The sequence below is a fragment of the Streptomyces sp. NPDC023838 genome, assembly GCF_040639555.1.
In the GTDB taxonomy this organism is placed as follows: domain Bacteria; phylum Actinomycetota; class Actinomycetes; order Streptomycetales; family Streptomycetaceae; genus Streptomyces.
The window spans coordinates 397296-454966 of sequence record NZ_JBFAAD010000001.1 but is presented as its reverse complement, the minus strand read 5'-3'; the positions used below and the strand labels follow the sequence as shown (position 1 = coordinate 454966).

General features: G+C 69.7%; 46 protein-coding genes and 4 pseudogenes (1 of these 50 only partly in view). 25 read left to right on the top strand and 25 right to left on the bottom strand.

The genetic code is table 11. The features are described from left to right. Nucleotides 1–2: 2 nt before the first annotated feature. Nucleotides 3–527 (top strand): hypothetical protein, encoded by a 525-nt coding sequence (locus AB0G17_RS01770; protein WP_361374398.1) that lies wholly within the window; start codon nt 3–5, stop codon nt 525–527. Nucleotides 528–585: 58 nt separating this feature from the next. Here the strand turns inward: AB0G17_RS01770 and AB0G17_RS01765 are convergent, their stop codons facing one another. Further along, complete coding sequence (locus AB0G17_RS01765) at nt 586–771, bottom strand: hypothetical protein (RefSeq protein WP_361374396.1); 186 nt, start codon at nt 769–771, stop codon at nt 586–588. A gap of 378 nt (nt 772–1149) precedes the next feature. Here AB0G17_RS01765 and AB0G17_RS01760 point away from each other — a divergent pair, with 378 nt between their 5' ends. Next, nucleotides 1150–1365 carry a hypothetical protein gene (locus tag AB0G17_RS01760; RefSeq protein WP_361374394.1) on the top strand — a complete coding sequence of 72 codons (216 nt, stop codon included), beginning with the start codon at nt 1150–1152 and terminating at the stop codon, nt 1363–1365. 172 nt (nt 1366–1537) lie between these two features. On the opposite strand, the pseudogene AB0G17_RS01755 reads toward AB0G17_RS01760, so the two are convergent. Beyond that, a pseudogene (locus tag AB0G17_RS01755) lies at nt 1538–2362 on the bottom strand (transposase); the annotation flags it as partial. Further along, complete coding sequence (locus tag AB0G17_RS01750; protein WP_361374392.1) at nt 2361–2978, bottom strand: TetR/AcrR family transcriptional regulator C-terminal domain-containing protein; 618 nt, start codon at nt 2976–2978, stop codon at nt 2361–2363. The pseudogene AB0G17_RS01755 and the gene AB0G17_RS01750, both read right to left, overlap by 2 nt. Nucleotides 2979–3041: 63 nt before the next feature. On the opposite strand from AB0G17_RS01750, the gene AB0G17_RS01745 reads away from it, so the two are divergent. Both AB0G17_RS01745 and AB0G17_RS01740 read left to right on the top strand, forming a co-directional pair. Further along, on the top strand, nt 3042–4304 hold the full coding sequence (locus tag AB0G17_RS01745; RefSeq protein WP_361374390.1) for a beta-ketoacyl-[acyl-carrier-protein] synthase family protein: 1263 nt from the start codon (nt 3042–3044) through the stop codon (nt 4302–4304). Between the two features lie 287 nt (nt 4305–4591). Continuing rightward, nucleotides 4592–4768, top strand: a pseudogene (locus AB0G17_RS01740) (IS982 family transposase); the annotation flags it as partial. 418 nt (nt 4769–5186) lie between these two features. Here the strand turns inward: AB0G17_RS01740 and AB0G17_RS01735 are convergent. Together AB0G17_RS01735 and AB0G17_RS01730 are read right to left on the bottom strand one after the other, a co-directional pair. Beyond that, nucleotides 5187–5519 carry a DUF2568 domain-containing protein gene (locus tag AB0G17_RS01735; protein ID WP_361374388.1) on the bottom strand — a complete coding sequence of 111 codons (333 nt, stop codon included), beginning with the start codon at nt 5517–5519 and terminating at the stop codon, nt 5187–5189. Nucleotides 5520–5858: 339 nt separating this feature from the next. Beyond that, nucleotides 5859–6614, bottom strand: a complete 756-nt coding sequence (locus AB0G17_RS01730; protein WP_361374386.1) for a hypothetical protein — start codon at nt 6612–6614, stop codon at nt 5859–5861. Between the two features lie 76 nt (nt 6615–6690). Here AB0G17_RS01730 and AB0G17_RS01725 point away from each other — a divergent pair, with 76 nt between their 5' ends. Continuing rightward, nucleotides 6691–7581 carry a LysR family transcriptional regulator gene (locus AB0G17_RS01725; RefSeq protein ID WP_361374384.1) on the top strand — a complete coding sequence of 297 codons (891 nt, stop codon included), beginning with the start codon at nt 6691–6693 and terminating at the stop codon, nt 7579–7581. 558 nt (nt 7582–8139) lie between these two features. Continuing rightward, a complete protein-coding gene (locus tag AB0G17_RS01720) occupies nt 8140–8793 on the top strand; it encodes a DinB family protein (protein ID WP_361374382.1) in 654 nt (217 codons plus the stop codon). Between the two features lie 196 nt (nt 8794–8989). Here the strand turns inward: AB0G17_RS01720 and AB0G17_RS01715 are convergent, their stop codons facing one another. Further along, on the bottom strand, nt 8990–9958 hold the full coding sequence (locus AB0G17_RS01715; RefSeq protein ID WP_361374380.1) for a hypothetical protein: 969 nt from the start codon (nt 9956–9958) through the stop codon (nt 8990–8992). A gap of 574 nt (nt 9959–10532) precedes the next feature. Here AB0G17_RS01715 and AB0G17_RS01710 point away from each other — a divergent pair. Both AB0G17_RS01710 and AB0G17_RS01705 read left to right on the top strand, forming a co-directional pair. Further along, nucleotides 10533–11600 (top strand): hypothetical protein, encoded by a 1068-nt coding sequence (locus AB0G17_RS01710; RefSeq protein WP_361374378.1) that lies wholly within the window; start codon nt 10533–10535, stop codon nt 11598–11600. Between the two features lie 267 nt (nt 11601–11867). Beyond that, on the top strand, nt 11868–12704 hold the full coding sequence (locus AB0G17_RS01705) for a hypothetical protein (protein ID WP_361374376.1): 837 nt from the start codon (nt 11868–11870) through the stop codon (nt 12702–12704). Between the two features lie 158 nt (nt 12705–12862). On the opposite strand, the gene AB0G17_RS01700 is transcribed toward AB0G17_RS01705, so the two are convergent. From AB0G17_RS01700 to AB0G17_RS01685, 4 genes are all read right to left on the bottom strand, one after another. After that, on the bottom strand, nt 12863–13084 hold the full coding sequence (locus AB0G17_RS01700; RefSeq protein ID WP_361374374.1) for a helix-turn-helix transcriptional regulator: 222 nt from the start codon (nt 13082–13084) through the stop codon (nt 12863–12865). After that, nucleotides 13084–13575 (bottom strand): DUF2975 domain-containing protein, encoded by a 492-nt coding sequence (locus AB0G17_RS01695; RefSeq protein ID WP_361374372.1) that lies wholly within the window; start codon nt 13573–13575, stop codon nt 13084–13086. The genes AB0G17_RS01700 and AB0G17_RS01695 overlap by 1 nt, the downstream gene beginning before the upstream one ends. Before the next feature lie 353 nt (nt 13576–13928). Continuing rightward, nucleotides 13929–14201, bottom strand: coding sequence for a hypothetical protein (locus AB0G17_RS01690; protein ID WP_361374370.1), 273 nt, complete (start codon nt 14199–14201; stop codon nt 13929–13931). A gap of 578 nt (nt 14202–14779) precedes the next feature. Next, nucleotides 14780–15133 carry a beta/gamma crystallin domain-containing protein gene (locus tag AB0G17_RS01685; RefSeq protein WP_361374368.1) on the bottom strand — a complete coding sequence of 118 codons (354 nt, stop codon included), beginning with the start codon at nt 15131–15133 and terminating at the stop codon, nt 14780–14782. A gap of 593 nt (nt 15134–15726) precedes the next feature. Between AB0G17_RS01685 and AB0G17_RS01680 the strand changes: the two genes are divergently transcribed. Continuing rightward, the gene (locus AB0G17_RS01680) at nt 15727–16791 is read left to right on the top strand and encodes a hypothetical protein (RefSeq protein WP_361374366.1); all 1065 of its coding nucleotides are present in this window, start codon (nt 15727–15729) and stop codon (nt 16789–16791) included. A gap of 97 nt (nt 16792–16888) precedes the next feature. Next, a pseudogene (locus tag AB0G17_RS01675) lies at nt 16889–16996 on the top strand (pirin family protein); the annotation flags it as partial. A 124-nt stretch (nt 16997–17120) separates the two neighbouring features. Here AB0G17_RS01675 and AB0G17_RS01670 read toward each other — a convergent pair. Continuing rightward, nucleotides 17121–18308: a low temperature requirement protein A gene (locus tag AB0G17_RS01670; protein WP_361374364.1), complete on the bottom strand. Its 1188-nt coding sequence runs from the start codon at nt 18306–18308 to the stop codon at nt 17121–17123. Nucleotides 18309–18911: 603 nt separating this feature from the next. Between AB0G17_RS01670 and AB0G17_RS01665 the strand changes: the two genes are divergently transcribed. The 5 genes and pseudogenes from AB0G17_RS01665 to AB0G17_RS01645 all read left to right on the top strand — a co-directional run bounded on the left by AB0G17_RS01665 (nt 18912) and on the right by AB0G17_RS01645 (nt 25778). Next, a complete protein-coding gene (locus tag AB0G17_RS01665; protein WP_361374362.1) occupies nt 18912–20051 on the top strand; it encodes a serine hydrolase domain-containing protein in 1140 nt (379 codons plus the stop codon). A 291-nt stretch (nt 20052–20342) separates the two neighbouring features. Then, a complete protein-coding gene (locus AB0G17_RS01660; protein ID WP_361374360.1) occupies nt 20343–20990 on the top strand; it encodes an RICIN domain-containing protein in 648 nt (215 codons plus the stop codon). Nucleotides 20991–21094: 104 nt separating this feature from the next. Further along, nucleotides 21095–22965: pseudogene (locus AB0G17_RS01655) on the top strand (ABC transporter ATP-binding protein). Nucleotides 22966–23147: 182 nt separating this feature from the next. Then, the gene (locus AB0G17_RS01650) at nt 23148–23405 is read left to right on the top strand and encodes a hypothetical protein (protein WP_361374358.1); all 258 of its coding nucleotides are present in this window, start codon (nt 23148–23150) and stop codon (nt 23403–23405) included. A 216-nt stretch (nt 23406–23621) separates the two neighbouring features. Then, nucleotides 23622–25778 (top strand): trehalose-6-phosphate synthase, encoded by a 2157-nt coding sequence (locus tag AB0G17_RS01645; protein ID WP_361374356.1) that lies wholly within the window; start codon nt 23622–23624, stop codon nt 25776–25778. 232 nt (nt 25779–26010) lie between these two features. On the opposite strand, the gene AB0G17_RS01640 is transcribed toward AB0G17_RS01645, so the two are convergent. After that, a complete protein-coding gene (locus AB0G17_RS01640) occupies nt 26011–27705 on the bottom strand; it encodes an RICIN domain-containing protein (protein WP_361374354.1) in 1695 nt (564 codons plus the stop codon). Between the two features lie 324 nt (nt 27706–28029). Here AB0G17_RS01640 and AB0G17_RS01635 point away from each other — a divergent pair, with 324 nt between their 5' ends. From AB0G17_RS01635 to AB0G17_RS01620, 4 genes are all read left to right on the top strand, one after another. Beyond that, entirely contained in the window at nt 28030–28650 is a 621-nt protein-coding gene (locus tag AB0G17_RS01635) for an RICIN domain-containing protein (RefSeq protein ID WP_361374352.1), read from the top strand. 444 nt (nt 28651–29094) lie between these two features. Beyond that, nucleotides 29095–30543 (top strand): AMP-binding protein, encoded by a 1449-nt coding sequence (locus AB0G17_RS01630; RefSeq protein ID WP_361374350.1) that lies wholly within the window; start codon nt 29095–29097, stop codon nt 30541–30543. After that, nucleotides 30540–31613: a hypothetical protein gene (locus tag AB0G17_RS01625; RefSeq protein ID WP_361374348.1), complete on the top strand. Its 1074-nt coding sequence runs from the start codon at nt 30540–30542 to the stop codon at nt 31611–31613. Before AB0G17_RS01630 ends, AB0G17_RS01625 begins: the two co-directional genes overlap by 4 nt. Before the next feature lie 128 nt (nt 31614–31741). Then, nucleotides 31742–32545, top strand: coding sequence for a GNAT family N-acetyltransferase (locus tag AB0G17_RS01620; protein WP_361374346.1), 804 nt, complete (start codon nt 31742–31744; stop codon nt 32543–32545). 195 nt (nt 32546–32740) lie between these two features. Here AB0G17_RS01620 and AB0G17_RS01615 read toward each other — a convergent pair whose 3' ends face one another. Beyond that, nucleotides 32741–33268 (bottom strand): GNAT family protein, encoded by a 528-nt coding sequence (locus AB0G17_RS01615; RefSeq protein WP_361374577.1) that lies wholly within the window; start codon nt 33266–33268, stop codon nt 32741–32743. Between the two features lie 131 nt (nt 33269–33399). Between AB0G17_RS01615 and AB0G17_RS01610 the strand changes: the two genes are divergently transcribed. Beyond that, complete coding sequence (locus AB0G17_RS01610; RefSeq protein ID WP_361374344.1) at nt 33400–34299, top strand: NAD-dependent protein deacetylase; 900 nt, start codon at nt 33400–33402, stop codon at nt 34297–34299. Nucleotides 34300–34422: 123 nt separating this feature from the next. On the opposite strand, the gene AB0G17_RS01605 is transcribed toward AB0G17_RS01610, so the two are convergent. After that, nucleotides 34423–36948 (bottom strand): collagenase, encoded by a 2526-nt coding sequence (locus AB0G17_RS01605; RefSeq protein WP_361374342.1) that lies wholly within the window; start codon nt 36946–36948, stop codon nt 34423–34425. Nucleotides 36949–37519: 571 nt separating this feature from the next. Between AB0G17_RS01605 and AB0G17_RS01600 the strand changes: the two genes are divergently transcribed. Together AB0G17_RS01600 and AB0G17_RS01595 are read left to right on the top strand one after the other, a co-directional pair. Continuing rightward, complete coding sequence (locus AB0G17_RS01600; protein WP_361374340.1) at nt 37520–38494, top strand: expansin EXLX1 family cellulose-binding protein; 975 nt, start codon at nt 37520–37522, stop codon at nt 38492–38494. Between the two features lie 232 nt (nt 38495–38726). After that, the gene (locus AB0G17_RS01595) at nt 38727–41351 is read left to right on the top strand and encodes an RICIN domain-containing protein (RefSeq protein WP_361374338.1); all 2625 of its coding nucleotides are present in this window, start codon (nt 38727–38729) and stop codon (nt 41349–41351) included. Nucleotides 41352–41544: 193 nt separating this feature from the next. Here the strand turns inward: AB0G17_RS01595 and AB0G17_RS01590 are convergent, their stop codons facing one another. From AB0G17_RS01590 to AB0G17_RS01580, 3 genes are all read right to left on the bottom strand, one after another. Further along, nucleotides 41545–42975 carry a sulfatase-like hydrolase/transferase gene (locus AB0G17_RS01590; RefSeq protein ID WP_361374336.1) on the bottom strand — a complete coding sequence of 477 codons (1431 nt, stop codon included), beginning with the start codon at nt 42973–42975 and terminating at the stop codon, nt 41545–41547. 70 nt (nt 42976–43045) lie between these two features. Then, complete coding sequence (locus AB0G17_RS01585; protein WP_361374334.1) at nt 43046–43141, bottom strand: putative leader peptide; 96 nt, start codon at nt 43139–43141, stop codon at nt 43046–43048. A gap of 55 nt (nt 43142–43196) precedes the next feature. After that, nucleotides 43197–43586: a hypothetical protein gene (locus tag AB0G17_RS01580; protein WP_361374332.1), complete on the bottom strand. Its 390-nt coding sequence runs from the start codon at nt 43584–43586 to the stop codon at nt 43197–43199. 244 nt (nt 43587–43830) lie between these two features. Here AB0G17_RS01580 and AB0G17_RS01575 point away from each other — a divergent pair, with 244 nt between their 5' ends. Then, nucleotides 43831–44814 (top strand): cytochrome P450, encoded by a 984-nt coding sequence (locus AB0G17_RS01575; protein ID WP_361374330.1) that lies wholly within the window; start codon nt 43831–43833, stop codon nt 44812–44814. 97 nt (nt 44815–44911) lie between these two features. On the opposite strand, the gene AB0G17_RS01570 is transcribed toward AB0G17_RS01575, so the two are convergent. Next, nucleotides 44912–45112 (bottom strand): hypothetical protein, encoded by a 201-nt coding sequence (locus tag AB0G17_RS01570; protein ID WP_361374328.1) that lies wholly within the window; start codon nt 45110–45112, stop codon nt 44912–44914. Between the two features lie 248 nt (nt 45113–45360). Between AB0G17_RS01570 and AB0G17_RS01565 the strand changes: the two genes are divergently transcribed. Then, on the top strand, nt 45361–46152 hold the full coding sequence (locus tag AB0G17_RS01565) for a helix-turn-helix domain-containing protein (RefSeq protein WP_361374326.1): 792 nt from the start codon (nt 45361–45363) through the stop codon (nt 46150–46152). An 81-nt stretch (nt 46153–46233) separates the two neighbouring features. On the opposite strand, the gene AB0G17_RS01560 is transcribed toward AB0G17_RS01565, so the two are convergent. Further along, the gene (locus AB0G17_RS01560; RefSeq protein WP_361374324.1) at nt 46234–47199 is read right to left on the bottom strand and encodes a YafY family protein; all 966 of its coding nucleotides are present in this window, start codon (nt 47197–47199) and stop codon (nt 46234–46236) included. 63 nt (nt 47200–47262) lie between these two features. Between AB0G17_RS01560 and AB0G17_RS01555 the strand changes: the two genes are divergently transcribed. Beyond that, nucleotides 47263–47649: a VOC family protein gene (locus AB0G17_RS01555; protein ID WP_361374322.1), complete on the top strand. Its 387-nt coding sequence runs from the start codon at nt 47263–47265 to the stop codon at nt 47647–47649. Between the two features lie 69 nt (nt 47650–47718). On the opposite strand, the gene fabD is transcribed toward AB0G17_RS01555, so the two are convergent. The 6 genes from fabD to AB0G17_RS01525 all read right to left on the bottom strand — a co-directional run. Beyond that, nucleotides 47719–49575, bottom strand: a complete 1857-nt coding sequence (gene fabD / locus AB0G17_RS01550; RefSeq protein ID WP_361374320.1) for an ACP S-malonyltransferase — start codon at nt 49573–49575, stop codon at nt 47719–47721. Then, complete coding sequence (locus AB0G17_RS01545; protein WP_361374318.1) at nt 49572–51791, bottom strand: enoyl-CoA hydratase/isomerase; 2220 nt, start codon at nt 51789–51791, stop codon at nt 49572–49574. The genes fabD and AB0G17_RS01545 overlap by 4 nt, the downstream gene beginning before the upstream one ends. Next, nucleotides 51779–53035: a hydroxymethylglutaryl-CoA synthase family protein gene (locus AB0G17_RS01540; RefSeq protein ID WP_361374316.1), complete on the bottom strand. Its 1257-nt coding sequence runs from the start codon at nt 53033–53035 to the stop codon at nt 51779–51781. The genes AB0G17_RS01545 and AB0G17_RS01540 overlap by 13 nt, the downstream gene beginning before the upstream one ends. Before the next feature lie 4 nt (nt 53036–53039). Further along, on the bottom strand, nt 53040–54263 hold the full coding sequence (locus AB0G17_RS01535) for a beta-ketoacyl synthase N-terminal-like domain-containing protein (RefSeq protein WP_361374314.1): 1224 nt from the start codon (nt 54261–54263) through the stop codon (nt 53040–53042). Nucleotide 54264: 1 nt separating this feature from the next. Continuing rightward, entirely contained in the window at nt 54265–54516 is a 252-nt protein-coding gene (locus AB0G17_RS01530) for an acyl carrier protein (protein WP_190093451.1), read from the bottom strand. A 93-nt stretch (nt 54517–54609) separates the two neighbouring features. Then, nucleotides 54610–57671, bottom strand: partial view of an amino acid adenylation domain-containing protein gene (locus tag AB0G17_RS01525; protein WP_361374312.1) — the end only. Its footprint extends 6118 nt past the window's final position; only the last 3062 of its 9180 coding nucleotides appear in the window; the start codon falls outside the window, past its right edge; its stop codon occupies nt 54610–54612.

Here is a 57671-nt window from a genome sequence, read left to right as displayed (position 1 = left end):
AAATGAAGTGGCGTGCATTGCGATCAGTGGCCATGCTGGGTCTGGCAGGGGTACTCATCACGGGATGCAGCGATTCCGAAGGCGTGAATCGCTCGGGCCGGCCCTCGACCTCCCCCTCGTCGTCGAGTGAGCCGGTCTCGGCGAAGGCGCAGGCCGCTGAGAAGGTGAAGCTCACCGTTGAGGAGCGCATCTCGACGAATGAACGACAGTTCGGTTCTGGCACGAACTCGCCCTGCTCGACGTCGTCGCCTCAGATGTTCACTGCGAAGTGCAAGGCAGCAGCCTATGCCACATCCGAGGCTGCCAGCCTGGCCTTGCGCGAGATCAATGAGCGTCAAGGATTCGCGACGCTCGATTCCGTCGCCCGGAAGCTCCAAACCGCGGTACGTACGTACGAAGCCCTGCGATGCGCCACGGGTCCGACGGCAGCGGACACGCGCAAGGCATGCCTGGAGCCGGCTGCTGTCATCGCGCAGGGGTTTGCGGACCTACGGGGCGGGGCCAATTTGGGTCTGGCCGGTAAGTAGCCCTGGCTGCGAGGGGCCGCCAACCGTCAGGTCGGCGGCCCCTGGTGATCGGTGAGGGTCAGGCGCTGATGCCCCCGACCTGGCCTCGGCCGAACTCGAAGCCGACGCGGCCAGCCACGCTCCGAGGCGCTTCGCCTTCGACGAAGCCGAACTCGCTCTGCGCCAGGCCGATACACACCTCGCGCTGGTCCCGCACCGACCAGGCCCGCGGCCGCGCCGAGGCCTCCACGGTCGCCTGCTTCACTGGCACCTCCGGATGGGCCGCCGCCACCCTCCTGCTCGCCCAAGCCGAGGCATCCGACCAGCCTCCCGACGCCGCTCAGCGCGCCCTGGACGTCCTCGACCGGCTCCCGCCGAGCCGCCTGCGCGCAGGGCGGGCGGCGAGCAGGCCCTCCAGCCGCTGCAGCCGGGTGCGGGCGGTCGGGAGTTGGAACCGGCGCCGAGGGCGGAGGCCGGGAGGGCACGGATAGAGTCGGCCGGTGACCGAGCGCATCGTCCAGCCGTCCCTACCGACCCGACCTCAACTCCACGCTCTGCGTGACTTCGTTCACGGGCTGGCCACTCCGCTGGCTCGGTTGCCAGTCGGCTGCCTGGTGAGCCGGCTCATGCCGAGGACTCGGGTGTGGCCGATGCGGCCCGTGCCTGGAGCGCCCCGTACGACGTCACCAACGTCCGCTGCAAGCAGCTGTTCGCCGAACTCGACACTGGTCAGCCCGGCGCCGCTGCCGAGGCCGCCTCGCAGGCGCTTCTCGCGATCGTAGCCGCTTGGCGAGATGCGCCCAGTCTGCCCGCTGAGCTGCGAAAGCTGGCATCTGGTGCTGACCTGCGGCTCACCTGAACCTGCATACCGCCGAGGGGACGGCTCCGGAAGGCACGAGCCTGGGATGTTCGGGGCCGGTTCCAACATCGTGTGCATCCTCAGCGAAATCCACGGAGTCGAGAAAAGCAGAGGAGCTTGGCAAGTTTCGCACTGATGCCAGGACATGACGGACCATCACCATGGCATGCCCTCAAGAGGCGAGGGGGCGTCCGCCCCGGCGAATACCCTTCTCGCTGCGGATGCGGATACGGATACGGATACGGATGCGGATGCGGATGCGGGCGCGTTCGCGACGCTGTACGGCCAGGACGTCGGGTGGCGGGGTTCTGGTTGCGCCAGCGCAGACAGCGGTGCAACTGGCGGGTCTGGACGGTGTAGTTGGGGTGGTGGGAGGTGGCGAGGGGGAACTGTCGCAGCGGCCCGAAGTGTGCCTCGATCGGGTTGGCCCCAGGCGCGTTCGTCGGGGTGAACCACAGCTCGACCTTGTTCCTCGTCGCCCAGCGGCGCATACGCCCGTTCTCGTGGGTGGAGAGATTGTCCAGGATCACATAGACCGGGGCGCCGTCCGGGCGGGCCGCGCGGATGCTCTTGAGCGTGGCCCAGGGCGGGCCGATGCCCTTGCGGCGTCTGTTGACGCCGCACAGAGTGTCGTCGCCGACCGAGTAGCAGCCACGGAAGTAGCGGGTGCCGTGAGTGCGGTGACAGGTCGCCGGCAACCGGTCGGGCCTCTCCTGCTCAGCCCAGCAGGCCCCGGTGGTCGGGAGGATGCCCAGCGGCCGGAACTCGTCGAAGGCGAAGGTCCGGTCCGGGCGCTCGTGGAGCACGTACTTGATGCGGTCCAGCTTGGCGTCGAAGTCCGGGTCAGTGGACTCTTTCCACGTCTTGGTGCGTTGGAAGGTGATCCCGCGGCGGGCGAGCAGGCAGCGCAGGGCCTCGCGGCCGACAGGGCCTCGCGGCCGATCCGTATCGGGCGGGCGCGGTCGCGGCGCAGGTGATCGGCGAGTTTCCGAATGCTAGCCGGGTTCGGATTCGTCGTGGATGGTCAATGCTCCAGCGAGGTCGAGGTCGCCGTTAGTGCCGTGTGCCCCGGCGCGGACCAGCAGCACTGCGCCGAGCGCGGTGCTCCAGAACGTCCTGACCTCCACGTCGAGTGGCCGACGGGCCCTCCAGCCGCGACCGTCGATGAGCTGGCTCACGAAGCGCTCGGACTGCCGGAACAACAACTGAAGGTGCCGGTCGACCACGGGGCCGAGCTCGGGCTTGGAAATACCGGTTGCGAGTGCTCGCGCGACCGGTGGGAGCGAGGGCATGGCCAGTACGGCGCGGGCGATGTTGCGCCGAAATGTCGCCGCGTCGGGGGCTTGGCGACCGATGCGCTCAATCCGTCGGGTGTCGTGCAGCAAGCCAAGAAAGGCGGCGTGCACGAGCAGCGAGTCCTTGGAGCCGAAGTAGTAGGTGACCTGATTGGGGAAGACCTCGGCCGCTTTCGCGATCTCCGCGACGCTCACCTCGGCACCGGGCCGCTCCTTGCAGAGCCGGGCAGTGACCTCAATCAGGCGACGCCTCGTCGCGCGACCACGGTCGAGCGCCGGAGTCGACGTTGCTCGGGCTTCGGTTCGCTTCTTCTCCACCCGTGGATTGTATGTGATACAACAAGGTCATTCACTTGTATCGCATACAAGAAGGGTTGAGGCATGCACCAGACTGAAGTCGTCGTGACCGGACTCGGCGCGATCACACCACTCGGGGCAGACGTGGCGTCCACCTGGGACGCCCTGCTTGCCGGCGAGTCCGGCATCCGCGGCGGCGGCCTGCGCGGCCACGAGGACGTCGGCCTTCCCGACATCGTCGCGGGGACGATGGCGATCGACCCCGCCGAGTTGCTGCTGCCGGTGCAGGCCAGGCGGCTCGACCGCTCGCAGCAGGCGGCCTTCGCCGCAGCGGCCGAAGCCTGGGCCGATGCCGGTGCCCCGGAGGTGGACCCGGATCGGCTCGCATCGGCGATAGGCACGGGCATCGGTGGCGTACGGACGCTGTTGAGGGAAGACGACGTACTGGAGGCGGCCGGGACGCGGCGCGTCTCGCCACGCACGGTCCCGATGCTCATGCCCAACGCGGCGGCGGCGCTGATCAGCATCGAATACGGCGCACGGGCCGGGGTCTACACGCCCGTCTCGGCGTGCTCCTCCGGTGCCGAGGCGATCGCCCTGGGCGCCAGGCTCATCCGCGCCGGCGAGGCGGACGTGGTCATCGCGGGCGGTACCGAGGCCGCCATCACCCCGATCACCGTCGCCGGCTTCACCCAGGCACAAGCACTGTCGCGGCACACCGCCGAACCCGCGTCAGCGTCCCGGCCGTTCGCCGCGGACCGCAGCGGATTTGTCCTCAGTGAAGGCGCCGCTGTCATGGTGCTCGAAAGCGCCGAGCATGCCAACGCCCGGAGCGCGCGCGTCCACGCGGTGCTCGCGGGCGCCGGCATCGGCGCCGACGCTCACCACATCACGGCACCCGCTCCCGACGGCTCCGGTCAGATCTCCGCCATGCGGAAGGCCCTCGCGCAAGCCGGCTTGGCTCCCGAGCAGATCAGCCACATCAACGCCCACGCCACGGGAACTCCGGTCGGCGATGTCGCCGAGGCACACGCGATCGGAGTGGTTTTCGGGCGCGCCACCGTGACAGCGCCCAAGGCAGCGCTCGGCCACCTCTTTGGCGCCGCCGGCGCGATCGAGGCACTCATCGCCGTCCTCAGTGTGGAGCACGGCGTCATCCCGCCGACCCGCAACCTCACCACGGCCGGCGTCGATCCCGACATCGACCTCGATGTCGTCGCAGAGCGTCGCGACATCCCCCAGGAGGCCGTACTCAGCAACTCGTTCGGCTTCGGTGGACAGAACGTCTCACTTATCGTCACTGGCGTACGACACCAGGCGTCCCGTACAGCCTCGACCACGTCATGACGCGAGCGAACGCAGCCTAGATGAGTGAGTCCGATGTTTGTGCTGGTCGCGACCATGGCGAGGGGCGCCCGTTGGTCAGTGTGTGAAGACAAACCTGGACGCCCTTCCGGCGGCACTGTACGTGTTCATCGACGACCGTGTGGCGCCTTGTCGCCGGATCGGGCGGCCCCAGAAACTGACGGACGCCGACCAGCTGCGCCTGGCTGTTGCCCAGGCCTGCTTGGCTTTCCTTCGGCCCAGGACTGGTTCCGCTTCACACACGCCCACCTCGGGCACTCTTTCGCTACCTGGCCCAGCAGTCCGCCTACAACAAACACCTCAGCGCCGTCGGCCTACTGATCAGCCCGGTGGTCGAGGCTTGGCCCGACAAGTGCCCACCTGGGACGACGATCTGCGGCTGCTCGACTCCACCCCTGTTGCCGTGCGCGGCCTCCCGCGAGACGGTCAAACGCTCCGACCTGGCACCAAGCGTTCGTCACCGAGCGGCTCAGCGCCCACCTGGTACGGCCCGACCGCAAGGACGAGCCGGTCCGGCACGGCGCATCCGTATCGCCTTCTTCAGAAGCGGCAAGGCCGCCTTGAGGCGCTTGTGTACCCGGACTGCTGCGGAAGGTTCGGGAACATCGCGGCCAGGTGTGTGTGCGTACCGCAACCCGCGCCTCTTGGAATGGAAGCCGAGCGGCCTGCACGACTGCGAGGGTGACCAGTTTGGCCACGGTCAGCCGCGGTGGCCTACCCATCCAACGGCTGACTTCCAGCTCGTCATCGACTTTCACGTACAGCGTGTTCAGCAAAGTGTCCAGGTCATTCGTCACACAACGATCTCGGGCACCCTCTCTGTGTTCCCGAACGCGCCACCGGCCTGATGCGTCTGGGGCGGGCTCAATGCCGGAGCAGCCACACAACCCGGTCCCACGACAGAAGGTGGTACACGACCAGCGCACCGGCGAGCATCACGGCGAGAGTGCGGGATCCCGCCGCGTACAACGCCGCCGCACCACCGAAGAACACAGCCAGCTCCAGCAGGAACCGCAGCGGACCAGGGGTCGCGATCACCGTCCCTCCGGACCGGGATGCATCGTCCGGGGTGGCAAACACCCCCCACAGCACAGCCACGACCAGGGGAACGGCAACCACGCAGACGTACCGCAGGGAAGCAGGCGCGGTATCCCATGCCCAGAGCCCGAAGCACACCAGAGCCACCAGCTCCAACACGAACCTCACACCCAGAGCCAACGGGTGAAAGCCATACCCGGATGACATACGCGCAATTCCCTCCGTCGCAGCCCCTCCATGATTACAGACCACCGCACGGGAGACTCAAGAACCGCCCCAGACACCGGACTTATTCGGGCGGTCTTGGTGATTGGCGTCCGGCACAAGGCCGACGCGGCCGCCGTCGACGGCGAACTCCGGCTCAGTGCCCCAGAGTTCACTTGTCGGGGCGGAGACATTCAGAGCGCACTGACTGCCGCTGGGCCGCCTACGCCACCGACGTCACCCGTCGCAAGGTCACCGGCACCGTGTCAGTGCGCGAGACGCAGGCGGATCGGCTCACGTGAGCATCCGTGCAGAGCCCTTGGCGGCGTGCTCGACCGCGGCGGAAGCCAGCGCCCGGATCATCGGGTGGGGCCGGGTGCCGTCTCCCGCGAGTTCGGGCTGGAACAAGGTGGCGAGGAAGAACGGATGGTCCGGCAGCTCGGCGATCCGCACGTCGCCCGCCTCGTCGGCGCCGCTGAAGCGCAGTCCGTGCGCACGCAGTGCATCCAGGTAGTCCGGGCTGGTGCCGTACGAACAGTGGTAGCGCTCGACGCTCCGCTCAGCCCCCAGGACACGCTCCGCCAACGATCCCCTCTCCACGTTGACCACACCCTCGTGACCGACCAGGGAGCATGCCAGCGGGACGATCAGGAGGTCGTCCGCCTCCGGCCGGTTCTCCGCGTGGTTGACACCCGAGAGCCCGCACACGTCGCGCGCGAACTCCAGGACCGCGTGCTGGAAGCCACCACAGGTGCCCAGGAACGGGATCCCCTGCTCACGCGCGGTGCACACCGCCGCGATGGCCCCAGCTTCGCTCCGATACGGGCTGCCGGGCACCAACCAGATGGCGTCGAAGCCGTCGAGGGCGTCGGCGGATTCTGCGTCCTGGGTCGGGATCCAATACGCGTCCAGGACCAGCTGGTCGCGCTGGGCCAGTGCGTCGAGGAGAGTGGGGATGCGGGTGTGGGCCCGGACGCTGGGCGAGCGGTCACCCACGAGTGCCAGACGGGCTGTCGAGATGTTCGTCGAGATGTGCAAAGGCTCAGGCATGTGGACATCCTGACCCCACAACCGAGAACAGCGCCAACGATGATTCATGACCCTTCTATCAGCAATACTGATGGACATGGATCCGCACCTCCTCCGCACGTTCGTGACGGTGTCCCGCTGCGGTTCGTTCTCCCAGGCGGCCCGCGAACTTGGCTACACGCAGTCAGCGGTCTCCCAGCACATCGCCGCACTCGAAAACGACCTCGGGGCGATCCTCCTGCTACGGCGCCCTGTCACTGCGACTAACGTCGGCGTACGGCTGCTGGAGCACGCCGGGCCACTGCTGCTGCGGCTGGACGCCGCCCGCGCGGATATCGCACGCCTGACCGCGGCACCCGCCGCCCGCATCGTCATCGGGGTTTCCCCGCTGGCCTTGAGCTCACTGTTCACCCGGACGCTTGCCGACCTGCGCCAGACGCATCCCCGCTTGGAGGTGAAGGTGCGTGTCCTTGGCCGCGAGGACATCCCACGCGAAGTCGCGACCTCTATCTTGGACCTCGGTTTGATCGACGGCATGGCCGCCCCCAACGACCCGCTCCACCTCCCCGACATCGGCCCGCTCACGGCGATGGCCGTCGCGCAACAGCCTCTGGCCGTAGCACTCCCCACCCAGCACCCGCTGAGCCGTCGCGCCGGGCTGCGCTTGGTCGACCTCACCGACGCCCGATGGATCGACGCACCCGGCACCGCCATCTCGCTTTCGCAATTGCGCACCGTGAGCGGCTCCGACGGCTACCGCACGTCCTTGCGTTACGAAGGAACCGACATACGCGGACTCATCGCGCTCGTCACGGCAGGACACGGGCTCGCGCTACTGCCCCAGCAATCGATCGACGGCATGCCCGGCATCAGCGCGGTCCCCCTCGCCGCACCACGGCTGGTGCACCGCACCGAGGCCCTGTACAGCAGCACGCTGGACGGTCCTCAAGCCCTCCTTGCAGCAGCCCTCACGGCAGCCACTGGATGACCGAGACCAAGCCCTCACCACGATGTCCTCGTCGGGGAACGCAAGGGCTTCGATGATCTCACCGTGGCGGCGGCCACACCCCCGCCGCTCCGCAGACGTCGGCCCCGTGACTGGCCGCCAGCCTCTTCCCTGCCGCCATGAAGGCTGGGGCGTATCTCAAGGGCCGTGTACGAGAGGGCACACTGCTGCCATGAGCTAGCCTCTACGTGCAGCGGTTCGAGCACGGTGAATCAGGGCCGCTGCCCGCGGATCTGCGTACGTGGCATCGGCGTCGTTCGTGGAGGTCTGCGGTCCAGCTGATGTCCCGGTGGGGGCGGCATCCATGTCGTGGCGCTCCCTCCGAGCGGCCCTGAACAGTTCACACCGCCCATTTCCCGCCCCACCCGCAGCCGCGCTCGCACCGCTGGATCCGCAGCACGCCATTGTTGCTCACCCCCCCCATAACCAGGATTGGTCCCCCGACCTGGCGGTCGGGATGAGCCCGCGGTGCCTCGATACGCTTTAGCGCGGCCGTGGCAGCGTAGGAGCGCCTCGGCCCGGCTTTTGTAGGCTCCTCGCATGCCACAGTCCAGAGAACCGCAGACGCCGGTGTCGGGGAAACACGTACGCCGGGCCGTCGCCCATTGCCTCGACGCCCTCGAAGGCATCCCCGCTGCCCAATGGCACGACCGGGCCGGAGGCTTGGAGTGGACGCGTTGGGAGACCCTTGACCACCTCGCGGATGACCTGCTCACCTACGCCCTGCGGTTCGGGCTCGCGCAGCCCATGGGCGTGCCGCGCGTCCCGCTGCGCGTTTCCAGTGATCGACCCGGCGGCCCGGCCAACGTCATCTTCGCAGACCATGAGGCAGGACCAGAGGGACTCCTGACTGTCGTGGAGGCTTGCGGCGGCCTGCTCGCAACCGTCGTGGACACCGCGGCCGCAACCACCTTGGCGCCACACGTCTTCGGAGCCTCCGACCCGGAGGGCTTCGCAGCCATGGGCATCGTCGAGACCCTGGTCCACACCCACGACATCACCCAGGGCCTGGACCCTGTCCGGGAGCCCCCGCATGACCTGAGCGAGCGGGCCCTCGCCCGTTTGTTCCCCGACGTGCCCGTCATCGACACCCCATGGTCCACCTTGCTGTGGGCCACCGGACGCATCGAGACGCCTGATCGCCCCCGCCGGACTAACTGGCGCTGGCACGGCGCGCCGCACAGTCGCAGCTGACTCAAACGTCGCGTGGCTGCAGGGCGCGCACAGCACACCGCCAACCACGGCATATCGGCCTCGGGCGCACTCGCTCAAGATCGGAGCGATCAACCTCTTCAACCGGCTCAATGTCTCCACGGAGGAGGCCTGCAACAACCTGCATGCGGGCGGGCCCCGGAAGCGGGCCCGCCACTTCAATGAGGCCTGGCGGAGCCTAGCCGTGGTTCAGACGGGCCAGAAGCAGGTTCGGGTCCGGCTCGGTGGCGAAGTACGAGGCGCTGGGGACGTAGACCGTCTGGTCGCGTACGGCCACGGAGGTCGGGTTCGAGATCCCGTCCCGCTGAGTGAGAACGACGGAGTGGGTGCCCTGCGGCCGCACCACGACGACCTGACTGGTGCCGTCCAATGCGGCGAGGACGGTGTCGCCGCGGCGTGAGGTGAACGCGAAGTCGTCGATACCGTCCAGCCCTCTCGCCTGGGTCCTGATCCTGCCTGCGGAGCCGTTGCGGCGTACGGGGATGCGCAGCAGCGTCCCGCGGTCGGTGTTGGACACCCAGACGGCGCCGTCGTGAACCTTGATGCCGTTGGCGCCGATGCCCGTTCCGGACGGAACCGGCGCGAGGGCCGTTCCCCTGACCCACGCGGTACCCCTGCCTCCCGTCACCGGCACGCGCCAGACGATTCCCAGCACCGAGTCGGCCGCGTAGAGCACGCCCCGGCGCTCGTCGAGGGCAAGACCGTTGAGCAGCCCGTCCGCCGGCAGCTTCGCGATCTGCTGGGGCCTGCGGCCGTCGGGCGTGATGCGCCAGATGCCGGTCTTGCTGGTGCCGGTGGCGTAGTTGACGTAGAGGGTGCCGTCGTGAGCACGGACGATGCCGAGAACAACGGCGTTGTGGACGATGGGGGTGTTCGGGTTCGCGACGGCGGGCAGGGTGACGCGCCTGCGGATGTCTCCGTGCCGGGTGACGTTGGCGACCTGGCGGGCGAAGGAGAAGGTCAGGTCGGCGGAGCCGTCGGGTTCGAGCGCGATGTTCTCGGGTGTCTCGCCTGCGGCGAAGTCGAAGTGAGCGACCACACGCGGGTGCGACACGAGCGGCTCGTCACCGGATGCGGGAGCCGATGCGAGCACGCCGAGGGTGACGGCGGTCGCGACCATACCGGCCAGGTACGGGAGTCGGGGCATGAATCTCTCCTTGGGCTGCGGCACGGGCCACCCGTGTGGCGCCAGAGGCAGACTGCGGTACGCCGGTCGGTGACCGCCGCAGTCGCGGCCGGGAGATCGCCCTCGTGGCCTATGAATTGACAGGGATGGTCCCCCGGCTGCCGCGACGACCAGCGAGAGGAGAAGTCCCACCCCCGGCCTGCATATATGCCAAGTCCTTCGAACGGGTCAATTGGTCGGTGGCCATGACCCCGGATTTTGAACACACCTATACGACTCGGGTCAGGGCGTGGAGCCACGACGGCAGCGTGCGAACGGCCGCCCGCTATCACTACCCGGACCAACCTTCCCTTCCACCTGCCCCCTGGCACGGCTTCGGCTTCGGCTTCGACGGCCAGCGGGCCCTTTCATCGCCGTTCTTCCGCGGAAACCCCTGGCGTAGAACGTCCCTGCCGCTGTGGTGTGCACCGTGACCGTACTGGCGGGGGCCGGGTGCAGTGACGACCACCAACGGTCCTCCTCGTCGGCCGCACCTACCGCCCGTGCCGCCTACCAGCAACCCGCAGCACGTGGGTCGGTGATCTCTGCGACCCCTGTGGCGGACTTGACCGCCAAGGAGGTCGCAGCCCATGTGGCGAAGGCCGGCATCGATGCGGTGCAGGTCCGCTACGGTGTGCGGGCCCACCGGATCGTGTACCGCACCATCGACATCAAGGGCCGGTCCACCACGGCGAGCGAGCTGGTCGTGATGCCGAAGAGCGACGACCGCGGCCTTCGGGTGGTGTCCTGGCTGCACGGCACGGAGGTGTACCGGGGGGAGGTGGCCTCGGTGAACGACGAGTCCCCCGACCGGACCACGGCACTGCTGTTCGCCTCGACCGGCCGGGCGGTGTCCGCACCGGACTACCTCGGCATGGGCAAGAGCCCGGGGATCCACCCCTACGGGAACCCGGAGGCGACCGTCAGCGCGTCGGTGGATGCCTTGCGGGCGGCTCGCGCCTTCGCGGCCCGGGATGGTCACACACTCGACCCGCGCGTACTGGTCAGCGGATTCTCCCAGGGCGGACCGGCCACCATGCTGGTCGGGCGCGCCCTGCAACAGGGCGTCGACCCGTACTTCCGCCCGGGTGCGCTGGCCCCGATCTCCGGTCCGTTCGACCTGAGTGGTTTCGAGGCCGCCGCAGCAGCGGACAAGGTTGCCCGCTCGTCCCTCTACCTCGCCTATTTCACCACCGCCTGGAACCGGATGTACGGCCTGTACGACACGGCGGGCCAGGCATTCCGTGCCCCCTACGACAAGAAGGTGGAGACGCTCTTCGACGGCGACCACCAGGCGTCGCAGATCGCGGCCGCCCTGCCGGCCACCTCGAAAGAACTGTTCACCCCCGAGTTCCTCCAGAAGGTGCGCAACCCCACAGGGATCCTGAAACGGAAACTGCAGGTGATGGACACCACCTGTGACTGGCGGCCGACGGTCCCGGTGCACCTCTTCCACGCCAAGGGCGACAAGGACGTCTCCTTTACGAACTCCCTTCACTGCCAACGTCAGCTGGCTTCCCACGGGGCCGACCAGCAGCTGAACGACGTCGGGCAGTTCGACCACTCCACGACGGTCCTCAAGGCCCTGCCACAGGTGGTACGCGAGTTCGACTCCGCCCACTGACCCGTCACCCGTGCGGTATGCAGGGCACGTGCCGCACGCGGCAGGCGTTGGACGGGCCGGGTGGCGGGTGCCTACCCGGGAAGCACCCGCCACGCGTCGCAGGCCGCGCGAGCAGCGTCTCGCGAGCCTGGGCGAGCATTCTCATCGGGCCCACGCTGCGAGTACTACACCGCCACGGCCGCCTCACCTCAAACCCGCCAGACGACCCGCCCGACACGCCGCGTACCAGCACAGTGGCCGAGCAGGCGCAGCACTAGGGTTGGCCTCGTGCCTCAACCGAGACGGCGGATCTGGCTGCGGGCGACAGTGCTGGTTGCCGGCTTCTTCATCGCGCTGACCGCGCTCACAGCCTGCAATTCGGGTACCAGCGACAGTTCGGGCGGTGCGGATACCTCCAGGAGTCCGTCAGAGCCTTCCGAGGGTACGGGCGATACGGATACGTCCGCCGGTTCGGAGGATTCCGGTGGCGAGAATTCCGGTGGTTCGAACACGTCAGGCGGTGTGGGCCGGTCGGGCGGCTCGGACCAGGTCCTGTTCCAAAAAAAGGCTGAGCGGGACAGAGCAGGGCTGTTCGAGGGGCAGTTGGACTACGATCCACCGTCGCCGGTCAACGTCAATGACACCACCGAATTCACGGTGACGCTCAGCGCCCTCAGCAGCGCGCAGCCCCAACCAAGTCACGTCGTGGCGCGTCGAAACCTCTGGGTAGGCGGAGTACAGGGCGCCGAGCTCACCGCCCCGGACGGTGATGTCGACGTCGAGCTCACTGGCTCCAACCACCAACTGCTCACAAGGAACACCTCCGTTGAATGGCAGTGGAACCTCACTCCCCGAAAGCCCGGACGTCATCGGCTGAACCTGGTAATCGAGACCTACCAGGGCTCGTCCAGCAACGTCTTGGCACGTACGTCGCCCCCGCTCACACTCGACCTGGCCGCTAACACCACCTTCGGGTACCAGGTCAGCGAGATGAAAGAGTGGATCATCGCCGCAGGCGCGGTACTCGGAGCCAGTGGCGTGATCCTCGCGTTCTTCCGAAAACCCCTGGTCGCTCTGGCCTCGAAATCCCTCGGCCGCAAGCGCAAAGACTCAGACCAGAGCTAGACACTCCGGACACCAGAGCCAGTCCGACGGATGCCGGCGGATGTCGATGGAGGCCAGACGCTCCGGGAAGCCCTTGGTCTCCCGGGTACGGCCCCGGGATGCTCGCGGAGTTGGTCGCAGGCAAGCGGGATCGGCGATGACGCGTCAGCAGGCACGTTTCATTCGCCCGCGGTGTCCTCGGCCTCCCAACGGAGCAGGTCGCCTGGCTGGCACTCGAGCACCTCGCAGAGCGCGGCGAGCGTGGCAAAGCGCACCGCCTTGGCGCGGCCGTTCTTGAGTACCGCCAGGTTGGCGGGCGTGATCCCTATGCGGTCCGCGAGTTCGCCCACGGACATCTTCCTCCTGGCCAGCATCACGTCGATGTCGACGGCGATCGGCATCAGATCACCTCGTCCAACTCGGCCTGCATCTGCGCCGCTTCGACGTCGCGGGCGACGGCCTGGGCGAGCAGCATCCGCAGTACGAGCACGATGAGCGCGACTCCCAGGGTGGCAACGCCAATCCCGCCCATGATCAGGGTGACGCCCGGGTCGTCCCGCTGGCCGGGCGCATTCACGGCCGTAACCGCGAACCACACGAGAGCAGCCACAACGATCGCGCCGATGATGCCGTCCACGTACCGGAAGGCGGCGTGGGAGAACACGGTTCCGCGTCGCACCATCGTCACCAGCCGCCATACACAGACCAGGGCGACCTGGGCCGTCCCGATGCCCAGGATCGTGATCACGCGCAGCGGGGTCAGCGGGAGCGACCCGTCCTCCGGGTCACTCCCGCTGACAAGTGCCCACACCATCAGTGCCTGCACGAACAAGGTGCCGGTGAGCACCACCACGAGCACGCCGCGCAGGGCGCGCACTGTCAGCTTCCCCATGCCCCATCCTCCCATCGACCCACGATGGGAATCTATCGAATCTCGATAGGTGGAGCAAGGGCTGGGCCGGAGAGCGGGCGGCGGTTTCGCACCATGGCAGGATGCCGCCGCCCCTCCCGCGGCATGGCGCAGTGCGAAGGCTTTCAATCTCTGCGGACTGAATGGTTCAGCCGCGCGTTGACCCGCCGGAACTTCCGGGCACTTCTTTATATTCACGCCAGATCGACACCGGCGGGCCAGGCCGGGGAGTCGCCTGTCTGGCGAGCAAGTCTGAGCCGTCACGTTTTTCGGCTCTGACGAGGAGCTTGTGAAGTCTGCCGATCGGCATGCCGAGCAGGATCTATTGGTGTCCGCTACTGCGCAGTGCCGCCGCGATGTGGCTGTAGCTGGGTATGGACGCTCCGTTCCGGGCCTCCGATGGTGTAGAGCAGCAGGGCGAAGGTTGCCAGGGTGAACAGCGCCGTCATCAGGCGCCGTACGTTGATGGTTTGAGTCATGTCTCGCCTCCCGCCGGGGATGACGTCGCCGAGGAAGGTCGGCCGACTGCCGCGCGCGGCGGCGATGTTCTTGGCCGTTTCCTGCCCCGGCGGGATACCGGCGGCGGCAGCTGTGGGCGAGTAGGGCATCCGCCCGTTGAACGCGGTCGCTGTGCTGTTGAGCAGCCCACCGCCCAAGGCCGTCGACGCCGCCCTCTTCGGTACGCGGCTGCGTCCCCGCAAGTTGGCGAACAGCCACCCCACCACCACCGCGAAGGTCGGGTGATCGAGGCGACGTTCCCCATCGATCGTGTCATCCGCACCTCTCCCGACCCGGCACGGAATCGCCGCTCCGCGGCAGCGCCGCCCAGACCGTGGCCCAGGCAGCCGTGCGCAGCGCCACGTCTCTGTCCCCGTGGCAGGTCGGCGGGGGCTACTTGGCCGCAAGGAGGCGGACGCGGTGTAGGTCCGAGTTCCACCTTGGCCTGACCGTCCCCCGCGACGGCGGCGGCACCCGGCCCCGCCCGCGACCCTGAGTCCCGGAAATCACGAGGAACCTGCCGATGCAGGCCACGCGGGAATCGCGTGGCCTGCATCGATCAGCCGGGCAGGAGGGAATTCATCCCGACAGGGAATTCAGCTCCAGGCAGGAAAGGGATTGAGCTGCGGAGGACGCGAGTCGGCACGGCCCACCCGGGGCACTACCGCTCTCCGCTCTCCGCTCTCCGTTAAAGGATTTCGATGTCCTTGACCCGCGGGGGACGGTTCGGGAAGGTGATGTCCGTCCACCGGTTGATGCGGACCGAGTCGCCGTTTACGTCGTAGTAGATGAGATCGTTGTTGCCCGTCGAGATGCGGTCGACCCACCAGCTACCGAAGGACTTCCGGCCCTTGTTGGCGTAGCAGTCCACGCTGGAGCGGTTGTCCAGGTGCGACCAGATCTTCAGGAAGTTCTCCCCACCACGGCACTCGACGTGGTCGATGGCGAACGCGTTGCCCGTGGGCATGGCTACCGTGACCGCCGTGGTGGCTGCTAACGCCACGATCACGGAACGGGCGACCCTCTTCGTCTTTGAGATCACAAGTTCTCCTTCATCCGATTCTCGAACGGGGAGGCCACGTACTGGCTGCACATATGAAGGCTCGTCAAAAATGCACTGCTTGACTCCGTGCAACCCTTCCGCGGTCTCGTCTCTCGGGCTTGCCCTACGAATATCATGCAAGGCATCTGTACATGGCAATCATTCACGGCACCCTGGGCCGGAATGCTCCCCCAAATGTCTTGATCGAGACTGCACGAGTTGTCCGCGTCAATCTCAGGTATCCGTTGCCCTTTCGTTCGAGAGACCGTCGACGGGCTCATGCATATCCTGGTCCATTGCGTCGTCCAGCAAGGAGGCGGGACTACCATCCCTCCCCGCCCCGCTCGTCCTTCGTACGCAGAGCACCTCCCCTCGCCACGTCTCTTACTTCTTGTACAGCCCATGCACCTCGCCGACAAAGGGCTGAACGGGCAAGCCTGCAGGCACAGTTGCCGTCCGGCGGCGCAGCCGCAGGCCCCGCCGCCAGGTCAGCCGCCTTCCGGGGCCGCGGCCTCCGGAAACCGGACGCTGTGCGAACGCGTCCTGAGGCTCGATAGGCTCGGTCGCTGTGCTGCACGGAAACGGGAGAGGGCATGAGCCAGGCGCTCTATACAGAACGGTCGTGGAATCCGCTGGCGCGGACCGTTGAGCTGACGGAGGAAGACCTGCGTCGCGGCGGCAGGGTCACGCCCCTGAGCGAGCTGAACCTGCCGGCCATGGCCGAGGCGTTCCAGCGCGGCCACTGGCTCGGCGGCGGCGGCACGGAACGTCCGCTGGAGCAGCTGGCCGCAGGCAGTGGCGTCATCCCGGTCACTCGCGTCACCGGCACCACCACTCCCGTAAAAGTACGTCAGGCCGCCGAATTCGCCCAGAAGCTCGGAGAACTGGCGGTACGGCACTGTGGCGGGCCCGCGCAGCTGAACGCCCTGGCCGAGCGGGCGCAGGCGGAGGGCGTGCCGCTGTGGATGGCCCGACGGTACACCCACGGACCCGCCGGCCAGGTAGGCGTGGCGGTGGACCGCCGGCTGGTACGCGTGGACGTGTGGGGGCCGGGCGCTCCACCCGTACGGATACGGGCACCGCACGGCTTCCTGAGCAGCACCGCTGACCAGGCGCAGGGGCTTCGGATGACCGTCGGGGACGTACCGGCCGCCCTCTTCCTGAAGAAGAAGCTGCGTAAGTCCAAGAGCTACGCACGGGCGCGGCTGCCCCAGGGCGTCTGGGAGTTGCGCCGGGCGGACCACACGAGCTCCTGGTTGCTGCGCGACGAGCAGCGGGTCGCCCTGATACAGCGACCGCCGCGCCGTCCCGACCTCGACCCCGGGACGGTGCTGCTGCCCCTGGCGCCCGTGCACTACGAGAGCCAGGACCCGCTGGACGCGCTCATGGCCCACGCCTTCGCGGTCACCTTTGGCCTGGGCGACACCACGGGCACGGCCCGCTTCCCGCTCCAGCGTCCGCACTCCAGCGCCGGCGAGGCGGTCGCCACCGACGACTCCTGGGATCGCCCCTGGTTCAGCAACCTGGGCAGCGGCGGCGACGACAACGAAACGGGCGGCTCGGACGGCTGGGGCTCCGACGGCGGAGACGGGGGAGACGGAGGCGGCGGAGACAGCGGCGGCGGAGACGGCGGCGGCGGAGACGGCGGCGGGGATTAGAGGCGGGAACCAGAGGCAGGGACGCGGGCGGTCTCGGCGTGCCTGACGGCACGAGATCGGCCGGGCGCGACTGCGCAAGGTCGTGGTGACGAAGGTGATGGCCACCCAGATCACCCGCGCAGAGGTCGAGGTCCTCGCCGCACGGGACGTCCCGCTGGGCGGACCGCGAGCGGTGACCGTACGGCGCACGCTGCTGCAACGGGCCCCGGAACCCGTATGCCGACCCGCTGAGGTTCAGCCGGAGAATGGCGAATGTTCGGGAACTCCGCCGCGCGGTGCGGCGCTCTGCACCTGTCGGGTTCGAGCGGGCGTGGACCCGGGCACGGCAATCATGCGGCGTTTGCCCTGTCGTCATGCAAGCAGGGTGCCCAGCGTGCTTCGGCAAGCAGCATCCCGACCAGCACGAGCACCAGGGCGAACAACTCGGCCAGGGAAGAGAGGTGCGTCCCGAGCGGGATCGTGGCGAGGGCGGCTGCGGCGCCGGCCGCGCGAAAGCGCAGTGGCGGGATGCGTAGCACCGCACGGAAGGCGACGTTTCCCGCGAGGAAGAGCGTCACACCGCCCGCAAGCGCGATGGCGGGCGCTGCGGGCATATGGTCCGGGAGGTGCCCGATGGACTTCTTCACCCCGGCCGCGAGCACCGCGACGCCGAGCAGCATCGGCACGAAGCTGTAGTAGTACGCGAGCATCGTCACCCGGAACCTGGCCAGCCCGGACACGGCCCGCAGCGCCTGTTCGGCGGCCTCCTCGTCGCGGATGAAGTAGGTCCACCACAGCGCGGTCGCCAGGGCGAGGGCGAGGGCCGCGCCGCCGAACAGGCCCCAGTCCAGCGGGCGGTCGCCGGAGCCGACGCCGATGGCGATCACGGACTCGCCGAACGCGATGATGAGGAGCAGCCCGTGGCGCTCCACGAAGTGCGCCGGGTCGAGTGCGCCGACGCGGCCCGTCACCGGGACGCGCTCCCCGCCGACGTCAGTGGTGATGCGGCTGGAGAGGAGCGGGGTGATGGCCTGCAGGACCAGCGCGGCCAGCCAGAGTGTTTCGGCGGCCCGGCCGCTGACGGTACCGGCCGCCGTGACGCACAGCGCGGCGAGGACGTTGGTGAGCGCGAAGCTGAGGACGTGCCGCCCGTGCACCAGGGCATACAGCGCGCTGTGGACCACGGTGACCAGGAGGAAGCCGAGGCCGAACGCGACGCCGTCCGTGGTGAACACCCGGGGAATGGCCAGCGCGCAGGTGAGGAAGCCGCACATGCCCAGGATCAGCGGAATGCGGCGGGCGTTGGTCTCGGGCGGCACCTGGTTGGTGAGGTAGGCGTAGGCGCCGTACATCCAGAACAGGACGGCGAAGATCAGTAGGACCCGGCCAGCCTGGGCGAAGGACAGGTCGTGGGTGAGCAGGACGGTCAGTTGTGTGATCGTGAAGACGAAGACGAGGTCGAAGAAGAGCTCCAGGGTGGAGACCCGGCGCCCCGCGGCGCTCTCGGTCGCCACGGCCGGGCCGTCGACGGCAGACATACGTTCCCCCAGCAGGCATGTCGTTCCAATGTGCGGCCGACACATTAGCCCAGCGGTGCGAAAGCGCCCGGGCCTGTCTCATCCGCAGGGCGACCGCGCGTACTTGGGGGTACGCCACCACACGGCTGGGGGGCGGAGGGTTGGCCGCGATGTCCCGCACCTGGCCGGCCGCGAGTCGGCGCCGCAGCAGGATGATGCCCGCCGGCCAGTGCGTAGGCGCCGTCGTAGCCCCAGGCGTCGACAGCCGTGGAGCCGAATGCGGCGCCGAACAGGCCGCTCACCAGCCTGCCGATGGAGAGGAGGCCGTGATGGGCGGAGTGGTAGTTCTTGCGCGCTGTCGGGAAAGCCGCGAGAGGCTGACCGGCGGGGCAGGGGGTTAGCCCCACCTCAAAGCGGGTGGCTGACGGGATCCCAGGTACAGGCCCTGACCCAAAATACTGGGCCCACAAGATCAGTTGTCGCCCACCAGCCTCGCAGGAGCCCTCAGTGTACGAGCATACGCATGCAGCAGACGGATCACGTACGCCCGGGAGGAAGGTGGGCGGCAGGCGCGCGGCGCGGACAGCGCGGGTCGTTGCTGTCGGGGCGGTCGCGACGGCGGTGATGACTGCCGGATTCACCCTGCCCGCGTCGGCGGCGGACGCCCACGACGCCGGTCAGGCGTCAGCCGCACGCGGCGGGCACCAGGCCACCCAGGCGGCCTTGGACGGGGTGGTCCAGGGTGGGCCGCCGGGTGCCATCGCGCTCGCCGAGCGGGGGCACGACGTCTGGGCAGGCCGTGCGGGCACCGCCGATCTGGCAACCGGCCGACAACCGCGTACCGATGACCGCTTCCGGGTGGGTTCGATCACCAAGACGTTCGTAGCCACCGTGATACTGCAGTTGGAGGCGGAAGGGAAGCTCAGCCTGGACGACACCGTGGACCACTGGCTGCCGGGTCTGGTCCGGGGCAACGGGCACGACGGCGGGAAGATCAGGCTGCGTCAACTCCTCAACCACACCAGCGGGGTCTACAGCTACACCGACGACGAGGACTTCAAACGGAAGGAGTTCGGCACCGGCTTCCTGCGGCACCGCTACGACACCTGGACGCCGGAACAGATCGTCCGCCTCGCCATGACCCACCAGCCGAGCTTCGACCCCGACAGCAAGAATTGGGGTTACTCCGACACCAACTACATCCTCGCCGGAATGGTCATCCGGAAGGCCACCGGTCACTCGTACGCCCACGAGATCGAGCGGCGGATCCTGCGCCCCCTGCACATGGACTCCACCACACTGCCGGGCACCCGAGCTCGCGTACCGGGGCCAAGCGGACGCGCCTACTCCAAGCTGACCGGGGAACTCGCCGGCCCCGCAGAACCGGACAGCGCCACGTACGACGTCACCGAGCTCAACCCCTCCCTCGCAGGCGCCGCCGGAGAAATCATCTCCAATACCCGTGATCTCAACCGGTTCTACCGAGCCCTGCTCTCCGGACGACTCCTGTCCAAGCGTCAGCTGGAGGAGATGACCACGACCGAGCCGATCGAGGGGATGCCGGCCGTCTCCTACGGCCTGGGCCTGATGAAGATCAAACTGTCCTGCGGCGTTGACGTATGGGGGCACAACGGCGGCATCCAGGGCTCCATCTCGCAGACCGTGGCGACCACGGACGGCGGCCACGTACTGTCATTGAACTTCAACGGCGACTGGAACGTCCACGAACAGCGCGTCGTAGAGGCCGAGTTCTGCGGCGCATGAGCGGCGCGTGAGCGGCGCATGCCAGGGGCCTGCCCAGTCCGGTATCGGCCGAGCCGGAAGGCGCGGTCGGCGCCGGCCGCCGGTATCCCGGTTGTCCGCGGACAACCCCGATTGTCCGGCCTGTAGACCGAGCTGACCTGCTCGGGTCGCGTCGGTGTCGCGCGGCCAACTCCCCTCCCCTGCAGTGTCAGGCCGCGGAACGCCACCAGGAACCTCTTCCACGGTGCCATCGAGACCACGGCCGGCTGTTGTCTCGACAGCCAGATCCCCGAACACAGACAAGGACGAACCATGAAACCCATCAGACGGTTAGTAGGCACGCTCAGCGCCGGCGTCACCCTGCTCACGCTCGCGTTCACCGCCGCCCCCGCTCAGGCGGACCCCGCCGGTCCGGCGGCTCTCAGCTCCACCCCGGTACGGATCGCGTCCGCCGCCAAGTCCACCACCCTTCCCCACGCTCCGCAGCACATCGCGCCAGCCGCCACCGCCTACGGGCCCTACCTGGTCAAGAACGTCGTCACCGGCCAGTGCATCGACATTCCCGGCTACGGGGCCGGTACGGTCAACGGGCCGGTCAACGAGTACCCGTGCAACGGGACGTCCGGGGACAACCAGTTGTTCTACTGGGACTATGTCGGTGACAGCTCCAACGGCTACCCGCTCTACAACCTCCGCAACGCCAAGGACAACCTCTGCCTCGACGTGCCGAACTACGGCAGTGTGAACGCCGGCACCAAAGTCAGCGAGTACTACTGCAACCAGACGACCGGCGACAACCAGCTCTATGGTCGGGTCAATCGCTCTGACGGCTTCTGGCTCGTCAACCTCGCCAGTGGCTTGTGCCTCGACGTAGACGGCGTACGCACCGGGGGCAACAACGCCCCCATCACGCTGTATTACTGCAGCGACAACGACGACCACCACTGGAAGATCCCGTAGGCAGACATACTCGGCCGTGGTGCGGCGCCCACCCGCCGCACCACGGGCATCCGCGTGCGCTCGCCGCGGAAGACCTGGCCGCACCCGTCGCTGGTGGGGCGGGCATCGAGCCGGGAGAGCGGCCTGACGGACCCCCTGGCAACCAGGACCTGCGCGCCGTGCTGCACCACCTGCCCCAGCTGCTGGCCTCCGGGTTCCGGCTGGCCTGGCGCGCAGACCCCCGCGCGGCTCGCCTCCTGCTCACCGCCAACCTCGCCCGCGGCCTCGCCCAGGCCGCGAGCCTGCTCGCGGTCAACCACGTCCTGGCCGGGCTGCTCAGCGGCACCGCCGTCGAACAACGGCTGCGCCACGCGCTGCCCGCCCTGATCGCCGTCGCCCTCACCATGGGCGCCGGAGCGCTGCTGCGGGCCGTCACCACGTACGCCACGGGACGCCTTGAGCCGCGGGTGGAACGGGTGGCGACCGAGGTCTACCTCGAACAGGCGGCCCAGGTGGAACTGGCCGCCATCGAGGACGACCAGTTCCACAAGCTGCTCGACTCCGCCCGCTACGGGGCTTCCGCAGCCCGCCGCATGATGAGCATCGGCAACCGCGTCATCAACGCGGCCACCTCGCTCCTGACCGCCGCGAGCGTCCTCACCGTGCTGCACCCCGTGCTGCTGCCGCTGCTGGCCCTGATGACCCTGCCCGGCTCCTGGAGCGCGCTGACCACGGCACGGCGCCGCTACTTGTCCTTCCACGCCTGGACCCAGCACACCCGTGCCGGCGGGCTGATCGGCCACATGCTCACCGAGACCGACGCCGCACCGGAGATCCGCGTGCACGGCGTCGGCCCGTTCCTGCTGCGTCACTTCCGCGCCCTGTCCGAATCCGCCGAGGCCGAACAGGCCCGCCTGGCCCGCCTCGAAGCCCGCACCGGGCTCATCGCCGCCCTGTGGATCGGCGCCGTCACCGCCGCCACCTACCTCACCCTGGGAGCCCTGCTCCTGAGCGAGGCGATGGCGCTGTCCGTCGCGGGCACCGCCGTGATCGCCATCCGCACCGGCTCAGCGAGCCTCACCAGCCTCGCCCTGGAAGTCAACGCGCTCCACGAACGGGCCCTGTTCGTCGGGGACCTGGAGCGCCTGTGCACCGAGGCCGCCCGCCGCACCCCGCCCGCCGCACCCCGCCCACCGGCGGCCTGCCGTTGCCCGGCCGCCCCCGGAAGATCCGCTTCGACCACGTCACCTTCACCTACCCCGGCCAGGACACGCCCGCCGTCAACGACGTCACCCTCACCCTGCCCACCGGCAAGATCATCGCGCTGGTCGGCGCCAACGGCTCCGGCAAGACCACCCTGGCGAAACTGCTCGCCGGACTGTACGCACCACAGCACGGCCGCGTCCTGTGGGACGACACCGACGCCGCCCACGCCGACCGGAGACAGCTCAGCGACCGCGTGGCAATGGTCGCCCAGGACTTCACCCGCTGGCCCTTCACCGCACGGGTGAACGTCCTCATCGGCCGCCCCGACACCCCCCACGGCGACGAATGCGTCGAGAGCGCTCTGCGCCACGCGGGCGCCAAGGAACTCGTCGCCGAACTGCCCCGCGGCCTGGACACCCTGCTGGCCAGGGGATTTCGCGGCGGCCACCAGCTCTCCGGCGGCCAGTGGCAGCGCCTCGGCTTCAGCCGCGCCGCCTACCGCCAAGGCGAGGTCCTCATCGTGGACGAACCCACCGCCGCCCTGGACGCCCGCGCCGAGCTGCAGGTCTTCGACGAGATCCGCTCGCTCGCCGAGGACGGCCGCACGGTCCTGCTCATCACCCACCGCCTCGCCTCGGTGCGCCACACCGACCTCGTCCACGTACTCGACAAGGGCCGTCTCGTGGAATCCGGCACCCCCTCCGCCCTGCTGGCAGCCGACGGCCTCTACGCCGAGCTCTACCGCCTGCAGGCCAGCCAGTACGCGCCGGCGGAGGACCCGTGCGGCTGAGGGGGTGACCGCCAACCGGCTTCCGCGCCGCACTCCCCCCGGCGCGGGGCGAACCGCCCCCCTCGCGCATGCGCCCCCAGGCCGGGCATGGATGGGCGCTTCTGGGCAATCCGGGTCGAAATATGGCCACTTCCTCCAGCAACATCACGACTGGAGGTTGTCGTCTGCTTACATTTCCGACGATGTCCGATCCGCAGCACGTGCCGCAATTGCCGCAGGAGGAAACCGCCTTGATTCGTGCGTGGCACGGGCGCGGCTACGCACTCGCCCGGCAGGAGGCGGCGAACGGTGAGCGGCTGGTGCACTGCCTGGGGCTGGACCTCGTCGTGCCGCCGCACGTGCTCATACCTGCGCCGATGGACCGCAGCGGGCTGCGGTGGTGGACCGGCTGGAGCGGGAGCGGGACGGCCGACCGGTGGAGTACATCGCCTACCAGCTGAGCCAGTGAGGCCCGTGTCGCAATGATCGCCTACGAGGCTTCGTGCACCGGTGGATGAACGGCCGCCCACCTGATGACTGCCTGGCAGCGGGAGTGGCCCGCGGAGCAGCACCCGTCACCGGACCGGGCTCCACCAACGCCCTCCACGCCCCCGAGCTCACTACATGGCTCACCCGGCTGCCGCACTGAACATGGACCAGAAAGACAGGGGTTTGCCGTGAACGACCGCGCGCGCCGGGCTCATGGCCGTGACCAGCACGTACCTGCGGATGAAAGAGTCCTGGCCGCCGACCTCGACGGCACGCTGCTCGGCGGCGACCAGGAGAGCCGCCTGCGGCTGCGCCGGGCACTGGAGCGCCACCCGGAGATCACCGTCGTCTTCGCAACGGGTCGCAGTCTGAGCTCCGTCCAGACACTGCTGCGGCAGGACCCGCTGCTCCCAGCACCACGGTGGATCGTCGCGGACGTCGGTGCCAGCGTCATCGACGCGGCCGACATGAGCCACATCGACGCACTGGAACGACCACTGCGGATGGGATGGCCCGGGCACGAACACGTCCGGGCGGCACTGCGCGGCTTCCCTCAACTCGCGTACCAGGACGTCGTCCAGGAAGGGCGCTGCTCGTTCTACCTGGCCCCCGAAGGACTGACGGACGCCCTCACTGCGGCAGTAGAGAACATGGGATGCACCTGGTCCTACAGCGAAGAGCGCTATTTCGACGTCCTGCCCCCGTGCGCAGGCAAGGGCCCGGCCGTCCGTCAGCTCGCCCAAAGGCACCAATGGCCCATGCCCAGCCTGCTCGTTGCCGGTGACTCGCTCAATGACCTGACGCTGTTCCACCTCCGCTCTCACGGAGTCATCGTGGGCAACGCCGAGGCGGCCCTCACTGGGCGGGCCCCCAATGATCCGCTGATCCACCGCTCCCGCCTCCACGGTGCCGCCGCGATCCTCTCAGCGCTGCGACGCCTCGACTGGGTCAAGCCGCCCGCACCGGTCGTCATCGGCTACCACCGCGCGCCCGCTCGATGGAGCGAAGGACGATGGGAACAGCCCTCCAGCCCCAACGGCATCCTGCCCACCTTGACATCCATCCTCGGCCGCAAGGACAGGGACGACGGATTGCATGCTGTGTGGGCCGCCGCGGCCACCGCCGAAGGACATCGCACCTGGCCCTCGTCGTTCCCCGAACACCTGCCCATGGCCCTTCTGCCCGTGGCGCCGTCCCGCTGGGCCGGCTACTTCCACCGCGCCTGCAAGGAAACGCTGTGGCCGGCACTGATGTCCCAGCCGCATCTCATCCACCACGACCCTGCTCACTGGGCCGATTACGAGCAGGTCAACGCCGCCTTCGCACACCACATCAGCGCCCACGCCGCCGACGGCGGAACCGTGTGGCTGCACGACTACAACCTCTGGCTCGTCCCCGGCCTCCTCAAGCGCAGCCGCCCGGACCTGACCATCGGCTTGTTCCACCACACTCCCTTCCCCCCGCCCGACGTCTTCCAGGCTCTGCCTGTCGCCGAGCAGCTGCTCACCTCCCTCACCCAACTGGACTGGGCAGGTTTCCACACGGCCACCTTCGCCGACCACTTCCGTCAACTCCTGCGAGGCTCCGACCCCGTGCCACGCACAGGCGTCCACCCTCTGGGCATCGACCAGGCAGCCGTCGCGGCCCTCGCACGCTCCCGCACCCCCCACGCCACAACAAAGGACAGCCTGCTCGTGCTGTCCGTGGAACGTCTGGACTACGCGAAAGCCCCTGTCCACAAGATCCGCGCGCTCGCGACCCTCCTCGACCGACGACCAGAGCTGCGCGGACGGCTGCGCTTCCGGCTTGTGTGCCCGCCGCCCGAGTCCGGGATCCGCGCTTACGAGGCAACCCGCATCGAACTCGAACAGGCCATCACCGACCTCAACGCCCGCTGGAGCACGGGGGAATGGCAGCCCGTGGAGTACATTCCCCGATCGCTCCACTTCACCGAGGTCATGGACCACTACCTGGCAGCCGACGTGTTCTGGGTGACCTCCCTGGCGGACGGGATGAACCTCACCGCCCAGGAATACCTCACCGCCCAAGCCGCCTCCGAGCGCGCAGGCATCCTCGTCCTGTCCCGACACACCGGTATCGCCCAGCAACTCGGGAAAGCGGCACTGCTCACCGACCCCCACCGCCCGCAAGACCTCGTCGACGCCCTGCACACCGCGCTGACCATGCCCCCGTCTCGTCGCAGGGCGAATACGGCCCACCTGATCCAGCTGCTCGACGCGGCCCCACCCCTCGACTGGGCCCGCGCAGTCATCGCGGCCATCGGTGGGAAGCCGGCTGCGTCTTCCGACAGTCCGGACAGGCGTCACCCTGCCGGTTCACGGTGACGGAGGTCTCCGTCGCCTTGACCTTGATCGTTCCACGCCCCTTTCTGGGGGCCGGACATCAACAAGACCTGGACGGACGGAAAGTGCGTGTCAGGGTGCTGACGGGCCGCCCCCAGGGGTGATGCCATGCCCCGGCAGGCCTACTGCCGGGGCATCGGCATACCGGTGCGAGCCAAGAGGGTCGCCGCTCCACAGCGGTCGACTCCCGTCCGCGACGAGCTCCCCGCCTTGGTCAGGTCTGCCACATGAGCCAGGGGTCGTCACGGCAGTCCTGCTGGAGCACCGGCTCGTTGTCCCGCGAACCCGCCCGGGAGCCGGCGCACTTGCCGCTGTTGACGTTGACCAGCTGCCAGGCCCGGAAGGCGCTGCGGTAGCGCAGCGTCCAGAACTGGTCGGGGAACAGGCCCTGCCGGTCGCCGCACAGATAGTGGGTGACGGCGACGCCGTTGTCGACCCTGGCTCCCTGGACGGACAGACACAGGCCGCTGAACCGGTTGCGGACGGAATAGGTGGCGGGCGGGCCGGCCGACTCCCGGGTGAGATGCCACTGCTGCTCGGGGTTGTCACCGCAGCCGGTCTGGACCATGCCGTCCGCAGCGGTCGGACTTCCGGCCGGAACGGCCAAGCACAGGTGGCTTCCGGCGTTCGCCAGCCGGAACAGGCCGTTGGGGGCGTCCGGCGCCTCCGGCGTGGACGTGGGAGCCGGCTTGGGGTCGGTGGAGGCAGACGCGACCGCGGCAGGCGGCGAAGTCGGCGCCACGAACCCGCCTCCCCGTGCGGGCGCCGTCGTGGCCGGGGGCCGTGTCCCGGTCGGTGGGGGCGGAGCCACGGAAGAAGGGCTGCCGGGCGGCGAGGTGACCGGAGTCGCGGACCGCCCGGTGTCGCCGGAAGGCGGCTGGTACTGCAGCAGGTACGGCTGGACCTCCCGGGAGGCGGGCGCGGGCGCGGCGGGCCGCTCCCGTTGTACGACGACCACGGCCGTCGCCGCGGACACCGCCACGGCCAGGACCGTGAACACGGCGAGGACGGCGGTCACGGCCAGGGACGAGCGGACCGGGCCGCCGCGCGGCGCGGCGACAACAAGCTGCTGCCCGGCCGCGCCTGCCGGTACCGGTGCCGGGGGCGAGATGTCGTACGGCAGGGTCGGCAAGGCCGCCTGAGCGATGACGGGCGCGGCGGAAGGACGGTCGGTGCGCTCCAGGACGACCCCCTGCAGGGGCGGGCCGTCTGCCGCCCGGTGCTCCCGCCAGAGGCACTCCACTTCATACCCGGTGTCGGCCAGCGCGTCGGCCGTTCGCGCCAGCGCCAGCACCAGATCGGTGCCGGCCGGCACCGAAGCCGTCGACCCGGCGGGCAGGGCGGCCCTGCTCTCCGCCCGCGCCTGCCCGAGGATCTCCCGTGCACCGCGGTGCACGGACCGTACGGCCTCCAACTGCCGCAGCGCCCGGTCCACGAGGCCGTCCGCCGCGGGCTCGGCGCCCTGTGCCGCGTCCGGCGCGGGCGCCGGGGCCGATGAATCGGCCGGCTCGGGTGCGCCGGGCCGCTGCTCCGGCTCCGGCGCGGCGGCCCGCAGGCCGTCCTTGTCCACGAGCAGTCTGCCCACGAGGGCGAGAAGGCTCCGTACGAGCCCTTCGGCCTCGGCGAGATCGGCCTCGGCACGCCGCAGGGCCTCGTCGAGCTTGAGGCCGGGGCCCGATTCCGCCTCGGCGACGAGCGCGGCCTCGTGCAGTCGGTGTGCTCGCTGGAGCAGCGTCTGTCGGCCGCGGCCGTCGCGGACACGGTCCCGTACGACGGAGTTGAGCCTGCCGAGGGGGATGATCCGGGCACCGCTGCGGTACTCGCTCCACATCGTCTTGCCGCCGCCGTACCGCTGGGCGAGCTCACGGACCGTCAGCTCGGCGGTGAGCTCCCCCAGGAATCCGGCCAAGGCATCCGCCGCTCGCGTCGCGCCCTTCGGTGCCCCTTGTGGTCGCCCTGTTCTGCGCATGTCGGTCCCCCAGTTGTCCGCGGACAACCCCGCTTGTCCGGCCCCTATCCCCCGGCTGACCTGCGCGGATTACTTCGGGGCCGCGCGGCCAACTCCGCCCCCCGGCACTGTCGGGCCGTGGAACGCCACCAGGGAACACCCGTTCCACGGTGCCGTCCAGCGTATGGCCTGCCGTTGGCTCGATTGCATCGGACAAACGGCGCGCGTGCGACCCACTCGTCACCGATCCGGCGCCCACGCCGGTCGGACTCCGCAGGAGGTACTTTGAACAGAACGAGCACGCTGATGGGACGGGTGTCCCGGATCGCCGCCGCGGTCTTCGCGGCGTCCGCTCTGACGCTCGTCGGGGCCAGTACCTCGGTCGCCGCCACCGGAACATCCTCGTCCGCATCGGCGCCCGCCCCCAAGGCGGCGGCGAGCACCGACGTCCTCGCCCGGACCGGTGCCGCAAGGACCGAAGGCATCCAGACCGTCTACACCCGCCGGATGACGAGCGTGGCCACCGGTCTGTGTGTGGACGACAGCAACATCGGCCTGCGTCACTTCGGCTGCCAGGACCAGAACGGCCAGTACGCCAACTTCCAGAAGTTCGACTTCGTCTACCTCGGCAACTACACCTACGTCATCAGGAACTGGGCCACCGGCCTGTGCATCGATGACAGCGACATCGGCCTGCGCCACTTCGGCTGCCAGGACCAGAACGGTCCGTACGCCAACTTCCAGCGGTTCACCCTGCTCGAGAACCCGGACCACAGCTACGTCCTCAGGAACGTGGCCACCGGCCTGTGCATCGACGACAGCAACATCGGCCTGCGCCACTTCGGCTGCCAGGACCAGAACGGCCAGTACGCCAACTTCCAGCGGTTCCGCTTCGCCTCGTACTGAGCGCGGGTGCCGATCTCCTGAAGACCCGCGCAAGGGGGAACGCCGAAGCTCACCCCAACGCCCCTGCCGCATGTACGCGGTGGAGAGCGAGGCGCCTGGGGTGCAAGAGCAAGCCCGTGGCTCCCGTCACCGCCGGCCCGTACCGGCGGAGTCCGAAGACTGCCGTGGCCGGGCGCGCACCGCGATCTTCCTGCGGTACGAGAACGCATCGGCCCCGGCGGAACCAGAAGTTCAACCCAACCGAACGAACTCACGGAGGAATCCATGATCCAGGTCTTCGGGCGCTACGCCCGCTACGCGATCAGCACGATGACCGCCGCTGTCTTCACGAGCGGCTGACATCCTGCGCGTTGATCGTCACTGACTGAACCCAAGCGGGTGGCCGGTGTCTCACCGGCCACCCGCGCGCGATGAGAAGAGAGGCCGAGGCACGTGTTCGGGACCATGATCCGCCAGATCCAGTACGGCGTGCAGATGCTGCGCGGCGGACGGCTGAGCGTGAGCGGCCTGCAGGGCACCGTGGCCGATCTGCGGGCGACGATCGAGGAGTTCGGCGAGCCCGGCGAGGAAGCCGCCGTGATGTTGCCGGGCGCGACGGAGCCGGATCCGCAGATCCAGCGGACGATGGCCGACCGCAGGCTGAAACTGACGGTACGGCAAGCGGCCGCTCACGTTCCCTACTACCGCCGTCTCTTCGCCGAACTGGGCCTGAGCCCCCGTGACATCTCCCTCGACACGCTCGCGCTGCTGCCGCCGACACCGAAATCGGCGCTGCGCGCCGCGTCGTCGGCCTTCGTCTCCGAGCGCTCCGAGCCGGTCCTACTGGCCCAGACCACCGGGACGACCGGCACACCGACGAGTGTGTGGTTCTCGCAGTACGAGCTCGAACTCGCCGCCGCGCTGTCGGCCATGTCGTTCCTGATGGGTTCCGCCGTGCGCAGCAGACACATCGTGCTCAGCACGATCAGCTCCCGGGCGACCCTGGCCAAGCTCAACGTCCAGCGCGCGCTGGCGATGGTCGGCGCCGGATTCGTCGCCATGGGGACCGTGGATCCCCGGATCATCATCGACCGGCTCGCCACGCCCATGCGACTGCCGGGCAAGGAACCCCAGGTCACCCACCTCATCGTGACCGCATCCGCCCTCGGCGGCCTCGTCCAGACCGCGGAACGCGACGGCTGGGACCCCGCCGACTTCGGTCTGCGGCAGATCCTCGTCGGGGGCGAGGTGCTCAGCGACCCGCTGCGCAGCCGCACCGAGGAGGTGTTCGGGGCGCGGGTCATCGACACGTACTCGATGACCGAGACCATGCCGACCGCCGGGCTGGCCTGCGAGGAAGGCCACCTCCACCTCTCGGCCGAACAGGCTCACATCGAGGTGCTCGACCCCCTGACCCACGCCCCGGCCGGGCCCGGCGAGGCGGGCACCCTGGTCGTGACGCCGTACACGCAGTACCGCGACACCACGCTCCTGCTGCGCTACGACACGGGCGACCTCGTCCGCCGACTGCCCGGCACCGAACCCCCGACCTGCTCCCTGCGCGGCATGCCCGCCACCTCGCGGATCCTCGGCCGGCACAGCGACGGCCCCGCGGAGCTGACCCAGCGTGCCGTCCTCGACCGCCTCCAGGGCGAACGGCAACTTCCGCTGCCGACCCGGTACGCGCTCTCAGCAAGCGCGGACGGCCCCCGGCTGTATGTGGTCGCGGACCGCCCTTCGGCGGCGTTGCTGGCCCGGGTCGAGGAACGGTTCGACGATCTCCCGCTGAGCGGCGTCGTCCTGGTGGAGGATCTCGACGAGCTCCCCGAACCCTGCCGCGTCAGGGCCGATCTGACCGAGCACAGCTTCGAGTTGCCCTCCCCGCGTCACCAGCCGGTACGGAGTGCCCCATGAGCAGACTCGCCCAGGCCCTCACCCTGCTGACCGCGCTGGCGGCGCTCATCGCACTCGCCGCGCTGTACCTGCGACGCGTCCGCATGCCGCGCCCGCCGGTGGGCCGCTTCGTCCGCTCGGACATCGCGGTGATGACCGTCACTCTGGTGTCGATGCCCCCGATCTACCTGCATCTGCCGCGAGCGCTGACGACCTGTGCGTTCGGCGTGGTCTTCCTGGGTGCCTGTTCCATGGCTCTCGCCCCGGTCATGGGCGGGCGGCGCGGCGCGGCCGTGGCGCTGACCCTCGGGGCGTTCATCCTCACCGCGCATCTGGCGGGATGGGTGCCCGCGCGGATCGCCGCGGGTGATCTGCTGCTGGCTCTCGCGGTGATCGGGGTCAGCAACCTGTGGGCCCAGACCGGTATGACCGCCGGGCAGGTCGCGGCGCTGGCCGGTCTCCTCGCACCGTACGACCTGCTGGCCACGGGGCTGACCTCGGTCACCGCCCACCTCGTGCACCACTTCGCGGGCATGCCGCTGGGACCGATGCTCGCCGTCGACGACGGCACCTCACCCATCGGGGCGGGGCTCGGTGACTGTCTGATGCTGGCGCTGTGGCCGCTCGTCGCCGCCAAGTCCTTCGGGCGGGCGGCCGGCTGGTACGGCGCGATCATCGGCCTGTGCGTGGTGTCCGTGGTGCTCGCGGGAGCCGTCGCAGGCTGGGTTGACGGCGGCGTACCCCTCCTGACCGGGCTCGGCCCGTGCATCGTCGCGCAGTACGCCTACTGGCGCACCCGCCGCGGACCCGAGCGCCGCACCGTCGACTGGCGCGGCACCGCGCCGGAGCCGTCCGCCGACCCCTTTCACGAGCAGGACGTGGCCGTCGCCCTGGCGCTCGCCGACCAGCACCGCGACGGAGGATGGCTGGCCGTGACCGAGGGCCGTGTCGTCGGTCACGCCCCCTCCCCCGGCGGAGCACGCCGCGCGGCCCGCGAAGCGGGGCATACCGCGGTACCGGTGGTCGTCGCGGTACGGCCACGGGGCACGGCAGCGGCACGAACGGGCGAATGGCGCAGCAATCTCGGTTGAGATTGGCCCAGTTATTCGGGACATTGCGTCATTGGGTTGGAGGCAAGGCGAAGACCCGAGTCGACTTCTACTCGGGCCGCCTGCCCCTTCGCCTGGATCACCGCACAGTGACTGAACAGGAGCCATCCATGGCCGACACTTCGCAGACCACCCCCGACGCTCGTGTCGAGGACCGGAGCGGGCAGGACCGTCCGGATCACCCCGTGGCCTTCGACGACGCGGCGATACGCCAGGCCCGCAACTCCGCCGCGTTCTGGGCCGCGACCGGAATCTCCCGCGGCCACGAGGTGATCCGCCGACGCAGCTTCCTCGCCGTGCTCGGCGGCGAACGCGCCGGGACACGCTTCTTGCTGCAGGAACCCGACCCCGACGCGCACGAGCTCGCCGAGTTGACCGAGCTGGCCGGCCGATCGACCGGACCGGTGGATGCCGAGGATCCGTTCAGTTCCACCGACTTGAGTCACCTGGGCATGCGCAACTGGCAGATGCCGATCATGGTGCGCCCGCCTGGCCCGGTCCCCGCCCCGGCGATGGAGGTCGCCCGAGTCCAGCGGACGCACGAGTTGCAGGCTGCCGAGCAGATCGTGATCGAGGGCTTCGAGCTGACCAGATTCGCCCCCTACCGACCCGGCGAGATGTTCCCCACGACGCTGACCGAGCAGCCAGGCGTGGACGTGTTCATCGCCGTCCTCGACGGCGAGGCGATCGGAGCCGGTGTCACCGTCGTCCACGACGGATTCGGCAGCCACTACTGGGTCGGCACGCCGTCGGCACGCCGCTCCCGCGGCGCCGGGCGGGCCGTCATGCTCGGCTCGCTCGCGCCCATGGCGAACCTGCCGGTGACACTCACCTCCTCACGGCTCGGACGGCCGCTGTACGAGTCACTGGGCTTCACCGCCGTCACCTCGTCGACCTGGTGGTCCTCCCAATGACCGCAGCCAAGGCGTGACTTGGCGCCCCGGCAGCCCGAAACGCCCCGCCCGCCATCACGCACCAACTCGCTGTTCGCGGTCCCGGGGATCCGCACCCCGGGCCGCGCCGCTCCCGTGGAGGCGGGCGAGCCGGGTATGCCGGAGGGACCGTGAGCGGCAGGCTCAGGCCCCCGCTCGGCCGCGGCCCCGCCCCCGTCAGTCGGTGGGCGGGTCGTCGTGCAGCAGCCGCTGGAAGAGGCGGTGGTCGCGCCAAGCGCCGTTGATGTGCAGGTACTTGGGCGCGGTGCCGTACTGCTCGAACCCCGCCTTGGCGAGCACGCGCTGCGAGGCGGTGTTGTCGACCAGGGTGCCGGCCTCCACACGGTGCAGACCGAGCTCTTCGCGGGCGATGCGGCAGACCTCCTTCACCGCGGCCGTGGCCAGTCCCCTGCCCGCCCACTCCTGGTCCACCCAGTAGCCGAGCCCGCCGCTGCGGAACGGCCCGAGGGCGATACTGCCGAGGTTGATGGCCCCGACAGGCGTGCCGGTAGCCGTCTCGATCAGGACGTACGGTCGTAGTCGCCCGGCCTCACGCTCCGCGATGAGTCCGCTGATCCTCTCGCGCTGGCCGTGCTCGGTGTAGAACTCCTCGGACCGGTACGGCTCGAAGGGCCGCATCGACACCCGGTTGCGGCGCAACGTCTCCGCCAGGCCCGCCGCGTCCCCAAGTGAGACCTCACGCATCTCCACCCCGTTGATCATCACGCGCGCAGCATACCGACCGGGGGCGGGCGTGCGGGCCCCTTCCGGGGCACACGGGATCGACAGATCCCACACGCGAGACCGACGCCCCACCCGTTTCGTACGCTGGTTGCATGCGCATGCGACCCACGCTGAGCTGGACACCCGATGCGAGCCTGCCGCCCGGCACCACGGACCTGGGGCCGGTCGCCGATGCGCTGAGCACCGGCGATGTGCTGGTGCTCAGCGGAGCCGGCCTCTCCACGGAGTCGGGCATCCCCGACTACCGGGGCGAAGGCGGCAGCCTCAGCCGGCACACGCCGATCACCTACCAGGACTTCACCGCCGGCGCGCAGGCCCGGCGCCGGTACTGGGCGCGCAGCCACCTCGGCTGGCGGACCTTCGGCCGCGCCCGCCCGAACGCCGGGCACCGGGCCGTGGCCGCGTTCGGGCGGCATGGTCTGCTCAGCGGCGTGATCACCCAGAACGTCGACAGACTGCACCAGGCGGCGGGCAGCGACGGCGTGGTGGAACTCCACGGGAGCCTGGACCGGGTCGTCTGTCTCTCCTGCGGCGACGTCAGCGCGCGCCGCGAACTCGCCCGGCGGCTGGAGGAGGCCAACGCGGGCTTCGCGCCGGTGGCCGCCGCGATCAACCCCGACGGCGACGCCGACCTCACCGACGCGCAGGTCGGGGACTTCCACGTCGTCCCCTGCACCGTCTGCGGCGGCATCCTCAAACCGGATGTGGTGTTCTTCGGTGAAACCGTTCCGCCCCAGCGGGTCGCGCGCTGCCGCGCACTGGTAGACGGGGCGACATCGCTGCTGGTCCTGGGCTCTTCACTGACCGTGATGTCCGGACTGCGTTTCGTACGCCAGGCCGCACGCGCCGGGACCCCGGTGGTGATCGTCAACCGGGACCCCACCCGGGGCGACCAGCACGCCGTCACGCGGGTCGCACTCCCCCTGGGAACGGCCCTCACCGCCGTCGCCGAGCGCCTGGGCATCCCCGTGCACGACCCAGCGCCGGTCTGACCGGGGCCGTCCCGCTGGACCCCGTTTGGATCCGCGGCCCGGCCGAGCCGCCCCCACGCCCGCCCGCCCGCGCAGGCGGACGGGCGAGCAGGGGTCAGCGGGCCGGGCCGCGTCGAGACGGGGTCAGTAGGCCGTGGTGACCGTGACGCCGCTGAACGCCGTCTTCGCGTACAGACTGACGAACCGGTATCCGGCCGTGGTGTTGGTGACGGTGATGCTCTCGGCGTTCGAGGCGTTCGTCGAGCGCGCGGTGTACGCCGACGGGCCCGCCCAGGTGGTGGGGCTGTAGTAGAGGTCCGCGTTGCCCGTGCCTCCGGCGGTGGTGATCCGCAGGGTGACGGTACCGGCCGGCATGTACAGATACAGGTAGTCCAGGTCCCCCGCCTTGGCCGAGCGGCCGGAGCGGGAGCAGTTGCGGTCCAGGAGGCGGCTGTCGGCGTTGGTGCAGGTCGGCAGGGCGCCGTTGAGGGTCACGGACTTGGTGCTGGTGGAGGTCAGGCCCTTGGCGTCGGTCACGGTCAGGGAGATCGCGTACGTGCCGGGGGCGGTGTAGGTCTTGGACGGGTTGGCCGCCGTGGAGGTGGTGCCGTCGCCGAACTTCCACGAGCGCGCGGTGATGGTGCTGCCGGTGTCGGTGGACCTGTCCGTGAGGTTCACGGTCAGGCCGGAGACGGTCGCGTCGAAGGCGGCGGTGGGCCCGTTGCCCGTGCTGCCGCAGGCTCCGGCGGCACAGGCGTCGAGCCAGGTGGTGAAGTCGGCGTCGTAGCGGGTGCCGATGCCGGTGTGGTAGACCGCGTATCCCCCGGCGTAGTCACCGGCACGGAACTTGGCCAGCATGTTCTGCACGTCGGCGGGGTGCTTCTCGATCATGTAGCGGGTGGCCAGGTAGCCCCACGGGTAGGTGCGGGTCAGGTCCGAGTTGGTGTAGGTGCTCTCCCACAGGGTGCTCAGTGCGTAGGTGTGCTGCGCCGCGTCGGCGATGGCCTCGGTGTCGGGCAGCCCGCGGTAGCTGTACGAGACGTACTCGGCGAAGCCCTCGATCCACCAGATGTCCGGTACGGCCTCTCCGGCGCCGAAGTCGCCGGCCATGTCGTAGCGTCCGTCGAGGTAGTGGGTGTACTCGTGGTTGAGGTTCCAGATGTCGCCGGGGAAGCCGTCGCCCACGCTCTTGACGTACGAGAGGAAGCGGGCCTGGTTGGCCGGGTCGGCGGGGTTGCCCTCCAGGTACTCCCCTCCGTTGTTGGTGCTGTTGCCGAAGATCCAGCCGGAGTAGGTGCGGTAGTCCTTGGGGCTGGCGAACGTCACGATCTCGATGTTCGTGTTGTGGTCGTTGGCGACGGGCCCGCTGTCCTGGACGATGCTGTGGAAGTACGCGTCCTGGCCCTGGAGGCTGGTACAGGCGGCGGTGAGGGCCGCACTGGTCAGCGACTGGGCGCGGAAGGTGTGGGCGGCGTCGCAGCGGTAGGTGATCGGCAGCGCGGCGGCCGTGAGCCGGCCGACGAAGTCGCAGGTCCCGTAGTACGAGCACTGGGCCTTGTCGTAGGTGTCGGTCATGGCGGCGACGCCGACCCACAGGGGTGCTGTCGCGCCGGTGATGGCCGAGTCGCCGAGCAGCCCCTTGGCCAGTGGCCTGGCCTTGGCCTGCAGGGCGGGGGTGTCGAGGAAGCGCGCGGTCTCGGTACCGGCGTTGGAGGCGAGGTAGAACCAGGTGTCGTTCAGCTTGTCGCGGTGGTTGTGCGCGAAGGCGCCGAGCGTGTCGATGAGGCTCGGGTCGGCGGTCACGGCCTTGAGGAAGGCGGGGTTCCAGTGGCCCCGGAAGATCGGGGTGAACACGTTGTTGACGGCGTTGTCCATGCTCCAGTACGCGTCGTAGGTGCTGTTGTAGCCGTTGAGCACCTTCTGATACGTCTTCAGATAGCGGGCCTGCGCGTCGGCGCTGTCCGTCAGGATCATGACCTCACCCATGACGTCGCCGTTGGCCGAGCTGACGTCCATGAAGTGCGAGGACGCGAAGAAGGTGTCGAGCGCGGCCTCGGTCGCCGAGGAGAGGGTCGCCCCGTACGGTCCGACGTCGGAGGCGTGGTTGAACTGCACGTAGTACCCGGCGCGCAGGAACAGCACGAGCTGCAACACATGGGTGGAGTTGTCACCGGGGTAGGTCCGTGCCGTGTTCTGGAACGCGTTGGCGATGGTGACCATCTGCGCTTCGCGGAACGCGTTGCGGGCGTTGGTGCCGGTGACGGCGAAGAGCGTGTTGACGCAGTCCGTGGTCGATGCCTGGACGAAGGTCACGAGGGCAGATCCGCTGCGGCTGCCGAAGTCGGCCGGGGTGCAGGAGGCCGCGGTCAGGCCGTCCGTACGGCTCGGCTTCGTCGGGGCGGTGCGGGACGGGACCGGGTTCTGCGGAGGCTGGTGGGTGGCGTCGAGCGGGGTGCGGCGTTCGTCCGCGCGGTCGGAGACCGTCGCCGCCGATCCGGTCGGCGGCGGGGCGGTGTGGGCTGTTGTCGAGGGCCGCGGGGCCGACCCATGGCGCTCGACCGCGGCGGCGTGGCCGGCCGGGGTGAGCACGGCTATCGACAGACACAGGGCGAGCGCGAGTATGAGCAGGCCGCCGAGACGTCGTCTTGGTCGTACTGAGGGAGTCTTCACGTGCCGCCTCCCAGCGGAGTGAAAGCCGCGCTGCGGCGCGCGGCGGTGGGGGGGTACCGCGGGCCGCCGGGGCCTCCGGGCCGCCCGGGTGCGTACGGGCGTGTCCGTGCAGGCTTCGATGACCCACGGGCCGTGCTGATCCGTTGGCTTGAACGCGACTTGCGGTGGTCGCAGCCAGAAAAATTGCACATGTCACATGGCTTGGGAAGAGAGCGCGGGTAAACCGGCAGCAATTCCCGGCAGTTGGGAATCCTCAGGGCACCCTTGGGGCCGACGTGACGACCTGGGCCGAAGGGGGCACGACAACGGGCCCCAGCTGGGCGTTCGTCGCCAGGGGGCATGGCGGCTGCGGGGCAGGGCGGCCTGCCCTCACGCTCGCCGGGGTGCGCCCCTTCGGAGTTGACCTCAGGGGCTCCCTCAGAGAGCACGAAGGCGGCTTTCAGTCAGATGGCTTATTTACGGCGGCCCCGCAGGACCGGGTCAGAGAGCCGGTGCAGGCGCGCGGCAACCTTCTCGTCACCTGTGGCCACTGAGGAGTGAACACCGACACGCTCTTCCGAAACGGATGAACATGCAAGAGACACGCCAGGCCGCGCGGCAGCGCAGGCGCAGACGCGGGCTGATAGTGGGCACCACCACGGGGCTGGTCGTCACAGGTCTTCTCGCCTGCCTGGTCATGACGATGCAACCGGACCACAAGGAGGCTGCCGGGCGGGCCTCGGCCACGGCCGTCGCCGACTCCCAGGGGAGTCTCCCGCCTACTTCGCCTGCCATGAAGCCCTCCGCTGCTTCCCCGTCGGCCCCCTCCGCGACCCCCTCGGCCGGCGCGAAATCCCCGACGCCGGCCGGCGGCGCCACCTCTCCGAGGGCGACCACGCCGGCGACGCCGTCATCGGCCTCCAAGCAAAAGGCCCCTGCCACGTCATCCCTGGCCGGGCGGATTCGCCCCAAGAGCACCCGCCAGGGAGTCGCCACCGTCTACAAGGCCGGAGTCGGGGACGGCGCCTGCTCCTACGGCCCGAGCGACAACATGATGATCGCGGCGATGAACACCACCGACTACGAGACGTCCAAGGCCTGCGGAGCGTACGTCCTGGTCCGCGCGGCGAACGGCGCCTCTGTCACGGTCCGGATCACCAACGAATGCCCGCTGCCCTGCGCACCCGGCCAACTCGACCTCAGCGAGCAGGCCTTCGCCAAACTGGTCCCCGTCTCGACCGGCCGGATCGCGATCACCTGGAGCCTGTTGAGCCCCGACACAGCGGGCCCGATATCGATTCGCTACAAAAACGGGTCCAGCCCCTACTGGTGCGGCATCCAGGCGATCGGCCACCGCAACCCGCTCGCGCGGCTGGAAGTGCGCAGTGGCAGCGGCTGGCGCCAACTGACCCGCACCGGCTACAACTACTTCCTCTCCCCCAACGGCAGCGGGTGCGGCGGCGCCATCAGGATCACCGACATCTACGGAGAACGACTGACCGTCAACGGAATCGCGCTGCGGCCGGACGCCGTGCAGCCGACGCAGGTCCAGTTCGCGCAGCACTGATCTGTCCGCCCACCATGCCGCCCCTCCACAGAAAGCACTCGAAGGGGCGGCAGCGGCCGGCCTCACGCCCGTCCGCACGAGCCGACGGCAAGAAGCCGGTGACGCTGGGAAAAAGATTCCGGCTCGCGGCAACCTTTGCGGAGCCTGTGACCACAAGGAGTTGGACCCAGCCATTCCGGAGCTTGGATCCGCCTTTTGTCCGGTGCACGGCACACAAGGAGACACCTCCCCCATGAACAACCCCACGAACGCCGGGCGCCGCGGGCGTCACCGCCGCCGCTGGACCGCGACCGGTCTGCTGCTCGGCGCACCTGCCCTCGTCGTGCCGTATCTCCTGTTCGTACAAGAGGACTCGCAGGCCGCGACCGTCGACAGTGATGCCTACTACCGGCTGGTTTCTCTGCGCAGCGGCAAGGTGCTGGACGTCAACGGCTTCTCCACCGCCGACGGCACCCGTATCCAGCAGTGGACCGACCAGAACACCGCCAATCAGCAGTGGAGACTGAGGCCCACCAAGGACGGTTACTACGAGTTGGTGAACCGCAACAGCGGCAAAGTACTGGGCATCGCGGGCGATTCGACCGCCGAGAAGGCCGCCGCTGAGCAGCAGACCGACAGCTCCTCCACCTCCCAGGAGTGGCGTATCGACGAGGTGAGTGGTTCCGACGCCGTCACCTTCACCTCCCGCAGGAGCGGCCAGGTCCTGGACGTCTCCGACAACTCCACGGGCAACGGCGCGGCAGTCGTCCAGTACCCCGGCAAGGGCAGCGCCAACCAGCAGTGGAAGCTGGTGAAGGCAGTCAAGGCCGAGGCGGCCGCGGCCGGATCGTATGTGTGGAACAACGCCCGGGTAGTGGGCGGCGGTTACGTCTCCGGGCTGGTGTTCAACCCCCGCGAGAAGGGTCTGCTGTACGCGCGCACCGACATGGGCGGCGCCTACCGCTGGGACACCGCGGCCGAGCAGTGGATCCCGCTGACCGACTGGATCGGCGAGAAGGACTGGAACCTGCTGGGCATCGATTCGCTGGCCACCGACCCCGTAGACCCCGCCCGTCTCTACCTCGCGGCGGGCACCTACACCAACAACTGGGCGGGCAACGGCGCGATCCTGCGCTCCACGGACCGGGGCCGCACGTTCCAGCGCACCGATCTGCCCTTCAAGATGGGCGGCAACGAGGACGGCCGCGGGGCGGGCGAACGGCTGGCGATCAACCCCGCGGACAACGGCACCCTGCTGCTGGGCACCCGCAAGAACGGCCTGTGGCGCAGCAGCGACCACGGTGTGACATGGCGTCAGGTCTCCTCGTTCCCCGTCAAGGACGGGGCGAGCAGCGGCGCGGGCATCTCCTTCGTGACGTACGGCCCGGCCGGCAGCAAGACGGTCTACGTCGGCGTCGCCGACAAGTCCACCTCCCTGTACCGCTCCACCGACGGCGGCAACACGTGGCATGCCGTCTCCGGGCAGCCCACCGGCCAGCTGCCACAGCACGGTGTGGTCTCCGGCGACGGCTCGCTGTACCTGACGTACACCGACAACCTCGGGCCCAACGGCGTGACGGGGGGCTCGGTGTGGAAGTACACGCCCGCCCGTGGGACGTGGAAGAACGTCTCCCCATCCAGCGGCAGCTACGGGTTCTCCGGTCTGGCCGTCGACCCGCAGAAGCCGTCCACGGTGATGGTCACCACCCTCGACCGGTGGTGGCCCGAGGACGAGCTCTACCGGAGCACCGACGGCGGCACGACCTGGAAGACACAGGCCGCGAAATCGGTGCGGAGCACCTCCGCCGCGCCTTACGTGGGTTCCGGCATCGGGCACTGGATGACCGCCCTGGCCATCGATCCCTTCAACTCCGGGCATGTGCTGTACGGCACGGGCAACGGCATCTGGCGCAGCAAGGACGCCACCGCCCCCGACAGCGGCGGTACCAGCCACTGGGCCGCAGGGGCCCAAGGGCTGGAGGAGACCGCGCTGATGGACGCGATCGCCCCGCCCGGCGGCGCCACCGTCATCACCGCCATGGGCGACCAGGGCGGTTTCCGCCACGACTCCCTGACCAAGGTGCCCGCCGAGCGGCTGAAGAACCCGATGATGGCCAACAGCACCGACATCGACTTCGCCCAGTCCAACCCCTCGGTGATGGTCCGCGTCGGTCGCGGCGGCGCACAGGACGGCGCCTACTCCACCGACGGCGGCAGCAACTGGAACGGCTTCAAGGCAGAGCCGGTGGCCGGCGCCGACAGCGGCCATGTCGCGCTCGCGGCGGACGGCTCCACCATCGTCTGGACCGAAGCCGGTCAGGTACCGTACCGCTCCACCGACAAGGGAGCGAGCTGGTCGAAGGTCAGCGGCCTGGGCACCGGCGCCGTGGTCGTCGCCGACCGTTCCTCGGCCAAGACCTTCTACTCCCTGGCCGGCGGAACGCTCTACGCCAGCACCGACGGCGGCGCGACCTTCACCGCCCGCGCCACCAACCTGCCCACCGGCCGTCTCACGGCCGCCCCCGGCATCACCGGGGACCTGTGGATCGCCGACGGTACCAAGGGCCTGCTGCACTCCACCGACGGCGGCCGCACCTTCACCCCGCTCACCACGGTGCAGTCGGCCTCCGCCCTCGGCTTCGGCAAGGCCGCGCCGGGCGCCGACTATCAGGCCCTGTACCTGATCGGCACCGTCAAAAACGTCAGCGGAGTCTTCCGCTCCACCGACAAGGGCGCCACCTGGCTCCGCGTCAACGACGACGCCCACCAGTGGGGCAGCATCGGCGCTGTCGGCGTCATCACCGGCGACCCCGACACCTTCGGGCGCGTCTACGTCGGCACCAACGGACGCGGCCTCCAGTACGGCGACCCGTCCTGACCCCAGCTCCGCCGGCGGGGCCGCAGGCACCACAGCCTGCGGCCCCGCCAGGGCGGAGCGACCCCGCTCCGCCCGGCACCGCTCCTGACGCCGGGCCGCCCGGAAACGGACGCCCTACGAGATTCCCTCATTTCTCTATGGGGCGATTGAGGAATTCCGTCCTCATACTGACGCGCGGCAAAGGAACCCGGCGTCACTCGGCCGGATACGGCAGCAGCTCCTTGTCCGTCTTCTCCCATGCCGCCTTCAACTCGCCAAGAAGCCTCGGCTCCTCCGCGGCCCGGTCGGCCTGTTCGCGCCGGTCCTCGGCCAGGTTGAACAGCTGGTCCTGACCACCCTTGCCCCGGTAGTACTTCCACTCGCCGCGCCGCAGCGCCCGCTCCCCGCGCACGCGCCAGAACAGCTCACGCTCGGCAAGCCGCTCGCCCTTCAGCAGGTAGGGGGCAAGGCTCGTCCCGTCCAGCTTGTACGCCGGATGCGGCCGCGCGCCGCCGATCTCCAGGAGCGTGGCAGTCCAGTCCGGGGTGAAGACCGGCTCATGGCTGACCTGCCCGCCGTCGAGACGCGCGGGCCACCGCACGATGGTCGGCACGCGGATCCCGCCCTCCTTGAGCGAGGCCTTGTTGCCCGACAAGGGCCAGTTGTACGAGAAGCGCTCGCCGCCGTTGTCCGAGGCGAAGAACACCAGGGTGTCCCGCCCCTGCCCGGACTCCTTCAACGCGCGCAGCACCACACCGACCGAGTGGTCCAGGTCCTGCACCATCTGCGTGTACTTCTCGACGGAACCGCCGTCCTGATGCCAGAGCGCACCCTTCTCGCCCGCCTTGATCCTGCGGACGATCTCGGCGCTCTCCTCCTCGTCCCCCTCCGCGATCCACGGCCAGTGCGGGGTGGTGAAGTTGAGGTTGAGCAGCCACGGTCGAGCACCATGGTCGCGCCGGACGTACTCACTGGCGCGCTCGGTCAGGATGCGCGTGTAGTACCGCAGATCCTTGTACTCGGCATCCCCCTCTCGTACGTCACCTTCATACAGGTCGTACTCCCCGCCGAGCCCCAGCTTCGAGTAGTACTCAAGAGCCCCGCCGAAGTTCCCGAAGAACTCGTCCCAGCCCGACTTCGTGGGCGAGTAGTCCGGCAGATACCCGCAGTGCCACTTGCCGATGAGCGCGGTCGCGTACCCCGCGTCGCGCAGCAGCGAGGCCAGTGTCGGATGCGTCGGTTCGAGCCCGACGGACCTGTCCGCGATCGGCTCCGCCAGACCGCCCTTCGTACGCCCCGGCAAGCGCCCCGTGTACAGGCTGAACCGCGTCGGCGAGCAGGTCGCGGACCCGGCGTAGGCATCCGTGAACCGCACCCCCTGCCGCGCGAGCCGGTCCAGGTTCGGGGTCTTGATGTGCGGGGCGCCGTAGGAGGAGAGATCAGCCCAGCCGAGATCGTCGCCGAGGATGAAGAGGATGTTGGGCCGCTTGGCCCGCCGGTGTGGTGCGGCCTTGAACGGCCTCTCCTCCAGCGGTGCTTGGGCCTGGACGTCGGCGGCAGACAGACCGATGGCGGCGGCGGTGGCGCCTCCCGCGACGGCACCGCCGAAGGCACGGCGGGACAGCTTGGATTCGTACGAGGACACAGTGCGCTCCTGAACAGGGCACGGCACACCACGGCGTCACGTACCCGAAGAGAGTCGAGAGGGAATCGGTTCAGGCAGCGCGAAGACAGATGGCGCTCGCGACACGGACCAAGTCGACGTGGCGGCGCTCCACAAGGGTGACCGTCGAGTCACCGGGCAGCTGCATGGGCCAGGAGCCTCGCCGAGCATCTGTGTACCTGTCAACGAAAAGGCCCGCCTGTTCACACGGGCTTCGCACTCCGGATCCGCGCTCCCGCATCAGACCGCCCGACCGACTGAAGACGCCCGGTGAGCTTCCCCTCGGGGGTGAGGGTGAAGGCGGTGGGGTCCGTGCTCGTGGTGCCGTGGGCGTCCTCGCCGTACGCCTTCAGCGTGATCGACTCGGCTTTGCCCATATGGATCTCCGCCTCGGCGGCATGCGCCCAAGCGCTGACGCGGATGTGCGCCGACCAGTGCAGCACCTCTTCGGACCGCCAGCCGCTCCACGTCGCTTCGGGAAGGAGGCCCGCCCCCGGGGCTTCGCGTACGGGAAAGGCGCCGGTGGCCAGCAACACGGCGGCCAGGACGAGGTAGATCGCCGTCGCGCGGGACGGGCGGCGTAGGACGGGCACGGAGGGCTCCTGTCGGTGGGTCCGGGGTGGCCGGCTCTCGTCCCACCATCCGGGGGGAGAGACGGCAGTGGGAGGGCGCGCGTTCCCGACCCCGACCCCGACAGCCTCGGATGCACCGGTCTCCCGGATCCGGCTTCCTCATGGCAAGGGAGACTGCTGGCTCGTCACCCGGCACAAGGACGTCAAGTTCGTCACCTCGGACCCGCGATTCAGCAGGAACGTCCTGGGGCGGTCGGTGCCCAAGATGACCAAGCACTTCATTCCCCTGGATCGCGCGGTCAGCTTCGTGGACCCGCCCGATCACGCCCGGGTACGGTCCGCGGTCTCCTCGTCCTTCACCCAGCGCAGCGTCGACCGACTGCGGCTACGCGCCCGCCTCCTCATGGACGAGCTGTGCATCGAACTCGAGGCCGCAGGCCCGTCCGCCGACCTCGTGCACCATGTCATCTCGCCCTTCGCCCTGGCGATGATCAGCGAGGTGATCGGCATCCCCTCCGCGGACCGGCCTCGTGTCCGGGACTGGGCACAGACAGTCCTGACACGAGCCTCGGACGACGCTCAGGCGCTGCGGGCCGAGGAAGCCAAGCAGGCCTCCCGTGACTACTTCCGTCAGCTGGCCTCACAGCGTCGTGCCGAGCCGCGGCAGGACGTGATGAGCACGATGGTGGCCGCCGTCGGCGCCGGACGCATCGATGAGGAAGAGCTCCTGGCCCTGGCCACCCTCATCGGCCTCAACGGCTGGCACGCCGTGTGCAACAACACCACCAACATGATGTACGTCCTGCTCACCCAACGGCACCTGATGGAACGGCTGCAACGCGAGCCCCGCCTGATCCTGTCGGCGGTGGACGAACTCCTGCGCTGGGTTCCCCACAAGCACGGCGTCGGGCAACCCCGGATCGCCACCGAGGACGTGGCCGTGGGCGGCGTCCTCATCCGCGAAGGAGAACTTGTCTACGTCTCCTACGTGGCGGCCAACTGGGACGAGCGGGTCTACTCCGATCCCAGCACAATCGACTTCGAGCGCAACGACCCGCCGCACATGGCGTTCGGCCACGGACCGCACGCCTGCGTCGGCCCCCTGCTGGCCCGGATGGAAGCCGAAGTGGTGCTGTCCACCTTGATCAGCAGATTCCCCACGATGCGTCTCGCGATCCCGCCTCACGAGATGAACTGGCAGACCGACGTCCTCATCCGGGGCCCCGTCGACCTGCCAGTCACCTGGTAGCCGGGCTGGCAGAGGCCATGTCCCTTCTACCTGAAGCCGCCCTTCGGCCTGTGCCGACCGGTCCCGGCAGGCAGCGGCAGCCCCTACAGACCGCTCGTCAGGGCCTGGCCGCCGGTGGTCCCTCCGGCGCGAGGGCGTAAGCGCTGATCAGGTTGGTGACCGCGAACACGCACTCCAGGCACGTCGCCGTGAACAGCGAGGTACCGCCGCACGCGATGATCAGGACGACACCCGTCACGAGTACGGCGAGAAACGTCGAGTAATGGCGGCGGAGTGACACCGCAACGTCGAGGGACATGTCTGTCTCACCTTCCTGGAGAACCGCAGGACCGAGTCGTCCTCCATTCGACCGGTCGCCGCGCCGGCCGTCCACGGAATCCGGCCGACTTCGACGTACCGGGAAAAGGACCAGAAGTTCGGCCTTCTTCAGTAAAATTCGGTGAAGTTCCGCGTCCGCGGCCTACGAAGTGCGAGTATCTCGGCCACCGGTTCGTGTCGGGCACTGGGGGAATCTTGGAGGGCTACCCACGCGGGGAGCTGCCGCCGGTGCAGCGGTTCGCCGCGGAGCTGCGACGGCTGCGCATCAGCGCGGGCGACCCTCAGCTCAAGACGATCGCCGCGCGGGCGCAGTGCAGTCAGGCGACGGTCTCCGAAGCGCTCAACGGCCACCGCCTGCCCAGCGAGACGCTCACCCACCGGCTGATCACTGCTTTGGGTGGTGACTGGGGATGGTGGAAGGAGTTCTGGCGAGTTGTCCGGACCGAGCTGGACGACTTGAAGCACCCTCCCCCACCAACCCAGTCGCAGACGCTCCAGGCCGACATGGTCTGTTACGCGGATCCTCCTGCCCTGTACCGAGCCGCGGCCGACCGTGTCCGCGCCGCCCGCCACGAGATCCGTCTCACGTACGTACGGCAACACCCTCCTGACCACTGGGTCTCCTCGGAGGTGACCGCCTACTACGAGACGGTGTTGCAGTGGGCCAGGGAACACGCCGACGAGTCCACCAGCGTGCGGCGCATCATCGGTGTTCCCGAGCGCGACGGCGTACCGCCGCCGCCCTATCTGGCCTGGTTACACCGACATCAGGCAGAGATCAAGGAGTTGTACACCTACGAGGCACGGGTGATGCCCTGGAGCAGCCCTTGCGCCTGGCACAACACCGCTCTGCTGGACGACTCCGTCACCTTTCTCACCTTCTCCGGTGCCGGCTCGCAGCAGCTGACCGGATTCAGCATCGAAGGACCGGTCTTCCTGGCGCCCTTCGCGTCCATATTCGACCGCGCCTGGGGCGCGTTGCAGACCCTCGACGACTACCTGGCCGCGCAGGGGCGGTAACAGCACCGCGCGACTGGCAACGGCTTCACGCAGGACGAGGGCGCCCAGCATTCTCCGGAACAGCATGGGACCCACCGTCTCCTACCCAGGCTGACTGTCCACGTTGTCGTCGAACAGTTCCCGGGTACGGCGCAGCAGCGCTTCCCGTACGTCGTCCGGTGACAGCACCCGCAGGGGTGTGGCCAGGCTGAGGAGGTACCGGGCGAGCCCGTCCGCGTCGGGCCCGCCGATGTCGACGATCGTGGCGTCGGGGCCGTCCGGGCGGTGGGTGCCGACCGTCGGCGGGATCAGCCGAAGCGCCTGCTCCACGGGCAGAGGCAGGCGGATCGTCACGTAGAGGGGGTAGGCCCCGGTCGCGATGGAGCGGGAGACGAGTAGCGCCGGGTCCGGTGGGTCGACGAGTTCCACCGGGCGCCCGGTCGGATGTATCTGAGCAACCCTGTCGGCCCGAAAGGTACGCCACTCCTCCCGCGTCACATCCCGGGCGACGAAGTACCAACGGCGTCCCGTGTGTACCAGGCGGTACGGGTCGACGTCCCGGACCGTGGCCTTCCCCTCCCGATCGCGGTACGACAGGAGGCTCCGCTCGCCCCGGCGGCACGCGCCGGCCAGTTCCAGCAGCATGCCGGGCGCGATCTGCGGCTCGTCGAGCCGCGCGGTGTGAACCAAGGCGGCGTCCATCTCGCCCAGCCGGTCCGCGATCCGGCGCGGCAGAACCTGACGCAGCTTCAGCAGAGCGGACAGCGCGGCCTGGTCGCCGCCGAGAATGCCGCTGAGCGCGGCCTCGCGCAGCCCGACAGCCACGGCCAGTGCCTCTTCGTCATCGAGGATCAACGGCGGCACCCGGGCTCCGGGACGGAGGCGATAGCCGCCCCATGGCCCGGGGTCGGACTCGACTCCGTAGCCGAGTTCTCGCAGCCTTGCCACGTCACGCCGCACCGTGCGCTCGGTGACCGCCATCTTCTCGGCAAGTTCGCCGCAGGTCCAGGAGGGCCGCGCGGACAGCAGCGTGACCAGTCGCAGCAGGCGGGCGGATGTGCTGATCACATGGTGAAGTCTCCCGCACGACCAGGACCGAATCTGTCCGGGTCCCGTCATAGCGTCTTCCTCATGAGCACTGCACAGACATCCGCACCCGCGATCCGTTACGTGGCGGTCACCTTCGACTGCCCGGACCCCGCCGAACTGGCCCGCTTCTACGGCGACGCCCTCGGCCTGCCCGTCGCCTACTCCACTGACGACTTCGTCCTGCTCGGCCAGGAAGGCTCGGCCGGACTGGGGTTCAACCGGCTGGCCGACTACCGACGGCCCACCTGGCCGGACCCTTCCCAGGAGAAGCAGGCCCACATCGAACTCGGCGTCGATGACCTGGATGCCGCCCAGGCCCGGCTGCTCGCCCTGGGGGCCGTCGAGCCCGCCGTCCAGCCGGAACCCGACCGGTGGCGGGTCCTGCTGGACCCGGCGGGCCACCCGTTCTGCATCACCACCCTGGTCTGAGCATGATCGGCAGACTGATGACCATGACAGCGCAGATGGTCCACCAGCACGGCGTGGTCGCCCGTCGGCTCACTTCTGGGGCAGCGCCTCGCGGAGCCTGCGCAGGGAGGCGGTGTTGTTGCCGAACTGGTTGATCGCGGGCGCTCCCCGGTGGGACGGGCCGTAGCCGTGCTTGAGGAAGTTGGCGAACGACCCGCTCGCGCTCAGGTCGACGAAGAAGTGGCGCTCGGGCTCCGGGAAGCCCGACGCCATCAGCTCGTCGAACCGGATGCGCTCGCGGATCACGTCCCAGAGGTAGCCCTCCCGGTAGTCCGGCGCCGCCGGGTCCACGACGGTCGCGTGCGTGGCTGAGTACAGCGGCAGGCGTGCGGAGCGCAGCGGGACCGTCCGGGCCGCGTCCATGACGTCCGGGCGGAGGGCGTCCAGGTGCGGGGAGTGGAAGGCCTGGCGGACCGGGAGGCGCACGGCGATCACGCCTTCCCGGTCGAGCCCGGCCCGCAGCTCGGCGAGGCGGTCCGCCGCGCCGCTCACCAGGAAGTTGCCCTCGTAGTTGACCCCGGCCAGCGTCACCGCGCCGAACAGGTCGGGCCGGTCCGCGAAGAGCGAGGGCGAGGCCAGCACGCTCAGCATGCCGCCGTCGCTGCGCTGCGCCAGCAGCCGGGCCTGGCGCATCACCAGCCGCAGCCCGTCCTCGAAGTCCATGGACCCGGCGACGGTGGCCGCGATGTACTCCCCCAGGCTGTGGCCGAGGACCGCGTCCGGCCGTACGCCCTCCTCGCGCAGGGTCTCGGTGAGGCTGTAGCCGACGCTGTAGAGCGCCGCGTGCGTGGTGAGGACGGCGTCGTACTCCTTGCCCTTGCGCGCGTCGTCGTAGACCGCCTCCACCAGGGAGGCGCCGCCCGCCGCCCGGTGGGCCGCGCTGCAGCGGTCCAGGGCGCGGCGGAACGCCGGGTGGGTGTCGTAGAGTTCCCGGCCCATCTGGTGGTACTGGGTGCCCTGGCCGCCGTACATGAACACCAGCTCGGTGCGTGGCCGGGCGCTGACCACGGGCGCCGGGGACTCCTCGGACAGCGGCAGCGGGTCCTTGAGGATCTGGTCGGTCAGCTTGGCCAGGACCCGGCCGGGGCCGATCTCCTCGAAGGTGCGGTACCCCTGGCCGATCAGCCAGGAGATGGACTCGTACCACTTCACGGGGCTGGATATCTGGCGCGTCAGATACTCCGCGTACCCCTGCTTCGGGTAGGGGCGGGCCGTGTAGTTCGCGACGACCGGGATCGTCAGCTCCCGCAGCTCGAACCCGGCGAGGTAGCGGGCGAACTCCTGCTCTACCTCCGTCATGCAGCGCGAGTGGAAGGCCGCGCTCACGTTCAGCGGGATGAAGGCGGCCCCGGCGTCGGTGAAGGCGGTGCGCAGCTCGGGGGCGAACACCTCGTCGTACTCGCCGGAGACGATGCACTGCTCGCGCGAGTTGATGTTGGCGATGTCGAGGTTGCGGAACGGCAGGCCCCTGAGGATCTCGTCGACCCGCCGCTGGTCCAGGCGGACGACCGCCGCCATCGCGCCCTTGGGTGCCCGGCTCATCAACTCGCCGCGCTTCCGCACCAGTTGGAGCCCGGTGAGGAAGTTGAAGGCACCGGCCGCGAACAGCGCGCAGTACTCCCCCAGGCTGTGCCCGGCCACCACGTCGGGCAGCTCGCCGCCCCCCGTACGGTCCAGATAGGTGAGGGCGTTGACCACGTACAGCGCGGGCTGGGTGTACTCGGTCCTGGCCAGCACCTTGTCGGGGTCGCGCAGGCAGAGCTCCTCGATGGAGTAGCCCAGGCACGCGTCGGCCTGCGCCACCAGCTCGGGGAACTTCTCGAAGAGCCCCTCGCCCATGCCCTTGTGCTGCGAGCCCTGGCCGGGGAAGACGTAGACCGATTTCATGAGTAACTCCCGTACGTTCCGAGCTGTTGACCCAGCAGGGCCGCTGTCTCCCGCAGCAGGTGCTCCGCGACGGCGGCCACCCGGCGCTCGCGCCACTTCTCCAGCGGAGTGTCCCGTACCCAGGCGTTGAACGCGCCCATGGCCGGGCCGCAGTGGATCTGGTAGTCGACCCGCTGCTCGGTGCTGCCCGCCATGGCGAGGCGGGCGGAGTGGACGAAGTACCAGCGGAAGACGAGCGCCATCTTCTGCTTGGGGCTGCGCTCGATCTGAGCGAGCCGCTCCGGGAAGCGCCGGGCGACATGGGCCCGGGTCTCCGCCCAGACCTCGTCGATGGAGCGCCGGAAGAACTTCTCCTCCAGCGTGGTGCGCGTCCGCGCGTCCAGGTCGTCGAGCGAGTCGTGGCGCAGATACAGCTCGTACAGCTTCTGGGCGCGCGCAGGGAAGAACAACCCCTTGCGCACCGCCTGGACCTTCGCACCGACCTCGAACATGTCCCCGGCGGGCGCGTAGTCGGTGTCGTGGACGCCGAGTTCCTGGAGGATGTCCTTGACGGCGTCGCTGGTGCCCGCCTCGACGGTGCACTGGTTGATGGATCCGGTCACGATGAAGTCGGCGCCCAGGGTGTACGCGGCGAGCGCCGCCTCCGGGGTGCCGATGCCGCCGGCGGCCCCCAGGCGCACCGGCTCCGGGTACCTCTCCTCCTCGCCGATACGGTCGCGCAGCGCGCGCATGGCGGGCATCAGCACATAGGCGTTGCCGCCGTCCGTGTGGCCCGCCGAGTCGGCCTCGACGCACAGGTCCTGGGCGATCGGCAGCCGCGCGCCCAGCTCCGCCTGCTCGGCGGTGACCAGTCCGCGCTGGACCAGCTCCCGTACGAGTTCGGGCGGCGCGGGCCGCAGGAACCGCTCGGCGACCTCGGCGCGGGACACCTTGGCGACGATGTGGTGGCCCTGGACCACGTTTCCGGCCGCGTCGCGCGAGAGTCCGGCGAGCCGGTAGCGCACCAGGGGCAGCGTGGGGCGGATGTAGGCGGACGCCTCGACCGTGCGGACGCCGTGGCGCAGATACAGCTCCACGGTGCGCATCTCCAGGTCGGGCTCCTGCGGGTTGCTCAGCAGGTTCACGCCGAACGGCTGGCCCTGGCCGAGCTCCCGGCGGATCCGCGTCAGGGCGTCGTCGATCGTGTCCAGGCCGAGGCCGCCGGTGCCGAAGAAGGAGAGCAGCCCGGCCCGGCCCATCGCGGTGACCAGCTCGACCGAGGCGATGCCCTTGTACATCGCGCCGGCCGCGTAGGTGTACCGGACGCCGTGCGCCTCGCGGAACCGGGCGTTGCCGAGCGCCTCGGGCGGCACGGTGAACTGCATGGGGGCCTCGGTGGGTCGGGGGGTCTCGACGGGCTGGGGTGTGGTGTCCAGGGGCTCGACGGGGGCCGCCTCCCACGGGAACACGCCCTCCTCCGCGTACCGCTGGATGGCCCGGACGTTCTCCGGGTCCTCGAAGACCAGGCGGTTGGTGGCGAGCGCCGCGCTCTTGGCGTGCTCGGTCACCGGCGACAGCTCGCGCAGATACGCCTTGTACCGCGTGACCGCCTTCTTCGACAGGCGCCCGAGCCGCTGGAGGTGGGTACGCAGCAGCGCCTCGCTGTCCGGCCCGTACGCGTCGACGAGCCCCCACTCGCAGGCCCGCGCCGCGTCGGCGGTGCGGGTCGTGGCGGCGAGGTAGTGGGCGTGCTGGAAGCCGGTGCGGCGGATCAGGAACGGGAGCACCACGGCCGGTATCAGGCCGAAGAGCAGCTCGGAGAGGCTGAACGTGGCGCTCTCGTCGGCGATCACCACATCGCTGGCGGCCACCAGGCCGACCCCGCCCGCGTTCGCCTTGCCGCGCACGTGCGCGACCGAGAGGAAGTCCCCGTACGCGAGGAGGCGGAACAGGTCGAACAGCGGCTCGGGGTCGGCCGCCGTGCGCCCGCCCTCCCGGACGGCCTCACCGATCGCCCCGAAGTCGGCGCCGAAGCAGAACACTTCGGGCAGCCCTTCGAGCACCACCACGGTGGCGGAAGAGCGCGAGGCGCGGGTCAGGACCTCGGTGAGCTCGCGCACCAGGGTCTCGTTGAGCGCGTTGTCGGCCTCGGGCCGGTGGATCCGCACGTACCAGGTGGTGCCGTGCTCGCGCAGCCGCAGCGTGGTGGGGGCCGGTCCGTGCGTCAGCCCACCCATGCGTACTCCCGGTGGTAGTCCTTGATCTCCCGCAGGACCAGCCGGGGCCCGCCACCGTTGCCGGTCGCGGCGACGAGGTCCTGGTTGACGGCCGCGTCCCGGGTGCCGAAGCGGATGAAGTCGCGGTCGCTCAGCAGCCGGTCGTATTCGCCCAGGGAGAGCCGGTAGCGGCCGTCCAGATGGGCCTCGATGGCCATCTCCTTCAGCCGGGCGGCCCCGTCCGGGGTGACTACGCCGCTGTAGAACTCGGAGCAGCAGCCCGACCCGTAGGAGAAGCAGCCCAGGCGTCGGGGCGCGTCGAAACCGCCGTTGCAGACGGTGCTCGCCAGCGACAGGAAGACGGTCGCGCCCATGATGTTGCCGACGCGGCCGCAGTACTCCAGGCCCGGCATCACCCGGCGCTCGAAGTCCTCGGCGATCTCGGCGCCCTTCGCCTTGGCGACCTTGCGCATCATCGTGCGGTGGGCGCCCTTGACCATGCCGCCGAAGGGCGTGTGGAAGGCGAGGTACTGGAAGGAGTCGCGGTAGTCGGCGCCCTGGACCTTCTTCTCGTACGCCCGGTAGGACTGCTCGCAGCAGTCCAGGTACGACATCAAGGACAGGTCGACGTCACCGGACTCGCTGTCGGGGGCCGGACGGCAGGTGTCCATGACCTCGTAGCCGTAGTAGCCGCTGGCGCCCACGTCGAGCTGGAAGACGTGCGGGGTGTCGCTGATCAGCATGGCGACCGCGCCGGCGCCGCCGCTGGGCTCGGCGTACGCCCACTCCTGGGCGGCCGCCTCGTCGCCGTCCTCAAGGAGGTAGCGGGAGATGTCGGTGGCGATGACCAGTGCCTTCGCGCCCGGTGACGTCTGCGACAGGATGAAGTTGCAGGCCATCTGGAACCCGGCGGTGCCCGCGTAGCAGGCCTGCTTGAGCTCGAACATCCGGCAGTTGCGGCTCAGGCCCAGCTGGTCGTGGAGGTAGGCGCTGGTCGACTTGGAGAAGTCGATGCCCGACTCGGTGCAGGTGATCAGCAGCTCGATGCTGTCCTTCTCCTCGGCGCTCAGCCGGTCGAGGAGGGGCCGGGCGGCGTTGGCGCCGAAGGTCACCGGGTCCTCGAAGGGCAGCGCCACGGTCTTCTCCCTCATCAGGAGGTTCTCCAGGCGCGGGAGGTCGAGCCCCCGGTGCTGCGCCAGTGCCTTGACGTCCAGCACTGCCGAGCCGCCAAACACGTTCATCGCTTCGATACCGACGCGGGACATGACCTTACGCTCTCCGTGATTCGCACTTGCTCATGCAAAGTGCCGTGTTGATGCCGCCGAATCCCATGCTCAGGCTCAGACAGTGGTGGACCTCGGCCTCTACGGCCTCGCCGCGCACCCAGCGCAGCCGGTCGTCGATGGGCTCCACGAGATTGCGGGTGGGGTGCAGTCTGCCGTGCCGCATCTGGAGCAGCGCGGCGACCGCCTCCACCGCCCCGGCCGCGGTGAGTCCGTGCCCGGTGATCGACTTGGTGGCGTTGACCCGGGCGCGGGTGAGCCCGGCGGCCAGCAGCGCGTCGGCCTCGGTGCGGTCGCCGACCGGCGAGGCCGTGCCGTGCGGGTTGACGTAGTCGATGTCGGTGGCGGTAAGACTGGCCCGCTCCAGGGCCTGCCCGATCGCCCGCACCTCGCCCTCCAGGGACGGGTTCGGGTTGCGGTTGCCGTCCAGCTGGACCGACCAGCCGGTCAGCGCCGCGTACGGCTCGGGGGGCGCCGGGCGGGCGCCGACGCGCTCGACGACCAGCGCGCCGCACGCCTCGCCGAAGACGAAGCCGCCCCGGCCCGCGTCGAACGGACGGCAGGCCAGCTCCGGCGCCTCCGCGCAGGACTCCGGCGCCATCGCGCCCATGGCGTTGAGGCCCAGGTACTCCCAGTACGAGAGGTCCATCAGGGCGCCCACCGCCACGCACACGTCGACCCGGCCGGACGCCACCGCCTCGGCCGCCTCGATGACCGCCAGCTGGCCGCTGGCCGAGGCCCCGCCCACGGTGTGGGCGAAGCCGCGGATGCCGAAGGCCGCCGTGGCGAGCCCGCACAGATCGGTGTCCAGGAAGGACATTCCGTAACTGGGCCGCAGGAAGCGGGGTTTGGCACGGTGGCGGTCCTGGGCGAGGGCGATCTCGCGCTGCTGGAGGTTGCTGCCGCCGACGACCAGGCCGATGCGCTCGGCCGGGACCTCGTCCAGGCGCGCCTCGCTCCAGGCCTCCTCCAGGGTGGCCAGCAGGATCTGGCCGGTGAGGGAGACGGTCCGCAGTTCGCGTGCGGCCAGCCTGGTCGTCGGCGCGAAGGTGGGGATCTCCGCGCCGACGAACCGGGTGTCGGCCTGGCGGCCGGGCCGCTCCATGACGGCGAACCGGTGCGCCCCGGCGAACAGCGCCTCGGCGAAGGCGGCCTTGCCCTGGCCCACGGCCGTGGTGACCCCCAGCCCGGTCACGGCGATCTCGGGCACGTTACCGGGCCACCGCGGTCTTGTCGGCGAGGTGCCGGGCGAGCTCGCCCAGGTTCTGCGGGCCGAACGTGTCGACCAGCGGTATCTCCAGGTTCATCGCCTCAAGGACGATCATGACGATCTCGGCGCGGTCCATCGAGTTGGCGCCGAGCGCGTCCAGCGAGTCGGTCTCCTGGAAGTCGTGCCCGTCGAGCTCCGGCAGGACCTCGACGATCGCCTCGTGGATCAGAGGGAGGATTTCTTCGCTCTTCATAGTCACACCATCACTAGGGAAACAGGGGGAACAGGGCGAACAGAGGGAACACGGGAACAGGAATCGGTAGGGGCAGGGCAGGGATCCGGCCGGTCACAGCTCCGCGTCGGCCGCGGCCGCCCGTAGCTCCGCCAGGTCGGCCCCGGGGCTGGCGACGATCTTCAGCAGCAGCCGCTCGTACAGCGCGGCCATCCGCTCGGCCGTCCGCCGCGCGAACAGATCGGTGCTGTACTCCAGATAGCCGTTCAGGCCCGCCGGAGTCTCCCGCACCACCAGGTTGAGGTCGAACTTCGCCACCCCGGCGTCCGAGGAGACCGGCAGCGTGGCGAACTCCGGTACGGGTGCCTCCTCGCCCGGCGGGGTCGGTGCGGGCGCCGGGATCAGGTTGAACATCGCCTGGAACAGCGGCGAGTGCGCCGGATCGGGCTCGGCGACCAGCTCCTGGGCGAGCCGCGCGAACGGCACGTCCTTGTGCTCGTGCGCCTCGGCGGTGACCTGCTTGGCCCGGGCCAGGAGCTCGTCGAAGCTCCCTTCCCCGGCCGTGTCGAGCCGCAGCACGAGCACATTGATGAAGTAGCCGATCAGCTGCTCAAGGGCCGGGTCCGGGCGGTTGGTCACCGGCGAGCCGATGGCCGCCTCGCGGTCCTCGGTGTACGCGCCGAGCAGCACCGCGAACGCCGACAGGAGCGTCATGTAGAGCGTGACGCCCCGCTCCTGGCCGTACCGCCGCAGCTGTACGAGCAGCTCGGCCGGGACGTTCACCGCGACCGTCGAGCCCCGGTGGGACTTGACGGCGGGGCGGCGGTAGTCGGTGTGCAGCGAGAGGCAGGCGGGCAGCCCGGCCAGCTGACCGCGCCAGTACGCCTCCTGCCGGGCGAGCTCCGCCGCGTCGACCGCGCGGTGCTGCCAGTGCGCGAAGTCGGCGTACTGGAGCTGAAGTTCGGGCAGCTCCGGCTCGACGCCGCGGCGCAGCGCCGCGTACACCGTGTTCAGCTCGGCCAGGAAGACGCCGGTGGACCAGCCGTCGAAGATGCCCCACGGGCGGGTGACGACGGCGATGTGCTCGTGCGGCGACAGCGTCAGCAGGTGCACCCGCAGCATATGGCGGTCCTGCGGCGCGAACGGGCGGGCGCGCTCGGCCCGCAGCCACTCGGCGGCCGCCGCGTCCCCGGCCATCTCCTCGAAGGCGACGGCGAAGCCGCCGGCGTCGTTGACCTGCTGTACGTATGCCCCGTCGCGCAGGACATAGCTGGTGCGCAGCACCGCGTGCCGGGCCACCAGCGCCTCGAAGGCGCGGGCGTAGGCGGCGCGGTCCAGGGGGCCGACGATCCGGTAGGCCATCTGTACGTTGTCGTACGCCGTGCCCAGGTGCTCGCGCTGGTTGAGGAACCACAGCTCGCTCTGCTGGAGGGAGAGCGGCGCGCTCAGGGTGCTCGCGCCGGGCGCGGGCAGCGGCAGGGCCACCGGCTCGTCCGCCGGGGACTCCAGGGCCGCCGCCATCTCCTGGACGGTGGCGCCGGCCAGGATCACCTGGAGCGGAAGGTCCTTGCCGGTCTCCTGCTTGACCCGGATGGTGAGCCGGGTGGCGAGCAGCGAGTGGCCGCCCAGCTCGAAGAAACCGTCCTCCAGACCGACCCGGCCCAGACCCAGCACGTCCTCGACCAGCCGGCACAGCGTCCGCTCGGTCTCGGTGCGCGGGGCGACGTACACCTCCTTGTGGACGTCGCTCTCGTCCGGGGCGGGCAGCGCCTTCTTGTCGACCTTGCCGTTGGTGGTGATCGGCAGCTCTTCGAGCGCCACGAACACGCTGGGCACCATGTACTCGGGCACCCTGGCCGACAGGTGCTCGCGCAGCACCCGGGTCATGGTCTGGCCCATCCGGGCCACCTGCGGGGCGTTGGCGAGCCGCGGGCGGCGGTAGTCACTCCGCGCCCGCACCCGGGGGAGCTCCCCCTTGCCGAGGACGAGGTCGAGGCCGTCGGGGCGGTCCTGCGACCAGGTCACGGCCACCCGGTGGCCGAGCTCCTCCGCGTACCGCAGGGCCGACTCCAGCTCGCGCACCCGCTCGGTGGCCGCCGCGGACAGGCGGATGCCGCCCGGCAGCGGGTCCACCTGGCGGTTGGCGGGCCAGCGTGTCAGGCCCTCGGCCACCAGGACGTCGTCCTCGATGCGCGGGTTGGTCAGGCCGGTGACGCCGAAGCGCTCGGGCACCTCGCCCGCAAGCAGCGCGCGCAGCGCCTGCGGCGAGTCGGCCTCCAGCCACGGCAGCGGCTCGGCGGGCGCGCTCGCGCCCTTGGTGAGCACCACGTCGTAGCGGTAGCTGAGCATCTCGTTGTCGCCCAGGCCCCGCTTGACCATCAGGTCGACGGCGCCCAGCTCCGGGAAGCGCTCGCCGAGGCCGGCGAAGAAGGTCGGGCTGACCAGCAGCTCGCCCTCCTGGCGGCGGCGGCGCTGGACCTGGGCGGCGAGCGCCCCGGCCGAGGTGCGCACCTGCGTACGGCTGCGCTCCATCGCGCCGAGGTGCGCGGAGAACAGGTCGAGGTTGCGGACGTCGCCGATCAGGATGCGGCCGCCGTCCTCGACGAGCGGCAGGATCCGGGCGATGGCCTCTTCCAGATAGACCCGGTTGGGGAAGTACTGGACGACGGAGTTGAGAACGACCGTGTCGAACGTGGTGCCCTGTGGTGCGGTCACCGACAGGGCGTCGCCCTGGCTCAGGGTGATGTGCGACCAGCCGCGCCGCTCGGCGCCGCGCCGGACCCCGGCGAGCGCCGAGGCGGAGATGTCGACGGCGTGCACCGACTCGCAGGCGCCCGCGTAGCGGTACAGGAGCAGTCCGGTGCCGCAGCCGATCTCCAGGAGCCGCCGGGGCCGCAGCTCCTCGATCTGCGCCACCGTGCCGTCGATCCACTCGCGCATCTCGGGCTCGGGGATGAGCTCACCGGTGTAACTGCTGTTCCAGCCGACCAGGTTGAGCTCGGCGTCGGTGGCGTCGGCGGTCGCGTCGTCGGCCGCCGCGTACTGGTCCTCGAAGAGCTTCTGCCACTGGCCGAGGTGTTCGGCGTTCTGTTCCTCGGCGGCCGTGTCCAGCCAGGCGTCCGTGGGGCGGACGTAGGCGACCAGTTTCTTGGTGTCGCCGCTGTCCCGGGTGGTGA

Bases quoted from the DNA above. Each gene is read 5' to 3' on its own strand.
- AB0G17_RS01770 (WP_361374398.1), top strand. From the start codon at position 3: ATGAAGTGGCGTGCATTGCGATCAGTGGCCATGCTGGGTCTGGCAGGG.
- AB0G17_RS01745 (WP_361374390.1), top strand. From the start codon at position 3,042: ATGCACCAGACTGAAGTCGTCGTGACCGGACTCGGCGCGATCACACCA.
- AB0G17_RS01730 (WP_361374386.1), bottom strand. From the start codon at position 6,614: ATGCCTGAGCCTTTGCACATCTCGACGAACATCTCGACAGCCCGTCTG.
- AB0G17_RS01725 (WP_361374384.1), top strand. From the start codon at position 6,691: ATGGATCCGCACCTCCTCCGCACGTTCGTGACGGTGTCCCGCTGCGGT.
- AB0G17_RS01720 (WP_361374382.1), top strand. From the start codon at position 8,140: ATGCCACAGTCCAGAGAACCGCAGACGCCGGTGTCGGGGAAACACGTA.
- AB0G17_RS01715 (WP_361374380.1), bottom strand. From the start codon at position 9,958: ATGCCCCGACTCCCGTACCTGGCCGGTATGGTCGCGACCGCCGTCACC.
- AB0G17_RS01700 (WP_361374374.1), bottom strand. From the start codon at position 13,084: ATGCCGATCGCCGTCGACATCGACGTGATGCTGGCCAGGAGGAAGATG.
- AB0G17_RS01695 (WP_361374372.1), bottom strand. From the start codon at position 13,575: ATGGGGAAGCTGACAGTGCGCGCCCTGCGCGGCGTGCTCGTGGTGGTG.
- AB0G17_RS01690 (WP_361374370.1), bottom strand. From the start codon at position 14,201: ATGCCCTACTCGCCCACAGCTGCCGCCGCCGGTATCCCGCCGGGGCAG.
- AB0G17_RS01680 (WP_361374366.1), top strand. From the start codon at position 15,727: ATGAGCCAGGCGCTCTATACAGAACGGTCGTGGAATCCGCTGGCGCGG.
- AB0G17_RS01670 (WP_361374364.1), bottom strand. From the start codon at position 18,308: ATGTCTGCCGTCGACGGCCCGGCCGTGGCGACCGAGAGCGCCGCGGGG.
- AB0G17_RS01665 (WP_361374362.1), top strand. From the start codon at position 18,912: ATGACTGCCGGATTCACCCTGCCCGCGTCGGCGGCGGACGCCCACGAC.
- AB0G17_RS01660 (WP_361374360.1), top strand. From the start codon at position 20,343: ATGAAACCCATCAGACGGTTAGTAGGCACGCTCAGCGCCGGCGTCACC.
- AB0G17_RS01650 (WP_361374358.1), top strand. From the start codon at position 23,148: ATGTCCGATCCGCAGCACGTGCCGCAATTGCCGCAGGAGGAAACCGCC.
- AB0G17_RS01630 (WP_361374350.1), top strand. From the start codon at position 29,095: ATGATCCGCCAGATCCAGTACGGCGTGCAGATGCTGCGCGGCGGACGG.
- AB0G17_RS01625 (WP_361374348.1), top strand. From the start codon at position 30,540: ATGAGCAGACTCGCCCAGGCCCTCACCCTGCTGACCGCGCTGGCGGCG.
- AB0G17_RS01620 (WP_361374346.1), top strand. From the start codon at position 31,742: ATGGCCGACACTTCGCAGACCACCCCCGACGCTCGTGTCGAGGACCGG.
- AB0G17_RS01615 (WP_361374577.1), bottom strand. From the start codon at position 33,268: ATGCGTGAGGTCTCACTTGGGGACGCGGCGGGCCTGGCGGAGACGTTG.
- AB0G17_RS01610 (WP_361374344.1), top strand. From the start codon at position 33,400: ATGCGCATGCGACCCACGCTGAGCTGGACACCCGATGCGAGCCTGCCG.
- AB0G17_RS01600 (WP_361374340.1), top strand. From the start codon at position 37,520: ATGCAAGAGACACGCCAGGCCGCGCGGCAGCGCAGGCGCAGACGCGGG.
- AB0G17_RS01595 (WP_361374338.1), top strand. From the start codon at position 38,727: ATGAACAACCCCACGAACGCCGGGCGCCGCGGGCGTCACCGCCGCCGC.
- AB0G17_RS01585 (WP_361374334.1), bottom strand. From the start codon at position 43,141: ATGCAGCTGCCCGGTGACTCGACGGTCACCCTTGTGGAGCGCCGCCAC.
- AB0G17_RS01575 (WP_361374330.1), top strand. From the start codon at position 43,831: ATGACCAAGCACTTCATTCCCCTGGATCGCGCGGTCAGCTTCGTGGAC.
- AB0G17_RS01570 (WP_361374328.1), bottom strand. From the start codon at position 45,112: ATGTCCCTCGACGTTGCGGTGTCACTCCGCCGCCATTACTCGACGTTT.
- AB0G17_RS01555 (WP_361374322.1), top strand. From the start codon at position 47,263: ATGAGCACTGCACAGACATCCGCACCCGCGATCCGTTACGTGGCGGTC.
- fabD (WP_361374320.1), bottom strand. From the start codon at position 49,575: ATGAAATCGGTCTACGTCTTCCCCGGCCAGGGCTCGCAGCACAAGGGC.
- AB0G17_RS01545 (WP_361374318.1), bottom strand. From the start codon at position 51,791: ATGGGTGGGCTGACGCACGGACCGGCCCCCACCACGCTGCGGCTGCGC.
- AB0G17_RS01540 (WP_361374316.1), bottom strand. From the start codon at position 53,035: ATGTCCCGCGTCGGTATCGAAGCGATGAACGTGTTTGGCGGCTCGGCA.
- AB0G17_RS01530 (WP_190093451.1), bottom strand. From the start codon at position 54,516: ATGAAGAGCGAAGAAATCCTCCCTCTGATCCACGAGGCGATCGTCGAG.